The sequence below is a fragment of the Kocuria soli genome (genome assembly GCF_003797835.1).
Taxonomy (GTDB): Bacteria; Actinomycetota; Actinomycetes; order Actinomycetales; family Micrococcaceae; genus Kocuria; species Kocuria soli.
The window spans coordinates 229,848-281,402 of record NZ_RKMF01000002.1 but is presented as its reverse complement, the minus strand read 5'-3'; the positions used below and the strand labels follow the sequence as shown (position 1 = coordinate 281,402).

Annotated in this window: 47 protein-coding genes (1 of these 47 cut by a window edge); 8 read left to right on the top strand and 39 right to left on the bottom strand. The window is 66.8% G+C overall.

Annotated elements, in window-relative coordinates; genetic code table 11:
- Positions 1 to 394 (top strand): hypothetical protein (locus EDL96_RS13595; protein WP_233568630.1); only part of this gene is annotated, 394 nt, incomplete at its 5' end.
- A 73-nt stretch (positions 395 to 467) separates the two neighbouring features.
- Positions 468 to 764 (top strand): hypothetical protein, encoded by a 297-nt coding sequence (locus EDL96_RS02830; protein WP_123824252.1) that lies wholly within the window; start codon positions 468 to 470, stop codon positions 762 to 764.
- A 253-nt stretch (positions 765 to 1,017) separates the two neighbouring features.
- Here the strand turns inward: EDL96_RS02830 and pyk are convergent, their stop codons facing one another.
- From pyk to EDL96_RS02735, 19 genes are all read right to left on the bottom strand, one after another.
- A complete protein-coding gene (gene pyk / locus EDL96_RS02825; protein ID WP_123824250.1) occupies positions 1,018 to 2,502 on the bottom strand; it encodes a pyruvate kinase in 1,485 nt (494 codons plus the stop codon).
- Between the two features lie 261 nt (positions 2,503 to 2,763).
- The gene (locus EDL96_RS02820; protein WP_123824248.1) at positions 2,764 to 4,224 is read right to left on the bottom strand and encodes a glutamate synthase subunit beta; all 1,461 of its coding nucleotides are present in this window, start codon (positions 4,222 to 4,224) and stop codon (positions 2,764 to 2,766) included.
- The gene (gene gltB, locus EDL96_RS02815; RefSeq protein WP_123824246.1) at positions 4,217 to 8,935 is read right to left on the bottom strand and encodes a glutamate synthase large subunit; all 4,719 of its coding nucleotides are present in this window, start codon (positions 8,933 to 8,935) and stop codon (positions 4,217 to 4,219) included. Before gltB ends, EDL96_RS02820 begins: the two co-directional genes overlap by 8 nt.
- Positions 8,936 to 9,095: 160 nt before the next feature.
- The gene (lgt, locus tag EDL96_RS02810) at positions 9,096 to 10,073 is read right to left on the bottom strand and encodes a prolipoprotein diacylglyceryl transferase (protein WP_325049526.1); all 978 of its coding nucleotides are present in this window, start codon (positions 10,071 to 10,073) and stop codon (positions 9,096 to 9,098) included.
- 2 nt (positions 10,074 to 10,075) lie between these two features.
- On the bottom strand, positions 10,076 to 10,912 hold the full coding sequence (gene trpA / locus EDL96_RS02805; protein ID WP_407656897.1) for a tryptophan synthase subunit alpha: 837 nt from the start codon (positions 10,910 to 10,912) through the stop codon (positions 10,076 to 10,078).
- A 5-nt stretch (positions 10,913 to 10,917) separates the two neighbouring features.
- Complete coding sequence (gene trpB, locus EDL96_RS13995; RefSeq protein ID WP_123824240.1) at positions 10,918 to 13,041, bottom strand: tryptophan synthase subunit beta; 2,124 nt, start codon at positions 13,039 to 13,041, stop codon at positions 10,918 to 10,920.
- 209 nt (positions 13,042 to 13,250) lie between these two features.
- Entirely contained in the window at positions 13,251 to 13,517 is a 267-nt protein-coding gene (locus EDL96_RS02795) for an HGxxPAAW family protein (RefSeq protein WP_123824238.1), read from the bottom strand.
- A gap of 167 nt (positions 13,518 to 13,684) precedes the next feature.
- Positions 13,685 to 14,308: a Trp biosynthesis-associated membrane protein gene (locus EDL96_RS02790; RefSeq protein ID WP_158609468.1), complete on the bottom strand. Its 624-nt coding sequence runs from the start codon at positions 14,306 to 14,308 to the stop codon at positions 13,685 to 13,687.
- Positions 14,305 to 15,906, bottom strand: coding sequence for an anthranilate synthase component I (locus EDL96_RS02785; protein WP_123824234.1), 1,602 nt, complete (start codon positions 15,904 to 15,906; stop codon positions 14,305 to 14,307). The genes EDL96_RS02790 and EDL96_RS02785 overlap by 4 nt, the downstream gene beginning before the upstream one ends.
- Positions 15,907 to 15,934: 28 nt before the next feature.
- Positions 15,935 to 16,375: a phosphoribosyl-AMP cyclohydrolase gene (gene hisI, locus EDL96_RS02780; protein WP_123824232.1), complete on the bottom strand. Its 441-nt coding sequence runs from the start codon at positions 16,373 to 16,375 to the stop codon at positions 15,935 to 15,937.
- Between the two features lie 37 nt (positions 16,376 to 16,412).
- Positions 16,413 to 17,177 (bottom strand): imidazole glycerol phosphate synthase subunit HisF, encoded by a 765-nt coding sequence (gene hisF / locus EDL96_RS02775; protein WP_123824230.1) that lies wholly within the window; start codon positions 17,175 to 17,177, stop codon positions 16,413 to 16,415.
- Between the two features lie 51 nt (positions 17,178 to 17,228).
- On the bottom strand, positions 17,229 to 18,074 hold the full coding sequence (gene hisG, locus EDL96_RS02770) for an ATP phosphoribosyltransferase (protein WP_123824229.1): 846 nt from the start codon (positions 18,072 to 18,074) through the stop codon (positions 17,229 to 17,231).
- 115 nt (positions 18,075 to 18,189) lie between these two features.
- Positions 18,190 to 18,453, bottom strand: a complete 264-nt coding sequence (locus EDL96_RS02765) for a phosphoribosyl-ATP diphosphatase (RefSeq protein ID WP_123824227.1) — start codon at positions 18,451 to 18,453, stop codon at positions 18,190 to 18,192.
- A gap of 59 nt (positions 18,454 to 18,512) precedes the next feature.
- On the bottom strand, positions 18,513 to 18,722 hold the full coding sequence (locus EDL96_RS02760) for a hypothetical protein (protein ID WP_123824225.1): 210 nt from the start codon (positions 18,720 to 18,722) through the stop codon (positions 18,513 to 18,515).
- A 246-nt stretch (positions 18,723 to 18,968) separates the two neighbouring features.
- Positions 18,969 to 19,373: a cytochrome c oxidase subunit 4 gene (locus EDL96_RS02755; protein WP_123824223.1), complete on the bottom strand. Its 405-nt coding sequence runs from the start codon at positions 19,371 to 19,373 to the stop codon at positions 18,969 to 18,971.
- Between the two features lie 7 nt (positions 19,374 to 19,380).
- On the bottom strand, positions 19,381 to 21,084 hold the full coding sequence (gene ctaD / locus EDL96_RS02750; RefSeq protein WP_123824221.1) for an aa3-type cytochrome oxidase subunit I: 1,704 nt from the start codon (positions 21,082 to 21,084) through the stop codon (positions 19,381 to 19,383).
- 9 nt (positions 21,085 to 21,093) lie between these two features.
- Positions 21,094 to 22,005 carry an aa3-type cytochrome oxidase subunit II gene (ctaC, locus tag EDL96_RS02745; protein ID WP_233568629.1) on the bottom strand — a complete coding sequence of 304 codons (912 nt, stop codon included), beginning with the start codon at positions 22,003 to 22,005 and terminating at the stop codon, positions 21,094 to 21,096.
- Positions 22,006 to 22,337: 332 nt separating this feature from the next.
- Positions 22,338 to 22,706, bottom strand: a complete 369-nt coding sequence (locus EDL96_RS02740) for a HesB/IscA family protein (protein ID WP_123824217.1) — start codon at positions 22,704 to 22,706, stop codon at positions 22,338 to 22,340.
- Positions 22,707 to 22,859: 153 nt separating this feature from the next.
- Entirely contained in the window at positions 22,860 to 24,299 is a 1,440-nt protein-coding gene (locus tag EDL96_RS02735) for a dipeptidase (protein WP_123824215.1), read from the bottom strand.
- Between the two features lie 47 nt (positions 24,300 to 24,346).
- Here EDL96_RS02735 and EDL96_RS02730 point away from each other — a divergent pair, with 47 nt between their 5' ends.
- On the top strand, positions 24,347 to 24,964 hold the full coding sequence (locus EDL96_RS02730) for a DUF3043 domain-containing protein (protein WP_123824213.1): 618 nt from the start codon (positions 24,347 to 24,349) through the stop codon (positions 24,962 to 24,964).
- A gap of 80 nt (positions 24,965 to 25,044) precedes the next feature.
- Here the strand turns inward: EDL96_RS02730 and EDL96_RS02725 are convergent, their stop codons facing one another.
- Positions 25,045 to 26,124 (bottom strand): quinone-dependent dihydroorotate dehydrogenase, encoded by a 1,080-nt coding sequence (locus EDL96_RS02725; protein ID WP_123824211.1) that lies wholly within the window; start codon positions 26,122 to 26,124, stop codon positions 25,045 to 25,047.
- Positions 26,125 to 26,196: 72 nt separating this feature from the next.
- Between EDL96_RS02725 and EDL96_RS02720 the strand changes: the two genes are divergently transcribed.
- Entirely contained in the window at positions 26,197 to 27,183 is a 987-nt protein-coding gene (locus EDL96_RS02720) for an alpha/beta hydrolase (RefSeq protein ID WP_123824209.1), read from the top strand.
- On the opposite strand, the gene EDL96_RS02715 is transcribed toward EDL96_RS02720, so the two are convergent.
- The 7 genes from EDL96_RS02715 to EDL96_RS02685 all read right to left on the bottom strand — a co-directional run bounded on the left by EDL96_RS02715 (position 27,180) and on the right by EDL96_RS02685 (position 35,285).
- Positions 27,180 to 27,974: an isoprenyl transferase gene (locus EDL96_RS02715; RefSeq protein ID WP_123824207.1), complete on the bottom strand. Its 795-nt coding sequence runs from the start codon at positions 27,972 to 27,974 to the stop codon at positions 27,180 to 27,182. The two genes, EDL96_RS02720 and EDL96_RS02715, sit on opposite strands and share 4 nt — an antisense overlap.
- A gap of 1 nt (position 27,975) precedes the next feature.
- Positions 27,976 to 28,731 carry a DNA repair protein RecO gene (recO, locus tag EDL96_RS02710; RefSeq protein WP_123824204.1) on the bottom strand — a complete coding sequence of 252 codons (756 nt, stop codon included), beginning with the start codon at positions 28,729 to 28,731 and terminating at the stop codon, positions 27,976 to 27,978.
- Between the two features lie 20 nt (positions 28,732 to 28,751).
- Positions 28,752 to 30,494: a 2-isopropylmalate synthase gene (leuA, locus tag EDL96_RS02705; RefSeq protein ID WP_123824202.1), complete on the bottom strand. Its 1,743-nt coding sequence runs from the start codon at positions 30,492 to 30,494 to the stop codon at positions 28,752 to 28,754.
- A gap of 227 nt (positions 30,495 to 30,721) precedes the next feature.
- On the bottom strand, positions 30,722 to 32,266 hold the full coding sequence (locus tag EDL96_RS02700) for an LCP family protein (RefSeq protein WP_233568628.1): 1,545 nt from the start codon (positions 32,264 to 32,266) through the stop codon (positions 30,722 to 30,724).
- A 165-nt stretch (positions 32,267 to 32,431) separates the two neighbouring features.
- A complete protein-coding gene (locus tag EDL96_RS02695) occupies positions 32,432 to 33,448 on the bottom strand; it encodes a GTPase Era (protein WP_123824314.1) in 1,017 nt (338 codons plus the stop codon).
- A gap of 141 nt (positions 33,449 to 33,589) precedes the next feature.
- A complete protein-coding gene (ybeY, locus tag EDL96_RS02690; protein ID WP_123824200.1) occupies positions 33,590 to 34,150 on the bottom strand; it encodes an rRNA maturation RNase YbeY in 561 nt (186 codons plus the stop codon).
- Between the two features lies 1 nt (position 34,151).
- Complete coding sequence (locus tag EDL96_RS02685; protein ID WP_199732517.1) at positions 34,152 to 35,285, bottom strand: PhoH family protein; 1,134 nt, start codon at positions 35,283 to 35,285, stop codon at positions 34,152 to 34,154.
- 355 nt (positions 35,286 to 35,640) lie between these two features.
- Between EDL96_RS02685 and EDL96_RS02680 the strand changes: the two genes are divergently transcribed.
- Positions 35,641 to 36,363 carry a GerMN domain-containing protein gene (locus tag EDL96_RS02680; RefSeq protein ID WP_123824198.1) on the top strand — a complete coding sequence of 241 codons (723 nt, stop codon included), beginning with the start codon at positions 35,641 to 35,643 and terminating at the stop codon, positions 36,361 to 36,363.
- 10 nt (positions 36,364 to 36,373) lie between these two features.
- Here EDL96_RS02680 and EDL96_RS02675 read toward each other — a convergent pair whose 3' ends face one another.
- The 3 genes from EDL96_RS02675 to hrcA form a co-directional block, all read right to left on the bottom strand.
- Complete coding sequence (locus EDL96_RS02675) at positions 36,374 to 37,213, bottom strand: RsmE family RNA methyltransferase (protein WP_123824196.1); 840 nt, start codon at positions 37,211 to 37,213, stop codon at positions 36,374 to 36,376.
- On the bottom strand, positions 37,210 to 38,367 hold the full coding sequence (dnaJ, locus tag EDL96_RS02670) for a molecular chaperone DnaJ (RefSeq protein WP_123824194.1): 1,158 nt from the start codon (positions 38,365 to 38,367) through the stop codon (positions 37,210 to 37,212). The genes EDL96_RS02675 and dnaJ overlap by 4 nt, the downstream gene beginning before the upstream one ends.
- A gap of 139 nt (positions 38,368 to 38,506) precedes the next feature.
- Positions 38,507 to 39,520 carry a heat-inducible transcriptional repressor HrcA gene (gene hrcA, locus EDL96_RS02665; RefSeq protein WP_123824192.1) on the bottom strand — a complete coding sequence of 338 codons (1,014 nt, stop codon included), beginning with the start codon at positions 39,518 to 39,520 and terminating at the stop codon, positions 38,507 to 38,509.
- A gap of 220 nt (positions 39,521 to 39,740) precedes the next feature.
- On the opposite strand from hrcA, the gene EDL96_RS02660 reads away from it, so the two are divergent.
- Both EDL96_RS02660 and EDL96_RS02655 read left to right on the top strand, forming a co-directional pair.
- On the top strand, positions 39,741 to 40,598 hold the full coding sequence (locus EDL96_RS02660) for a DUF3097 domain-containing protein (protein WP_123824190.1): 858 nt from the start codon (positions 39,741 to 39,743) through the stop codon (positions 40,596 to 40,598).
- A 158-nt stretch (positions 40,599 to 40,756) separates the two neighbouring features.
- A complete protein-coding gene (locus tag EDL96_RS02655; RefSeq protein ID WP_233568627.1) occupies positions 40,757 to 41,293 on the top strand; it encodes a DUF4870 domain-containing protein in 537 nt (178 codons plus the stop codon).
- An 11-nt stretch (positions 41,294 to 41,304) separates the two neighbouring features.
- On the opposite strand, the gene hemW is transcribed toward EDL96_RS02655, so the two are convergent.
- The 9 genes from hemW to EDL96_RS02610 form a co-directional block, all read right to left on the bottom strand.
- Complete coding sequence (hemW, locus tag EDL96_RS02650) at positions 41,305 to 42,543, bottom strand: radical SAM family heme chaperone HemW (protein ID WP_123824188.1); 1,239 nt, start codon at positions 42,541 to 42,543, stop codon at positions 41,305 to 41,307.
- 67 nt (positions 42,544 to 42,610) lie between these two features.
- On the bottom strand, positions 42,611 to 43,303 hold the full coding sequence (locus tag EDL96_RS02645; protein WP_123824186.1) for a hypothetical protein: 693 nt from the start codon (positions 43,301 to 43,303) through the stop codon (positions 42,611 to 42,613).
- Positions 43,300 to 45,153 (bottom strand): translation elongation factor 4, encoded by a 1,854-nt coding sequence (lepA, locus tag EDL96_RS02640; protein ID WP_123824184.1) that lies wholly within the window; start codon positions 45,151 to 45,153, stop codon positions 43,300 to 43,302. The genes EDL96_RS02645 and lepA overlap by 4 nt, the downstream gene beginning before the upstream one ends.
- Before the next feature lie 172 nt (positions 45,154 to 45,325).
- Entirely contained in the window at positions 45,326 to 46,504 is a 1,179-nt protein-coding gene (locus tag EDL96_RS02635) for a prenyltransferase (RefSeq protein WP_123824182.1), read from the bottom strand.
- On the bottom strand, positions 46,501 to 46,866 hold the full coding sequence (locus EDL96_RS02630; RefSeq protein WP_233568626.1) for a lycopene cyclase domain-containing protein: 366 nt from the start codon (positions 46,864 to 46,866) through the stop codon (positions 46,501 to 46,503). The genes EDL96_RS02635 and EDL96_RS02630 overlap by 4 nt, the downstream gene beginning before the upstream one ends.
- Positions 46,863 to 48,455, bottom strand: coding sequence for a phytoene desaturase family protein (crtI, locus tag EDL96_RS02625; RefSeq protein WP_123824180.1), 1,593 nt, complete (start codon positions 48,453 to 48,455; stop codon positions 46,863 to 46,865). The genes EDL96_RS02630 and crtI overlap by 4 nt, the downstream gene beginning before the upstream one ends.
- Before the next feature lie 14 nt (positions 48,456 to 48,469).
- Complete coding sequence (locus EDL96_RS02620) at positions 48,470 to 49,414, bottom strand: phytoene/squalene synthase family protein (protein ID WP_123824178.1); 945 nt, start codon at positions 49,412 to 49,414, stop codon at positions 48,470 to 48,472.
- Positions 49,411 to 50,586: a polyprenyl synthetase family protein gene (locus tag EDL96_RS02615; RefSeq protein ID WP_123824176.1), complete on the bottom strand. Its 1,176-nt coding sequence runs from the start codon at positions 50,584 to 50,586 to the stop codon at positions 49,411 to 49,413. The genes EDL96_RS02620 and EDL96_RS02615 overlap by 4 nt, the downstream gene beginning before the upstream one ends.
- Before the next feature lie 44 nt (positions 50,587 to 50,630).
- Positions 50,631 to 51,131, bottom strand: coding sequence for a MarR family winged helix-turn-helix transcriptional regulator (locus EDL96_RS02610; RefSeq protein ID WP_123824174.1), 501 nt, complete (start codon positions 51,129 to 51,131; stop codon positions 50,631 to 50,633).
- 114 nt (positions 51,132 to 51,245) lie between these two features.
- Between EDL96_RS02610 and EDL96_RS02605 the strand changes: the two genes are divergently transcribed.
- Positions 51,246 to 51,555: the 5' portion of a type II toxin-antitoxin system PemK/MazF family toxin gene (locus tag EDL96_RS02605; RefSeq protein WP_123824171.1), read on the top strand. Its footprint extends 275 nt past the window's final position; 310 of the gene's 585 nt are visible here — the first part of the coding sequence; the start codon lies at positions 51,246 to 51,248; its stop codon lies off the right edge, out of view.

Below are 51,555 nucleotides of genomic sequence, written 5' to 3'. Positions count from 1 at the left end.
ACGCCTGCGCCGTCGCCTGGTCGTTCGGCTCATTGCCTGCGGTTCGTTCCTGCTGATCGTGGCTCATCTCAGCCACCGCCTTCCTAGCTCTCATCGAGAGGTAGGTGCGTTTACAGAACCTCGGCTATCCGACGCTGGCATGTCCACCCGGGCTATCGCTCCCATCGTCGGGACGTCCCAGATGCAGGTCTCCCGCGATGTGCGGCAGGTGAAACCCTATGTTTCACCTGAGCCGCGGGGTGACAGCTACCCTGAGCTTGTCGAGGGCGCTGAGACCGAGCCAGTGGAGGTCTACCAGTCGATCAGCCGTGACGCCGAGCTGATCGAGCCGGTCAAGGTCACTGGGATGGATGGCAAGGAGTACACCCGGCCCACGCCGCGAATCCGCGGGTGATGGCAGTGTCCTCACCCTCAGTAGTTGAGTGTCGCCCAATGAGCTTGGTTAGGTGCTACGGCACAATTCGAGTATGGACGAATTCAACTGCCGTACTTGTCACACGCCTCGCTATCTGTGGGTCCTCCACGGCACAGAGGTGGAAGCGCGGACGCGCATCTTCGGCGTCCACCAGGGCGGTGCTAGGTTCAAGCGCACCACCGGTGGGTACTACGAGATCCGGTACTTCTGCCGCCGTTGCGGTCAGCAAGACTCCATGCGGATCACGGACCCGGAAGCCTTTCCGGACCCGTCTGAGGTGCTCGAGGACTCCGAGGTGGAGGCTGAGTTGGGCTACATCCTGGGGCCAGGTGAATCGCTCCAATCGTGACGGCGCCGTGCCCACATTCTGCCCACACTTACCCCCGATTCCGGGTGATTCATTGGGTCTCTGAGAGAGTCAGAGCCGCATGATTCCGGGGGTCCACTCCCCCAACCTGCGGTGTTGCGAGAGTTCGAGTCCCACCTTGGGCACCAAATCAGTGAGATCACGGCGTCCGGCTGGTCGTCAAAATATGGTCGCCAACACGGAGAGGCCCCGGGGATGATCCCCGGGGCCTCTCCGTGTTTCAGCAGCTGGTGCGTCAGTTCTCCTCGCCCCAGGGCCCGACGGTCTCGTGCACCTCCGGGGAGTCCTCAGCCAAGGCACCGGCGTCCTGCTGGTCGCCGATGCGGTGCACCTTGACCAGGTTCGTGGAACCCGCCACTCCTGGGGGCGATCCGGCGCAGATGACCACCAGGTCACCCGCAACGGCCCGACCGGACTTGTACATGTAGCGGTCGACCTGCTTGGTCATCTCGTCGGTGTGGTCCACGGCCTCGGTCAGAATGGGCTCCACACCCCACATGAGCGCGCAGAACGCGCTGACCTTCTGGCTGGGGGTGAAGGCCAGGATCGGCTGCGGCGGACGCAGGCGGCACAGGCGACGAGCGGAGTCGCCGGACTGCGTGAATGCGGTGATGTACGGGATGTCGAGCTGGCGCGAGATCGTCACCGCTGCGCGCGTGATCGCACCACCGCGGGTGCGGGGTTCCGTGCTGATCTCACCGATGCGCTCGAGTCCGTGACGCTCCGTGGCCTCCACGATGCGCGCCATGGTCTGGAGCGCCTCGATCGGGTACTGACCGATGGAGGTCTCCCCCGAGAGCATGACGGCGTCGGCGCCGTCGAGCACTGCGTTGGCGCAGTCGGATGCCTCCGCGCGGGTCGGCCGCGGGTTGTCCATCATGGTTTCCAGCACCTGCGTGGCCACGATGACCGGCTTCGCCCAACGACGGGCCAGTTCGATGGCACGCTTCTGGACCACGGGAACGTCCTCGAGGGGCAGCTCCACGCCGAGGTCACCACGGGCGACCATGATGCCGTCGAAGGAATCGATGATCTCGTGCAGGTTCTCAACCGCCTGCGGCTTCTCAATCTTGGCGATCACCGGGAGACGGATGCCTTCTTCGTCCATGATCTCGTGAACTCGCGAGATGTCGTCGCCGGTGCGCACGAAGGAGAGGGCAATGAGGTCCACGCCGGTGTTCAGCGCCCACCGCAGGTCCTCCTCGTCCTTGTCAGACAGGGCGGGGACGTTCACGGCAACGCCGGGGAGGTTGATGCCCTTGTTGTTGGAGACCTTGCCGGGGATCTCCACGACCGTGGTCACGTCGGTCTCCGTCACCGCTGTGGCACGCAGACGCACCTTGCCGTCGTCGATGAGCAGTTCGTCGCCCACGTTCACGTCCTGCGGGAGGCCCTTGAACGTGGTGCCACAGATTTCCTTGGTGCCTTCGACGTCGCGGTTGGTGATCGTGAATACGTCACCGACCTCGAGGAAGTGCGGTCCGTCCACGAAGGTCTCCAGACGGATCTTGGGACCCTGGAGGTCCGCCAGGATGGCCACGTTCTTGCCCAGGTCCGACGCGGCACGACGCAGGTTCTCGTACTGCATCAAGTGGGTCTCGTGGGTGTCGTGGCTCATGTTCAGACGAGCAACGTTGAGGCCGGCATTGATGGCCTCGGTGAGCTTCTCGTAGGAGGAAATGGCCGGGCCGATCGTGGCGACGATCTTAGCGCGTCTCATCAGTTATCCCTTTCGGTCGAGTGCTGTGTCCGCGGGGTGTGCCAGCGTGTCGACCCGTAACGTGCGTTCGATCGGACGGGCCGACGCGGCGTCACTGCCAGGACGTTGCGGCCGCAGAAGGGCGCGCATCGCTCTCCACCCTACTCGCCCCGGGCGATCCAGCGGCAACCCGCGCGGTGGGTTGCCCCGCGTTGTCCGCCACGAGAGAAGGCCCCCGGCTCGCTTCCGCGAGCCGGGGGCCCTCATCGTAGTTCTCGACGGTCAGCGCAGATCGATGCCGCGCGTCGTGGGGCCCACGGGGAACGGGAGTCGCGTGCTGCCCGTGAGGAACTTCTCGACGGAGGAGGCACAGGCCCGGCCTTCGGCGATGGCCCACACGACCAGCGATGCACCGCGCCCCGCATCGCCGCAGGAGAACACGCCGTCCACGTTGGTCATGTAGGTGTCGTCCCGGTCGATGTTGCCGCGTTGGTCCAGGCCGGTGCCGATCTGCTCGACGGCGTCGCCGGACTGGTTGCCTGTGAAGCCCAGGGCCAGCAGCACCAGATCAGCGGGAACCACGCGTTCCGTGCCCTCCTTCGGCACACGGCGACCGTCAGGGAGGTACTCGGTCTCGGCCACTCGCAGACCGGTGACGTGCCCATCCTCGCCGAGGAACTCAACGGTGGACGAGAGGTAGACACGATCGACACCCTCTTCGTGCGACGAGGAGACGTCCAGGACCCGGGGGTCCATGGGCCACGGTTGGTCCTCGGGACGATCCACCGGCAGTTCGAAACCGATCGCGATGTTGGTCACGGACGCCGCTTCCTGTCGGTTCGCGGTGCCGATGCAGTCGGAACCCGTGTCGCCACCGCCGAGGACCACGACGTGCTTGCCCTTCGCGTGGATCTGGTCGGGTACCTCATCCCCGGCGACCACACGGTTGGCCTGGGTCAGGTAGTCCATCGCGTGGTGGACACCGGCAAGGTCGCGGCCGGGCACACCCAGTTCACGGGGCTCCAGCGCACCGGTGGCCATGACCACGGCGTCGTACCGACGACGCAGCTGGTCCCAGGTGATGTCGCGTCCGATCTCGACACCGGTGCGGAAGCGGGTGCCCTCGGCGCGCATGACCTCGAGGCGGCGGTCCAGAACCTCCTTCTCGAGCTTGAAGTCCGGGATCCCGTAGCGCAGCAGGCCGCCGATGCGATCGTCACGTTCGTAGACGGCCACCGTGAAGCCGGCCTGGGTCAGCTGCTGTGCGGCCGCCAGACCTGCGGGTCCGGAGCCGACCACGGCCACGGTCTGTCCCACCAGGCGGTCCGGGATGAACGGCTCCACGATGTCTTCCTCGAAGGCCATCTCGCCGATCGCGTATTCGACCTGCTTGATCGTGACCGCGGGCTGGTTGATGCCCAGCACGCACGAGGTCTCGCACGGTGCCGGGCAGACCCGTCCCGTGAACTCGGGGAAGTTGTTGGTCGCGTGCATGCGGGCAACGGCCTCGCGGCTGTGTCCGCGCCAAACCAGGTCGTTCCACTCCGGGATGAGGTTGCCAAGGGGGCAACCGCGGTGACAGAACGGGATGCCGCAGTCCATGCAGCGCCCGGCCTGGGCCTTGAGCACCTCCGGATCCTGGGCCTTCTGGACCTCTTTGAAGTCCATGATGCGCACGGGGACGGGCCGCTTGGGCCGGTCCTGCCGCTCGGTGGTCTTGAGGAATCCGCGCGGATCAGCCACGGGTCGTCACCTCCAGGATCTTGTTCCAGGTTTCGTGCCCGTCGGGGTCGGAACCCTTCGCTTCGGCTTCGGCGCGCAGGCCCAGAACGGCCGAGTAGTCGCGCGGAAGCACCTTGGTCAGTCGGTTGAGGGTGGCGGGCAGCTCAGCGAGCAACGACAGCGCCTGAGCGGAGTCGGTCTCCTCGACGTGTCGCCGCAACAGGGTCTCCACGGTCACGGCGTCGTTCTCGTCCAGTTCCATGAGCATGAGCTCGCCCGAGGTACGGGACTGGAGATTCACCGAGGTCTCGGCGAGATCCAGAACGTAGGCAACACCACCGGACATACCGGCACCGAAGTTACGGCCGGTGGGCCCGATAATCAGCGCAAGGCCACCGGTCATGTATTCGCACCCGTGGTCACCAATGCCTTCGACGACGGCGGTGGCCCCGGAGTTGCGGACCAGGAAGCGCTCCCCCACGCGACCGCGCAGGAAGATCTCACCACCCGTGGCCCCGTAGCCGATGACGTTGCCGGCCACGACGTTCTCCTCGGCGGCGAAGCCCGCGTCATGCTCGGGGCGCACCACGATCCGCCCGCCCGAGAGGCCCTTGCCCGTGTAGTCGTTCGCGTCACCTTCCAGTCGCAGCGTGATGCCCTTGGGCATGAACGCGCCGAGGGACTGGCCCGCCTGCCCGTGGAGGGAAACGGTGATCGTGTCGTCAGCCAGATCGTCGGTCTGGAAGGACCGGGTCACCTCATAGCCGAGCATGGTGCCCACCGCACGGTCGGTGTTCACGATCCGGTGCTCAAGGGTGACCGGTTCACGCGTGGTCAGAGCCGGAGCAGCTTCCTCGATCAACGTGACGTCGAAGTGCTGGTCGAGTTCGTGGTTCTGTCCCTTGCCGGACCGCACCGCACGGCCATCGTGCTCAAGTACGGACGAGTGCAGGATCGGTCGGAGGTCGAGTCCCTGGGCCTTCCAGTGGTCGATCGCCTTCTGGGTCTTCAGGACCTCGGCGTGCCCGATCGCCTCGTCCATGGTGCGGAAGCCCAGCTGTGCCAAGAGCTCACGGACCTCCTCGGCGATGAACTTGAAGAAGTTGACCACGTGTTCGGCCTTGCCGGTGAAGCGTTCACGCAGGACGGGGTTCTGGGTGGCCACGCCCACGGGGCAGGTGTCCAGGTGACACTTGCGCATCATGATGCAGCCCTCGACCACCAGCGGCGCGGTGGCGAACCCGAACTCCTCGGCCCCCAGCAGGGCAGCGATCATCACGTCGCGCCCGGTCTTGAGCTGACCGTCGGCCTGGACCACCACGCGTTCGCGCAGGTTGTTGAGCATCAGGGTCTGTTGCGTCTCCGCCAGGCCCAGTTCCCACGGCAGACCGGCGTGCTTGAGCGAGTTCAGGGGTGCCGCGCCGGTGCCGCCGTCGTGCCCGGAGACCAGGACGACGTCGGCACGCGCCTTGGTCACGCCGCTGGCCACGGTGCCGATCCCGATTTCGGAGACGAGCTTGACGTGAACCCGAGCCCGCGGGTTGGCGCGCTTGAGGTCGTAGATCAGCTGGGCGAGGTCTTCGATCGAGTAGATGTCGTGGTGCGGCGGTGGGGAGATGAGCGAGACCCCGGGGGTGGAGTGTCGGGTGCGGGCCACCCACGGGTAGACCTTCTGGGCCATCAGCTGGCCGCCCTCACCGGGCTTGGCCCCCTGGGCCATCTTGATCTGGATGTCCTCGGCGTTGGTCAGGTAGAGGCTGGTGACGCCGAAACGTCCGGAGGCCACCTGCTTGATCGCGGACCGTCGCGCCGGATCCATGAGACGGTCCACGTCCTCGCCGCCTTCACCGGTGTTCGACTTGCCACCGATCTGGTTCATGGCGATGGCCAGTGTCTCGTGCGCCTCCTTGGAGATCGAGCCGTAGGACATGGCCCCCGTGGAGAACCGTTTGAGGATCGACTCGATGGGTTCGACCTCGTCGATCGGCACCGGCGTGCGGGACTCGTCGAAGTGCAGCAGACCGCGGATGGTTTTGAGTTCGGAGGCCTGGTCGTCGACCAGCCGGGTGTAGGTCTTGAAGACGTCGTACCGCCCCGTCTTGGTCGCGTGCTGCAGACGGAAGACGGTCTCGGGGCTGAACAGGTGTGGTGCGCCGTCGCGTCGCCAGTCGTACTCGCCACCGGTCTCCAGACCGATGTAGGGCTCCTTGACACCGTCGGCCGGGTAGCCGCGGCGGTGCCGGGCGGCAGCTTCTTCAGCGATGACGTCCAGACCGACGCCGTCGATCTGCGAGGGCGTGCCCGCGAAGAAGTCGTCGATGACTTCGGCCGAGAGTCCCAGGGCCTCGAAGGTCTGGGCACCGCAGTAGGAGGAGACAGTGGAGATGCCCATCTTGGACATGATCTTCTGCACGCCTTTACCCAGGGCCTTGATGAGGTTGTGCACGGCTTGTTCTTCCGTGACCCCCGCAATCTGACCGGTGCGCACCAGCTCCTCGGCGGATTCCATGGCCAGGTACGGGTTGACCGCGGACGCGCCGTAGCCGATCAGCAGGGCGACGTGGTGCACCTCGCGGACGTCGCCGGCCTCGACGACGAGCGAGCACCGGGTGCGGGTGGCCGAGCGAAGCAGGTGGTGGTGGATCGCGCTGGTCAGCAGGAGCGACGGAATCGGTGCCCACTGACCGTTCGAGTCGCGGTCCGAGATCACGACGAACTCGACACCACGGTTGACGGCGGCCGATACCTTCTCGCAGATCTCGGCGATCCGTGCGCGCAGGCCGGCTCCACCGCCTTCGGGGCGGTACAGGCCGCGGACCTTGAGCGCGATGGGCATGCCGTCGTCGTCGTCCAGGTGCACGATCTGGTCCAGCTGATCGTTGTTGATGACCGGGAAGTCCAGACCGATCTGGTGGGTCCTGACCTGCTTGGTGGTCAGTAGGTTGCCCATGGGGCCCAGCGCACCCTTGAGGCTGGTGACCAGCTCTTCCCGGATGGCGTCCAGCGGCGGGTTGGTGACCTGGGCGAACGACTGGACGAAGTAGTCGAACAGCAGGTGCGGACGGTCGGCCAGGACCGCCACGGGAGTGTCGGTGCCCATGGCGTAGATGGGCTCGGCACCGGCCAGGGCCATGGGGCCCACGATCTTCCGCAGTTCCTCGTGGGTGTACCCGAAGGTCTTCTGCCGCAGTTCGATCGAACGCCGCGGGTGAACCATGTGCTCGCGCTGCGGGAGGTCCTCGAAGCGGACCAGGTTGCCGGAGGTCCACTCCCGCCACGGTTTGAGGGAGGCCACCTCCCGCTTGATTTCGGCGTCCTCGATGATCCGCCCGTCGACGGTGTCGACCAGGAACATGGTTCCGGGCGAGACGCGCCCCTTGCGCACGATCTTGCGATCGGAGAGATCGACGACGCCGACCTCGGAGGCGAACACAACCAGGCCGTCCTCGGTCTCCCAGAACCGTCCCGGGCGCAGGCCGTTGCGGTCCAGGACCGATCCCACGCGACGACCGTCCGTGAAGGCCACTGCCGCGGGCCCGTCCCAGGGCTCCATGAGGGTCGAGTGGTACTCGTAGAAGGCCTTGCGGTCCGGATCCATGGTCTCGTGGTTCTCCCAGGCTTCCGGAATCATCATCATCATGGCCTGGGTGATCGGACGACCGGAGAGCATGAGCAGCTCAGCGACCTCGTCCAAGGACTGGGAGTCGGAGGCGCCCTCGGAACAGATCGGGAACAGTTCCTCGGGGTTGCGCCCCAGCAGCGGCGACTTCAGCTGCGACTGGCGGGCCCTCATCCAGTTGCGGTTGCCCTTGACCGTGTTGATCTCCCCGTTGTGCGCCAGGATGCGCATGGGCTGTGCCAAGGGCCAGGACGGGAACGTGTTGGTCGAGAACCGGGAGTGGACGATCGCGAGCCGTGTGCCGAAGCGTTCGTCGGACAGGTCCGGGTAGAACGGTTCCAACTGGGCCGTCGTCAGCATTCCCTTGTAGACGATCGTGGCAGAGGAGAAGGACGGGAAGTACACGCCCAGACGGTTCTGAGACCGCTTGCGCAGACGGAACGCCTTCTGGTCCAACTGGCGCTGCGCGGCCTCTCCGTTCAGCGTGTACACGGGAATGTGCCCGGTGAATGCCTCCTTGGCGTCCGGGGCCTCCCGCACGAAGACCTGCGCGAAGTAGGGCATCACGGAACGGGCGGCGGAACCCACCGCGGATTCCTCGATGGGCACGTCCCTCCAGCCAAGGACCTGCAGGCCTTCGGTCTCAGCGATCTTGGCGATGGCGGTCTTGAGCTTGTCGGCCTTGGCTGTGCCCTGAATGCCCGTGGGCAGGAAGGCGGAACCCACGGCGTAGGAACCGAACGGCGGAAGTTCGAAGTCGAGGACCTCGCGGAAGAATCCGTCGGGGACTTGGAGCAGGATTCCGGCGCCGTCGCCCGTGCCCTCGTCGCCGCCCACGGCTCCCCGGTGTTCGAGTGCTCGCAGGGCGGTCAGGGCCTTCTCCACGATGTCGTGGTCGGCGGTGCCGTTGAGGTTGGCGACAACGGCCAGGCCGCAGGCGTCCTTCTCCTCCTCCGGTTTGTAGAGTCCCTGTTCCTCGGGTGCCGTGGAAAAGCGGCGGAACGGCGACTCAGGGACGTCCGTGGACTCTTCCACACCGTCGACGTCGGCTGGCTGGGCTGCGCCGGGGGCCTGGTTCTGCGGATCCTGCTGCCCGAAATCGGACTGCGACATAGAGGTTCTCCTCACTGGGCGGGACGGTGACGCCTCCCTGGGGGCGTGCGCGCACGCGGGCACCATGAAGGGTGGGGGTGCGGTGCGTCCTCGGACCGGTCGCCGACAGAATACGTCCGGGACGTTGCGCGTTTGTTACGGGATGATGGTGTGGCCGGGGTCACCGGGTGCGGTCGGTGGCGGGGTCCGTATCGGGAGCCGTGGTGGGCTCCTCGACCGCATCCGTGCGGAGAGTGGCAGCCTCAGTGCCGTCGTGCGCCGTAGTGGGGTCAACGGACGAGGAGGCTGCGGCCGTGCCGTCGTCAGTGCGACATCGGCTCCTGCGGCTGAGGATCCAGAAGAGCACCAAGCCCAACAAGATCAGTCCGGCCGCTGTGAACACGTGGATGCGGACACCCATGAGGGTGTATGACGGGTCGATTCGCAGGAACAGTTCGATCAACATTCGCCCAAGGCCGTACCAGATCAGGTACACGGCAAACAGTCGGCCGCCGTCCACTCTCCCTTCGGTACGGGCAGAACGCCCGAGCCAGATCAAGACCGCCGCACCCAGCAGGTTCCACAGCGATTCGTACAGGAACGTGGGGTGAAAAAGCGTGTCCACCGGCATGCCGGCCAGGAAATTGCCTGACTGCGGGCTGATCTCCAGACCCCAGGGCAACGTGGTGGGACCCCCGAAGAGCTCCTGGTTGAACCAGTTGCCCCAGCGACCGATCGCCTGTGCCACCAGGAGACTTGGCGCGACGCAGTCGGCAAAGGTCGCGAAAGAAACGCTGTTGCGCCGACAGACGATCCAGACCGCCAGGGCTCCGAAGGCCACGGCCCCCATGATGCCCAGCCCGCCGTGCCACAACATGGGGATCTCCCGCAGGCCTTCCCACGAGCCGAAGTAGTAGGTTGGGTCCGTGATCGCCACGTGGTAGAGCCGGGCACCCACGATGCCCATGGGGATCGCCAACAGGGCTGCGTCCAGGACGATGTCCGGGTCCAGACCGCGGTCCCGCCAGCGCTTCCGCGTCAGCATGATCGCGGCCACCATCCCCAGCATGATGCACAGGGCGTAGGCGTGGATGGTGAGCGGTCCGAGGTTGAAGCTGGACCAGTCCGGGGACGGAATGGACTGTGGGATCAGTGCCATCATCACTTCCGTCCGGCCAACTGTGCCGTCAACGCCCCCACCGCTGCGGGACCTCCTTCGCCCAGGGCGCGGACGAGTGCGGTTCCGACGATGACACCGTCGGCGTAGGCACCGATCTCCTCCACGTGCTGGCGGGTGGACACGCCAAGACCCACGCAGATGTTGCGTGCCCCGGCGGCACGGGCGCGTTCGACGACGCTGCTCGCGGCGTTCGACACCGCGTCGCGGGCACCGGTGACACCCATGATGGAGACCGCGTACACGAATCCGCTGGACGCCTTGACGGTCAGGTCCATCCGTTCGCGCGTGCTCGAAGGTGCCACCAGGAAGATTCGGTCCAAACCGTGTGCGAGCGAGGCCTTGAACCATTCGTCGGCTTCGTCCGGGATCAGGTCCGGGGTGATGATCCCGGCACCACCCGCGGCGGCGAGTTCCCGCGCGAAGCGGTCTACCCCGCGCTGCATGATCGGGTTCCAGTAGGACATGACCACCGGGACGGCGTTGGTTCGGGTGGAGATGGCCTCGATCACCTCGAAGACCTGGGCCACGCGGAAACCGTTGGCCAGGGCTGTGGTGGTGGCATGTTGAATCACGGCTCCGTCCATGACGGGATCGGAGTACGGAATGCCGATTTCGATGATGTCGGCTCCGTTGTTCCCCAACGCCACCGCAGCTTCGATGGATTCGGGCAGGGTGGGGTATCCCGCGGGGAGATAACCGACCAGGGCCGGTCGTCCTTCGGCGCGACACTGTTCGATGCGCTGGGCCAGGCGGGACTGCCTGGGCTCGAGGACCTCCGGCGGGAGCAGGCGTGCGGCAAGGTCCTTGGGTTCCGCCATGGTCATCACCGGGACTCCTCGTCGATCTCGTCGTGTTCTTCGGGGACCAGCCCGAACCACTTGGCCGCGGTCGCCACGTCCTTGTCCCCACGGCCGGAGAGGGACACGACCACGACCTTGTCTGCCGCAGCATCAGGGCCGAGCTCGCCCACCCAGCGCTGCCCGAGCTTGACCGCACCGGCCAGCGCGTGCGAGGACTCGATCGCCGGGATGATGCCTTCGGTGCGGCACAACAGACGGAACGCGTCCATGGCCTCCGTGTCCGTGACGGCTTCGTACCGTGCCCGTCCGATGGCGCTGAGGTAGGCGTGCTCCGGTCCCACTGCCGGGTAGTCGAGGCCCGCGGAGATCGAGTGGGACTCGATGGTCTGTCCGTCCTCGTCCTGCATCAGGAAGGTCTTGGCGCCGTGCAGGACACCGGGGCGCCCCAGGGAGATCGTGGCGGCGTGGCGAGGGGTGTCGATTCCGTCGCCACCGGCTTCGAAGCCCCACAGTTCGACGTCGGGATCGTCCAGGAATCCGTGGAAGATGCCGATGGCGTTCGATCCGCCCCCGACGCACGCCGAAACAGCGTCGGGCAGGCGGCCGAGCCGCGACAAGGTCTGGGCCCGGGCCTCGTCACCGATCTGTTGGTGGAACCAACGGACCATCGCGGGGAACGGGTGCGGGCCGGCGGCCGTTCCGAGCAGGTAGTGCGTGGTGTCCACGGAGGCCACCCAGTCGCGCAGTGCCTCGTTGATCGCGTCCTTGAGCGTCCGGGAACCGTTCTCGACGGCCACCACGGAGGCGCCCAGCAACTGCATGCGCGCGACGTTGAGCGCCTGCCGTTCGGTGTCCTCGGCGCCCATGTACACGACACACTCCATGCCCATGAGGGCCGCCGCGGTTGCGGTCGCCACACCGTGCTGGCCGGCTCCGGTCTCGGCGATCAGCCGGTTCTTGCCCATGCGCTTGGCCAGCAGGGCCTGCCCCAGGACGTTGTTGATCTTGTGGGATCCGGTGTGGTTGAGGTCCTCGCGCTTGAGCAGCACGCGACACCCGATCTCCCGGGAGAAGCGCTCGGCCTCCGTGAGCAGGGAGGGCCGGTTGGCGTAATCGCGGCTGAGGCGACGGAACTCTTCCAGGAAGTCCTCGTCCGCCTTCGCCTTCTCGAAGGTCTCTTCGACCTGGTCCAGGGCGGCGATGAGCGATTCCGGCATCCACCGTCCGCCGAAGTCGCCGTAGTACGGGCCCGGGGCCTCCGACAGACGACCGGAAACGCCATCCCCCTGGCTCGCTGCGCGTCGCGCTGCCCGGGCGGAGGCACCGACCGTGCGGAAGGTGGCCACCGTGCCCAGGGGGTCACCCGCTCGGACCAGGGCCTCACCCGTCAGGACGGCATCCGCCCCGTGCCCCGCGTAGAGCTCGACGTGCTCGGCATCGGTCACCCCCGATTCGGCCACCAGCACGGCGTCCTCGGGAAGGTGCTCGGCGAGGCGTCCGAACAGGTCCGGGTCCACCTCCAGGGTCTTGAGATTGCGTGTGTTCACGCCGACGATGCGCGCGCCCACGCGTCGAGCGCGTTCGATCTCCTCGGTGGTGTGTGTTTCCACTAGGGCTTCCATGCCGAGGCTGCGGGTGAGGTCGAGGAAGCCGGCCAGCGTGGCGTCGTCCAGGGCCGCCACGATCAGGAGCACCAGATCCGCGCCGTGCGCCCGGGCTTCCCAGATCTGGTACTCGTCCACCGTGAAGTCCTTGCGCAACACGGGGATGTCGACGGCGGTTCGCACGGCGTCGAGATCGGCCAGAGAGCCGTTGAACCGCCGTGCCTCGGTGAGGACTGAGATCACCGCCGCTCCCCCACGTTCGTAGGCAGAGGCCAACAGGGCGGGGTCCGTGATCGGTGCCAGGGCCCCCTTGGACGGGGAGGATCGCTTGACCTCCGCGATGACCTCGAGGGAATCGGCGTGCGGGCCGCGGAGCGCGGCAACCGCGTCCCTGGGCGGTTCAGCGGCCTTCGCCGCCGCCTTGACCTCCTCCAGCGGAAGCAAGGTCTTGCGTGCCTCGAGGTCTTCGCGAACCCCGGCGATGATCTCGTCGAGGACGGTTCCGGTGGCTCGGTCCGAACCTGCTGCGGACGGCTGGGTCATGCTGATCTCAATTCCTCATCGCGTCATGGATGCGTCGTCGGACTCGGAGCGCAACCGCTGCTGACGCAACGCGCTGCGAAGGACGATGATGCAAACGGCCAGTCCCGGGATCAGGACTGGCCGCTGCGTGGATTCACCGTGGCCCGGAAGGCGTGTGACCTGACCGTGGAGGAGCGCTCCGAAAGGAGTTCGCCCCGGCCGGTGATCACTCAGTGGCGGGCGCCACCGTTCTCCATCGCGCGCTTGGCTTCACCTTCGTAGCCCATGCCCATCTTCTTCATCACGAAGCCGACCACCAGGCCCACACCGCACAGTGCGAGGCCGACCCAGAACAACGTCATGGCAGGCAGGGTGAAGCCGATGACGCCGAGCAGCACGCCCACGGTCAGGATCGCCACGCACGCCCAGGCGGCGGGGGTGTTCCCGTGTCCGACGTATCCGGTGTGGTCCAGGACGATCTCATTCTGGTTGGACATCTGCTCGGTCTCCCGTGGAGTCGTGGCCCGGCCACCGCCGGACCCAAGGTTTTTCGAGGGTGTGGCGGCCCGGAGGCCGCCGGTGGAACCACATGCCGTTCAACTGCATCCGGTCCTGGTGTTTGCTCTGGTGCTCATTGTGCCATCACGTCATGATTCCCGTGGACTCAACGCCCCGTCGGATCGTCACCTTCGCTCAACGCATCCCACGCGTCGATGCCGTCTCGGCGGGCCAGGTCGGCATCATGTCCGGAGCCCAACGACGGCGATCCCCGGTCGGCTCCGTCGGCCCCCTCCCCGCGGGTGACCTGGTACTTGGAGGTACCACCGACCGCCCAGCCCCGCATGACGATCATCGTCCAGACACCGGAGAGCACCAGCAGGAGACCGGTGGCCACGGCACACCAGGGCCAGAAGCTCATGACCTGCTCCGTGTCCGCTCCGATCAGCCCGGACGAGTCACCCACGGCGGTCTCCGTGGCGTGATCGGGTTGCAGGACTGCTCCCAGGACGGATGCAACGGCACCCACCGCGACCAGGGGAATGATGGCCGCCACGACCCAGCGCACCCGTCGTCCGGCGATACTCAACGCGAGGGCTGCGGCCGCAGCCACCAATGCCAGCGCCGGCACCGCCGGAGCAGCCTGCGTGCCCCGCACGGCCACGTGCACGTCCTGCACGGGGTTGGGCACGGTCACGTTGAACCAGACCAGGGAGGCGGACCCGAACAGCAGTGCTGCAAGGACCAGGTTCAGCAGGACCAGAGGGCCTTTGCCGCGCAGCCGCCTCACAGCCGCTCCCCCTGGCCGAGGGCGCGTAATTGTTCGGCCATCAGGGCCGCACGCAGCGGCGCCGTCGCTTTGTTGAGTGATTCCGTGGCTTCCGACTCCGGAACGGAATCGGCCACGATCCCCCCGCCGGCCTGGACATAGGCCTTGCCGTCGACCAGCAGAGCTGTGCGGATGGCGATGGCCATGTCCATGTCACCGGCGAAGTCCATGTAGCCCACCACACCGCCGTACACGGCACGGCGGAACGGTTCGTACTGGTCGAGCAACTGAAGTGCCCGGGGCTTCGGTGCCCCCGACAGTGTTCCGGCGGGGAAGGTTGCGGCGAGCACGTCGTAGGCATGGGTGTCGTCACGCATCTTTCCGACGACGTTGGAGCACAGGTGCATGATGTGGCTGAAGCGCTCGACCTCCATGAATTCCGTGACGTCGACGGTTCCCGGGACGCACACCTTGGAGAGGTCGTTGCGGGAGAGGTCCACGAGCATCAGGTGCTCGGCGCGTTCCTTGTCGTCGGCCAGCAGATCCTTCTCGAACACCAGGTCCTCTGCGGGCGTGGCGCCGCGCGGTCTGGACCCTGCAATCGGGTGCGTCACCACTTCCCGGTCGGTCACGGTCACCAGGGCCTCCGGTGAGGAACCCACGATCTGGTAGTCGCGGCCGTGGGCGTCCTCGAACGAGTAGAGGTACATGTACGGACTCGGGTTGATGCGCCGCAGTGCGCGATACACGTCCAGGGGTGCGGCGGAGAGTGCAGTCTCGAACCGTCGGGAGATGACGACCTGGAAGATCTCCCCGTCCACGATGGCCTGTTTGGCCTCCTGGATCGAGTCCAAGAAGATCTCGCGGTCCCAGGACTGGTCCACGAGGGATTCCATGTCCGGACTGCTTCCACCGCCGGACATGGCACCAACACCATCCCGGCCCCGCGCTTCTTCCTTCGTGACGCTCACCTGACCGGCCGATGAGGACAGCTTCGCCAGCATGTCATGCACGCGATCCAGAGCGTCCTGGTAGGCCTGGTCCACACGCTCGTCGGTGCCGTCGGCGTTGATGGCGTTCGCCACCAAGGTCACGGTCCCGTTCTGGCTGTCATGCACGGCCATGTCGGCGACAAGGTTCATCGCCAGTTCGGGAATACCGAGGTCGTCCCGTGGCGGATTGGGGAGCTTCTCCCAGTGCCGAACGGCCTCCCAACCGACAAAACCGACCATGCCGGAGGTCAGCGGAGGCGCGTCGTTGAACCGGGACGTGTGCAGGACGTCCATCGTCGTTCGCAGGGCCTCGACCGGACTGCCCGCCGTCGGCAGCCCCACGGGGGGTTCCCCGATCCAGGTGGCCTCGCCGTCGTCACTGGTCAGGGTGGCCCGTGAGCTGACCCCCACCCATGACCAGCGCGACCAGATGCCCTGCGCCGCGGACTCCAGCAGGAAGGTTCCAGAAGGCGCCGTTCCGTCGGGCCGCAGGACCAAGGTCCGGTACAGGCCGATGGGCGTCATGGCGTCGGCCAGAACCGTGGTCCGGACCGGGATGACACGGTGCGTCCGTGCCAGGTCGCGGAACTCCTCGAGGGAGGGGCTGATGGTGCCCAGTTCGTCCATGTCCGTTCTCCTGACGGGATCGGTCGGTTCAGCGTGATGGTGCGTCGGCATTCCCGACGACGGCGGGCAGGTCCCCGCCGTCGAAACAGGTCCGGGTGTCCCGGTGACAGGCGTTGCCCACCTGGTCCACCCGGATCAGCAAGGCGTCGCCGTCGCAGTCCAGGGCCACGGACTGCACGTACTGGCGGTGGCCCGAGGTGTCGCCCTTTCGCCAGTACTCCTGACGGGAGCGGGACCAGAACGTCACGCGGCCGGTGCTCAGGGTCCGGTGCAGTGCCTCGTCGTCCATCCACCCCAGCATGAGCACTTCGTTCGTGTCGAACTGCTGGATGATCGCGGCCACCAGTCCGTGGTCGTCTCGCTTGAGAGCACGTGCGATCTCGGATGGCAGACCGTGCTCCGCGGTTACCGGATCAGGGTCGCCGGGGGCTGCGCGGTCAGGGATTTTCTGGGTGGGCTCTTCGGACATCACTGGACACTATAGGGCGGGTGGAGCCGTCTCCCGTTCAGCGGACGGCGTGACCCTCGGCGCGCAGTGCCGCCTTCACCTCGGCAATGGCACCGACGGGTCCGAAGTGGAAGACCGACGCGGCCAGGACGGCGTCGGCACCCGCCGCCACCGCCGGAGGGAAGTGCCCGGGCTCCCCCGCTCCGCCGGAGGCGATCAACGGCACCGTCGTCGCGGACCGGACCTCGCGGATCATGTCCACGTCGAAGCCCTCGCGTGTTCCGTCGGCGTCCATCGAGTTGAGCAGGATCTCCCCGACTCCACGCGACTCGGCCTCGGCCGCCCATTCGACGGCGTCCACCCCGGTCAGGTTCCGGCCACCGTGCGTGGTGACCTCGAATCCCGACGGGGTGTTGCCCGTGCGTTTGGCATCGCAGGAGAGCACGAGCACCTGGTTGCCGAAGCGACGGGTGATCTCGTTGATCACCTCCGGCCGGTTGATCGCCGCCGTGTTGATCGATGCCTTGTCCGCCCCGCAGCGCAGGAGTCGGTCGACGTCGTCAACGGAACGGACGCCGCCTCCCACCGTGAGCGGAATGAAGACCTGCTCCGCGGTTCGGGCCACGACGTCGTACATCGTGCTCCGGGCCGAGGAGGACGCGGTGACGTCCAAGAAGGTTAGTTCGTCGGCACCCGCGCGGTTGTAGCGTTCGGCAAGTTCCACGGGGTCGCCGGCATCCCGCAGGTTCTCGAAATTCACGCCCTTGACCACTCGACCTGCATCGACGTCCAGGCAGGGAATCACGCGTACAGCAACGGTCAAGACTTGGGCTTCCTTCCGAGGGGAGGCGGAACGTGACGACGCCGTCCGGCGTCAGATACGAGCGGCGTGAATCGGCGACACCAGGATTGCCCTGGCGCCCGCGGCGTACAGCGCGTCCATCACCTTGTTGGTGTCGGCGCGACGCACCATGGCGCGCACGGCCATCGAGTTGCCGTGACCCAGCGGCGAGATCGTGGGGCCCTGCATACCGGGGGTGATGGCGGTCGTAGCCTCCAGGTCGGATTCAGAGACGTCGTAGTCGATCATCACGTACTGCCGCGCAACCAGAACGCCCTGGAGGCGGCGGCGGAGAACGGCCAACCCCTCGGGCTCTTCCTCCCGGCGCGAGCGGATCAGCAGGGCTTCGGACTTCATGATGGGGTCGGCGAAGACTTCGAGCCCGGCGGCGCGCAGGGTGTTGCCCGTCTCCACGACGTCGGCGATGGCGTCGGCGACACCGAGCCGGATCGACGACTCAACCGCGCCGTCCAGACGGACGACCTCGGCGGCGACGTCGTTGTCCTTGAGGTAGTCGCGCAGCAGCTGGTCGTAGCTGGTGGCGATTCGCTTTCCCTCCAGATCGGCGAGTTCGCCGAACTCACCGCGTGGTCCTGCGAACCGGAAGGTCGACCGCGCGAAGTCCAGGGCGAGGTCCTCGTCTGCGTCGGCGCCGGAATCCAGGAGCAGGTCGCGACCCGTGATCCCCACGTCCAGGACGTCACCGCCCACGTAGACCGCGATGTCGCGTGGCCGCAGGTAGAAGAACTCGACGTTGTTCTCCGGGTCCACCAGGACCAGTTCGCGGGAGTCACGACGCTGCCGGTACCCGGCCTCCTTCAACATCGACGAGGCGGCTTCGGAGAGCGCTCCCTTGTTGGGCACGGCTACGCGGAGCATGGAGTGTCCTCTTCCTCAAGTCATGGAACGGAGTGGATCGGAATTCCACGGCGCGGGACGGGCGGACCATCGCGTACCGGGGTGTTGAATGAAAGCGAGGTGCTGAACTGAAGGCTCAGAGATGCCTGTAGACGTCCTCGAGCGTCAGTCCCTTGGCCACCATCATCACCTGGAGGTGGTAGAGCAGCTGGGAAATCTCCTCGGCTGCCTCGTCGGCGGACTCGTATTCACAGGCCATCCACACTTCGGCGGCCTCTTCAACCACCTTCTTGCCGATGCCGTGCACTCCACGGTCCAGTTCTGCCACGGTGCCGGAACCGGCGGGGCGCTCCACTGCCTTCTGGGACAGTTCGGCGAACAGCTGTTCGAAAGTCTTCACGCCCCCACCCTATCGGCCAGCACACGGGCGACCGAAAACGACCGACCCGCCGTCGTGTGTCAGCGCCGCACTGCAGACTCCTCTGGCCGCGAAGTGTCGGAGACGCCCTTCGACACGGGTGCCAGCGCGGGTGCACACAGCAGAGCCACCCCGACGACGGTCGCGATCCACCCGCGTCCCGTGTGGCCGACCGCCGCCAAGGTCCACAGCCCGAAGACGATGAGTCCGCTGCCCAGCAGAAGAAGCGTGTAGAAGGCGGTCTTGTTCATGTCGGTGATGCTCCGGTGACGTCGTTGTCGATCGTTGACTGCTCCGCAAGAACTTAGTGCTCAAGCTGACCCTGCCCGTATGGAGCAGAGCACAGCCAGCCCGAATGTGTCAGTCATCACGGCACCACGACCTCACTCGGATTCCGTCAATGCATCAAAGCGAAAACCGCCGCTTCGAACCGGTTGGTTCGAAGCGGCGGTTTGATCGGGCTGGATCAGCGACCAGGCGCCTGATGGCGGTAAGCGTCAGTGAGCGTGCTCGCCGGTGCTGTACTCGTACACGAGCCCGAGCAGGCCGAGGATGCCCAGCGGGACGGCCAGGCCCAGGATCCACCAGTCGATGGCCAGACCCAGAACCAGAATGGTGCACGCAGCACCCAGCAGGAGCGGCCACCAGCTCCACGGCGAGAAGTGCCCGTAGTCACCACTGCTCTGAGCGATCTCGCCTTCCAGGTCGTCCTCCGGCAGCAGCGCCTTGGTGGAGCGCAGGACCAGCGTCAGGTAGACGGCAAGCATGAAGCACATTGCACCCGTTGCCAACATGGCCGGGAACCCTGCCCACTCGTTGAATCTGGTGACGAATCCGTAGACGACCCCGGCACCGGTGACGAAGATTCCGACGATCCAGAGGGTGTAAATGGTTGCTTTCATCGGGAGATCAGCCCTTCGCTCCGGCGTGGGTGGTCATCGACTGCTGGGGCGAGGCCGCGGCCAGCTCCGGGTGGTGCAGGTCCAGTGCCGGACGCTCCGAACGGATGCGGGGCAGGGACACGAAGTTGTGGCGCGGGGGCGGGCAGGAGGTTGCCCACTCGAGCGAGCCACCGAAGCCCCACGGATCGTCGACCTCGACCTTGGGTGCGTTCTTGTGGGTCGTGTACACGTTCCAGAACCAGGGAATCATGGACACGGCCAGCAGGATCGCACCGACGGTGGAGAGCTGGTTCATCCAGGTGAACCCGTCCTCAGGCATGTAGTCGGCGTAGCGACGCGGCATACCGATCACGCCCAGCCAGTGCTGGATCAGGAACGTGGTGTGGAAGCCGACGAACAGGATCCAGAAGTGCACCTTGCCGATGCGCTCGTTGAGCATCTTGCCGGTGAACTTGGGCCACCAGAAGTACAGGGCGGCGAACATGCCGAACACCAGGGTGCCGAAGAGCACGTAGTGGAAGTGCGCGACGACGAAGTAGGTGTCCGAGACGTGGAAGTCCAACGGCGGGGTGGCCAGGATGACGCCGGTCACGCCACCGAACAGGAAGGTGAACATGAAGCCGAGGACCCACAGCATGGGGGTCTCGAAGGTCAACGAACCCTGCCACATGGTGCCGATCCAGTTGAAGAATTTCACGCCCGTGGGCACGGCGATCATCATGGTCATGAAGGAGAAGAACCCGAGGAGCACGGAGCCGGTCACGTACATGTGGTGAGCCCACACGGTGACGGACAGCGCGGCGATGGCGATGGTCGCGAAGACCAGGCCCTTGTAGCCGAACAGCGGCTTGCGGGAGAACACCGGGAGGATCTCAGAGATGATGCCGAAGAACGGCAGTGCCAGCACGTAGACCTCGGGGTGACCGAAGAACCAGAAGAGGTGCTGCCAGAGGATTGCTCCGCCGGCTTCGGCGTCGAAGATGTGGCCGCCGAGGCGACGGTCCATGCCCAGTGCGAACAGCGCGGACGCCAGCGGCGGGAAGATCATGATGATCAGCAGGCCGGTGACCAGGGTGGTCCAGACGAACACCGGCATGCGCCACATGGTCATGCCCGGGGCACGCATGCAGAGGATGGTGGTGATGAAGTTGACGCCACCCATGATGGTGCCGAAGCCCTGCAGGCCAAGACCGAAGACCCAGAGGTCACCGCCGACACCCGGCGAGAACGTGGTCGAGTTCAGCGGCGCGTAGGCGAACCAGCCGAAGGAGGCCGCGCCCTGGGGGGTCAAGAACCCGGCCATGGCCACGAGGGACCCGAACAGGAAGAACCAGAAAGCCAGTGCATTGAGTCGCGGGAAGGCGACGTCAGGTGCACCGATCTGCAACGGGACGATCACGTTGGCCAGACCGACGAAGAAGGGTGTGCCGAACATGAGCAACATGATTGTGCCGTGCATGGTGAACAGTTGGTTGTACTGCTCCTTGGTCTCCAGCAACTGCATGCCGGGGGCGAAGAGCTCCGCACGAATCAGCAGTGCCATGACACCGCCGACGCAGAAGAACACGAAGGCGGAGATCAGGTACATGTACCCGATGGTCTTGTGGTCGGTCGAGGTCAACCAGTCGACGATGATCTTGCCCTTGGACCGCGGCACCACCCGGGGTGCAACGGTTGTGGCCTCATCGGCTGAATATTCAAGCGTGGTCATTTCAGCCCCTTAGTTCTCTTCGTAGCTCGCGCCGACGGGGTTGTCACGCATGACCGCGCCGTCCTCGTTCTCGTTCACGTTTCGGTTGTAGTCATCGCCGACCTGACCGGTGTTGCCCTCGTCACGCAGCTTCTGCATCTGGCTCTCGTACTCCTCCTGGGAGACGACCTCCACGTTGAAGAGCATTTCCGAGTGGTACTCACCGCACAGCTCCGCGCACTTGCCCTGGAAGGAGCCTTCACGCTCGGTGTGGAAGCTCATGTAGTTGGTGCGGTTGGGGATCATGTCGACCTTCTCCAGGAAGGCCGGGACCCAGAAAGAGTGGATGACGTCGCGGGAGGAGAGCTGGACCTCGACGTCGCTGTCCACGGGCAGATAGAGGGTCGGCAGGGTCTCTTCGACGCCCTCCGAACCGTCTTCGTTCAGGTGGGCCTGCGTCCCGGAGTAGTAGACGTCGTCGTCCACGTAGTTGAAGTCCCAAGCCCACTGCTTGCCGATGATCTCGATGGTGGCATCGGGGTTGTCGTGCCGCGGGACGATCTCGGTCAGCGCCCGTTCGGAGAAGAAGAACTGGGACACGATGAGCGCGATCGGCACGATCGTGTAGAAGATCTCCAGCGGCAGGTGGTAGGCGACCTGGCGGGGGTAGCCGACCTCGTTCTTGCGACGACGGTAGGCGACCATGCACCAGAGCATGAGGCCCCAGGCGACCAGACCGACGCTGAGGGCCGCGATCCAGGAACCGACCCACAGGTTCAGGATGTTCTCTGCGTTGTCCGTGGGGGCCGAGTCTCCGATCGGCATCCAGGCGTTGCGGACTTCCTCTTTACAGCCCGTCAGGGCTAGGACTGCAATAGCGCCGAGGCCGGTTAGCTTCAAAGCCCTGGTGCGACGGCTGCCGGTTCGGGAGTGCGAACTCACAGACGGCCCTTCCTCTTCTGGTGGTGCGCCAGGCACGGGGATTGGGACCGACCCGTACCGAGGCATGCTGTTTCCCCCTGAGCTTACCCCTTGAGTTGTCCTTGTGCTGACACTGTGTCAGTCCGTGTGTCCGCCGAGATTCGGAGCCGGAGCCATGTTTCGCACGCCGCCACGGCCCGGGAACGGGAGGAACCCCGCATACCCGTGTGGGTATGCGGGGTTCCTCGGGTGGTTCGCGAAGAGTTCGGGGTCCGCGGGTGCCTCATCTCTTTGGTGTGGCAACTGTTTCCACGACCCCCGCTCAGACCGGCCCCTGACTCCCCGCCTTGTGATCAGTGGAAGGAGTCTCCACAGGCGCAGGATCCCTGGGCGTTGGGGTTGTCGATGGAGAAGCCCTGCTTCTGGATGGTGTCCTCGAAGTCGATGGTCGAGCCCTCCAGGTACGGGACGGACATCTTGTCCACGATGACCTCGACACCCTCGAAGTCCTTGACCGCGTCGCCGTCGAGAACCCGCTCGTCGAAGTAGAGCTGGTAGATCAGGCCCGAGCAGCCCCCGGGCTGGACCGCCACCCGCAGACGAAGGTCGGTGCGGCCCTCCTGGTCGAGCAACGCGTGGACCTTCTGCGCGGCCACGTCGGTGAGGTTGACGCCGTGGGTCGGCAGGCCCTCCGTGGTGACGTTCTCAGTGGTGACGCTCATGCGTTCTTCTCCTCCGTACATGCCGTGGGCGCGGATTCCTCGCCCGGATACAAGCCTCGTACGGGTGCAACCATCGCCCGGCGCGAATCATTCCGTGATGCGCTTTCGAGTTGCCCGGAAGCCACCGAGTCGGCTGAACCGTACGTCTCCACCCTACGCCCGGGCCCGGGACCGCCGGGCCAACCACAGCGCCTCGGCGAGCACGGCGAGCCGGAAATCCTCGATGTGCAGGGACTCGTCGATGCCGTGGGCGCGGGTGTCCGGATCCTCCACGCCGGTGATCAGGATGGTTGCCTGCGGGTTCTTCTCCCGCAGCTGGGCCGTGAACGGGATCGAACCGCCCATCCCTGCTTCCAGCGCGTCGCGTTGCCAGGACTCGCTCAGCGCCCAGAGCATCTCCTGCGCCGCGTCGGAACTAGTGTCCGTGCTGAACGCCGGCCCCTTCTCGTCGATACCGACTTCCACCTGCGCCCCGAACGGGGCGTGGCTCTCCAGGTGCTTCGTGAGCACGTCCGCCGCTGCCTGAGGATCCTGGCCAGGAGCGATGCGCAGGGAGATCTTGGCCCGTGCGGAGGGGGCGATTGTGTTGGATGCGACGTCCACGCGGGTGGCGTCGATCCCCGTGACCGAGATTGCCGGCTGTGACCACAGCCGCGACGTGATCGAGCCGCGCCCGGCCAGTTCCATACCCTCCAGCAGCCCCGCGTCGGCGCGGAATCTGTCCTCCGGGTAGTCGATCGCTGGTTCAGGTGCGTGCACCAAGCCTTCGACGGCGACCGCCCCGTCGTCGTCGTGGAGGCTGGCGATGAGGCGAGCCAAGAGGGTCGGGGCGTCCAGGATTGGTCCGCCGTAGCCGCCTGAGTGGAGAGCGTGGTCCAGGACGCGCACGGTGACCTCGGCACCGACCACTCCCCTGAGCCCGGTGGTCAGGGTGGGCGCGCCGGCCTCCCAGTTGGCCGAATCGGCGATCACGATGGCGTCCGCGGCGAGCTTCTCCTGGTGGCGTTCCAGGAACTGGCCGAAGTGTGGCGAGCCGACTTCCTCTTCGCCTTCGATGAAGACGGTGATGCCCAGGCCGTGGTCGTCGCCCAACATCTTGCGGAGCACCCGAATGGCACCGACGTGCGCCATGATCCCGGCCTTGTCGTCGGCGGCACCGCGCCCGTAGAGACGGCCGGAGCGCTCGTCGGCCACGAACGGGTCCGAACTCCAGGCGGTGAGGTCACCGGGAGGTTGGACGTCGTGGTGTGCGTAGAGCAGGACCGTGGGCTTCCCCGGCTCGGCGGGCTTCCGGGCGATGATCGCCGGGTGAAGGCTGTCTCCGTCCGCGGCGTGGATCTCGACCGACGGGAAGCCTTCGGCGACCAGCAGATCCCGCACGGCGTGAGCGCTGTGCTCCAGGTTTGCATGGTCGAAGGACTCCCATGCGAGTCCCGGAATGGACACGAGGTTCTTCAGATCGGTCATGACCTGCTCGAAACCTTCGTCATTGGCCCGACGGAAAGCAGCGACGTCGAGGTCCTCGACGGACTGCGCCTCGACCGGCTCCTGCGGGTTGTACGTGCGCTGTTGGGGATTGTGCTCGTGGCTCATGAGGCGAGCTTAGGCAGTGGACACGGCGGCTCCGGTATCCTTGCCGGGTGTTCGGACGAAACAAGAAGACTGAAACTGAGACCCCCGTGGACGAAACCACCGTGCTGACGGAAGCCGGGACGGAGGAAAGCCAGACCACGGCCGGGCGATCCTCGACCCAGGGCAAGGGGCGTCCGACACCCACCCGCAGGCAGCAGCAGGCGGCGCGGAAGCAACCCCTGGTTCCCAAGGACCGGAAAGCCGCGAAAGTGGCCGATCGTCAGCAACGGCGCGATCAGCGCCTGCACGCGCAGCAACGAATGGCCGCCGGTGACCAGCGGTACCTCGCCCAGCGCGACCGCGGTGACCAGCGCGCGTTCGTCCGGGACTGGGTGGACTCCCGCTTCTGCATGGCCGAGCTCCTGATGCCGATGGCCGTCGTGGCGCTCGTGTTCCTCTTGATTCCCAGCGGGCTCCAGGAAATCGTCTCCACGGCATTCTTCGTGCTCTTCGCCGTCGTGGTCCTGGACTGCATCCTGCTGGCCAACGGCGCCAAGCGAGCGGTGCGCAAGAAGTTCGGGACGGTCGAGTCGGGAACCGGTTGGTACGCCGTCACCCGCAGCATCAACTGGCGCTCGACGCGCCTGCCGCGCCCGCGCGTGCGGCGTGGCCAGCGCCCGTCCTGAGCGGGCGTTCTCCCTGCCGATTCGCTCCTAGGTCAGTTGGCTCCCCGGCCGTCGGCACTGCGCCGGCGGCCGTTTCAGTGTCAGACGCGGGAGAGCCGCCGCAGGCCCTTGACCACTCGAGCCGCCCAGAACGGCCCCTCGTACAGGAACGCGGTGTAGCCCTGCACCAGGTCGGCCCCCGCAGCAAGGGCTTCCGCGGCATCCTCCACGGAGGTCACCCCACCGACCGCCACCAGCGCGAGCCTGTCCCCCACGTGGGCCTTCAACGTCCGGAGGACTTCGAGCGACCGGGCGCGCAGCGGCACCCCGGACAGCCCGCCCGCACCGTAGGACTCGACGACGGCGGGATCGGTCACCAGACCGAGTCCCTCACGAGCGATGGTGGTGTTCGTGGCCACGATCCCGTCCAGCCCGAGTTCCATGGCCAGGTCGGCGACGGCCAGAACGTCCGCATCCGCGAGATCCGGGGCGATCTTGACCAGGAGGGGCACGCGTCGGCCCGTGACGCGCGAGGATTCCTCACGAACCGCGGCCAGGATCGGACGCAACGACTCCACCGCCTGCAACTCCCGAAGACCCGGGGTGTTGGGGGAGGACACGTTGACCACCAGGTAATCCGCACAGGGCGCCAGTTCCCTGGTCGAGGAGCGGTAGTCCGCCACGGCGTCCTCTAGCGGGACCACCTTGGTCTTTCCAATGTTCACCCCGATGACGGGACGGGTCCTGCCCTTCCAGTCCCTGGCAAGGGCCGCGCGAGCGGACCGCACCCGGGGCGCCACGGCCGCGGCGCCGTCGTTGTTGAAGCCCATCCGGTTGATGACCGCCTTGTCCCGGACCAGCCGGAACAAACGAGGCCTGGGGTTGCCCGGTTGCGGCTGCCCGGTGACGGTACCGATCTCCACGTGCCCGAAGCCAAGGTCCGCCAGTGCCGGGATCCCCTTTGCACCCTTGTCGAACCCCGCGGCCAGGCCGAAGCGGGACGGGAAACGCAGTCCCATGACTTCAACGCTCTGGTCCCCGGCCGGACGCGTCAGGCGCCGGAGCACCGAGGACAGGCCGAGCCGACGGCACGTCTTGATACCCAGGAACCCCAGGTGATGGGCCCGCTCCGGGTCCATCCACGAGAAGCAGACTGTGAAGAACGTAGGGTAGACGCGCATGTGCCCATTCTCCCACGCCGGAGGCTCACACCCCGGGCACTGGCATTGGCTCGAAGGTGAGGTCCGTTCGGCATGATCTGGAACGACGACGTCCTGGGTCAGGACTTCTCCGCCACGACGGTGCCGGTGCCGGGCCGCGGGGCTCATCGCACGGCCACCGTCGTCCGGCACAATCCCAGCACCCGGGCGGAATCCCGCGGAACGGTGCTCTACGTGCACGGCTGGTCGGATTACTTTGCCAACCCGGAGCTGGCCGTGGCCGTCCAGCGTGCCGGATTCCGCTTCTACGCCGTGGACCTGCACGGGTACGGCCGCAATCTGACGGACGAGGTCCTGGCTGCGGGAGACGTGCCGGGCCTGGCCGAGGACTTCTCCGAGTACCAGCCGGATTTTGATGCCGCCAGGGAGGTCATCGCGCGCGACGGCGGGCGAATCGATCCTGATCATTTGGTGGTCGTCGCTCATTCGACGGGCGGGTTGACCATGTCCTTGTTGCTCATGGAGCAGCCCGGTCAGGTGGCGGGCCTGGCCCTGGCCACGCCGTGGATCGCCCCTCAGGGGTTTTCCGGCATCGACCGGATCATCCTGGCCCTGGCCCCTTTGCTCCCGAAGCGCCTGACGCTCATGGAGCTCAAGGTCCCGTTGAACTCGAACTATCACCGGGTGCTCTCCCGCGACCGGGAAGGAGCCTGGGAGGTGGATCCGCGCTGGCGTCCCCGGAAGTCCTTCCCCGTCACGGTCGGCTTCCTGCGTTCGACGGCGGCCGCCCGGGAACGGCTCCTGGAACTCCACGGTTCCGGACGGACCGTTCAGGCCCCGGTGCTGATCCAAACCGCGCGGCGCAGTCTGCTGGTTCCGTGGTGGGACAAGCGGATGCACGGCATGGACACCGTGCTTGACGTGGAGGCCATCCGTCGTCGGGCGGCCGTCCTGCACCCGGCACCCACCGTGATCGCCTACGACGACGCGATCCACGACGTCCACCGGTCCGCTCCGCTGGTGCGGCGCGCCGCGTTCGCGGACCTGCAGCGCTGGCTCGACGGTCTGGAGATCGACTAAGGCGTCTGCTGCTGGTCCCGCGGATTGTCCACGGCACCGCCGTATCGACGGTCGCGCCGTGCGTACTCTTCGACGGCGTCCCAGAGTGTGCGCCGATCGACGTCGGGCCACAGCACATCCTGGAACACGAGTTCGGCGTAGGCGGACTGCCACAACAGGAAGTTGGAGATGCGCTGTTCACCGGAGGAGCGCAGGAAGAGGTCGACGTCCGGCAGATCCGGTTCGTCCAGGTACGCCTGGACGGTGGATTCGTCGATCTTCTTGGGGTTGAGCTTGCCCGCGGCGGCATCCGCTGCCATCGCTGCGGCCGCGTCGGCGATCTCGGCGCGCCCGCCGTAGTTCACGCACATGGTCAGGGTGGTGACGTCGTGATCGCGCGTCTCGCGTTCCGCGATTTCGAGCCGGTTGATCACCGAGCGCCATAGGCGAGGGCGGCGCCCGGCCCACCTGATGCGCACTCCCCATTCGTGGAACGTGGACAGCTGGCGTTCCATCACCTCTGCGGTGAAGTTCATGATGAAGGCGACCTCCGAGGGAGAACGCTTCCAGTTCTCCGTCGAGAAGGCGTAGGCGGACACGTACGGGATCCCCAGGTCGATGGCCCCGGCCACCACGTCCACGAGCGCCAACTCCCCTGCCCGGTGTCCCTCGTTGCGCGTGAGGCCGCGCTCATTGGCCCACCGTCCGTTGCCGTCCATGACCACGGCAACGTGCCGAGGCAGGAACTTGGACGGAATGGCGGGTGCCAGCGCTCCCGACGGGTGCGGAGGCGGTGCGGAGAACCGGCCCATGTCAATTCCTCTCGACCAGGTGCAGGGAACGCACCGACTTCTCCAGATGGAACTGGACGTAGGAGGCCACGATACCGGCGGCGAACGAGGCAATCCGCGGTTCGGCCCCGTCCACGCGGGACCAGTCCCCCGTCAACAGCCCCACCAGGTAGTCCAAGGTCGGGACATCGGGTGCCAATGCTCCGGGGGGCCGGCAGTTCGGGCACACCACGCCACCCAGTTCCGCGCTGAACGCTCCGTGCGGCCCGGGCGCCCCGCACCGAGCACAGTCCGTGAACGACGGTGCCCATCCCGCCAGGGAGACGGCCCGCAGCAGATAGGAGTCCAGAATCGCGGCGGGGGCGTGCAGCCCGCGTGCGATCGAGGACAGGGCACCGACCACGAGCAGGTAGTGGCGATTACCTTCGTCATCGTCATCGGTGGTGATCCGCTCTGCTGCCTCAACCACGGCCGCCGCCGCCGTGAATTTGGCGTAGTCCGCGGCGATCGGCGAGGCCCAGCCTTTCCGTCCCACGGCCTGAGACACGATGTCGAGATTCCGGCCGTGGACGAGTTGCAGATCGGAGACGTTGAAAGGTTCGAGCCGTGACCCAAAGCGCGAATTCGTTCGCCGCACTCCCTTGGCCACGGCCCGCACCTGCCCGTGTTCACGCGTCAGCAGCACCACGATCCGGTCCGCCTCACCCAGCGGGTAGGTCCGAAGGACCACACCCGTGTCCCGGTAGGACCTGGATGCGAAGGACGTGGCGCGAGGCATGTGCTGGGCTCCGCCCGTCCTCAGTCCGCCTGGACGTCGCGCACGGCACGGTTGACCGCGGACACGATGGCCTTCAACGACGAGCGGGTGGTCGAGGCATCGATGCCGGCGCCCCACAGGACCCTGTCTCCCACGGCGAGCTCGACGTAGGAGGCCGCGTTCGCGTCGGCGGCAGCGGACAGGGTGTGTTCCGTGTAGTCCAGCAAGCGCAGGTCAACACCCTCTTGGGCGAAGATCTGGATCATCGCGTCGATCGGGCCGTTGCCCGTGCCGGAGCGTTGGACGGTCTGACCGTCGACGTCCAGTCCCACCTCGAGGCGGGTGTCACCGTCGTCGTCCGAGGACGTGGTGATGCTCGTGATCCGGTACCGGCCCCAACGGTTCCCGTGGCTGTCCGCGGGCAGGTACTCGTCCTGGAAGATGCTCCACAAATCGGCGCCCGAGATTTCGGTACCCGAAGTCTCCGTGTGCTTCTGGACCACCCCGGAGAACTCGATCTGTGCCCGGCGCGGCAGTTCCAGGCCGTGATCGGCCTTGAGCAGGTAGGCCACACCGCCCTTACCGGACTGGGAGTTCACGCGGATCACGGCCTCGTAGCTGCGGCCGATGTCCTTGGGGTCGATGGGCAGGTACGGAACCGCCCAGACCAGGTCCTCGGTGGACTTGCCCTGAGCCTCGGCGTCGGCGGCCATTGCCTCGAAGCCCTTCTTGATCGCGTCCTGGTGCGAGCCGGAGAAGGCCGTGAAGACCAGGTCACCGCCGTAGGGAGAACGTTCGGGGACTGGCAGCTGGTTGCAGTGTTCGACCGTGCGGCGGATCTCGTCGATGTCGGAGAAGTCGATCTCCGGGTCCACGCCCTGGGTCAGCATGTTCAGGCCCAGCGTCACCAGATCGACGTTGCCGGTCCGCTCGCCGTTGCCGAACAGGCAGCCCTCGATCCGGTCCGCACCGGCCAGGTAGCCCAGTTCAGCGGCTGCGACGCCCGTGCCGCGATCGTTGTGCGGGTGCAGGGACAGCACGGTGGCGTCCCGGTTGTAGAGGTTGCGGGTCATCCACTCGATGGAGTCCGCGTAGACATTCGGGGTGGCCATCTCGACCGTGGCGGGCAGGTTCAGGATCATCTCCCGATCACCGCCGATCTCGAAGGTCTCCGCGACCTCATTGGCGATCCGTGCCGCGAACTCAACTTCGGTCCCGGTGAAGGACTCGGGCGAGTACTCGTACGTGACCGTGGTGTCCTTGAGCTGTTCCTCGTACTTCATGCACAGCCGGGCACCGGTCAGCGCGATGTCCACGATGCCGTCCTGGTCTTCACGGAAAACCACTTTCCGCTGCAGCACGGATGTGGAGTTGTAGAGGTGGACAATCGCCTGCGGCGCGCCGTCGATCGCGTCGAAGGTGCGCTCGATCAGGTGCTCACGGGATTGCGTGAGGACCTGGATCGACACGTCCTCGGGAATGCGGTCTTCCTCGATCAACCGACGCACGAAGTCGAAATCGGTCTGAGAGGCCGAGGGGAACCCGACCTCGATCTCCTTGTAGCCCATACCCACCAACAACTCGAACATCCGCAGCTTGCGGTTCGAGTCCATGGGGTCGATCAGTGCCTGGTTGCCATCGCGCAGGTCGACGGCGCACCAGCGGGGTGCCTTGGTGATGAACTTGTCCGGCCAGGTACGGTCCGTGAGCACGAACGGCAACTGCTCGTTGTACGGACGGTACTTGTGAGTCGGCATGCCGGAGGGCTTCTGACGGTTTTCCATGGTGTGAGACCTGCTTCTTTCCTGTCCCAAGTGGCGTCACGACGATCCGATGGCTTCCCCGGAAACGGGCTGAGGATCGGGCGCGACGGGCCGGGCATCACGAACTCCGCAACGGGGAGTCCGGCCCGAAAAAGGGGTTCAGGACCCGTTGCGGCAACTAAGCAGAAGCAAGGTGCCCGTGCGCATAGGGAAAAACTACCACCGCGGGCGGTGGGATGGCGCACAACTCACTGCTGGCACGTGAACTGTTCGGCGGTCTGCCCGGAGAGGCCTTCCGGCACGGCGCTGTCCAGATCCATCCGGTCGCCCGAAGTGAAGTCCTGGCCGATCTCGAGCTTGACCACGGTCTCCGCATCGGTGGATTCAATGACCTGCCCCTGAGGGATGCCGAGCTCCTCGGCCACCTGCTCGGCAGCGGACTGCCACCCGGGGCCGTACACGACCTGCGTCCCGGGCAGCGAGTCGATGGAATCCCCCTCGGTCGCCTGGGTGTAACCGGCATCCTGGAGCACCTTGACCAGGTCCTCGGCGCGCCCGTCGGTGTCGGAGGCGTCGACGACCTCGACCGGGATGTCGGCTGCGTTGAACAGCAGAACCGATTCCTCGTCCGTCTGATCGGCGCTCGGGGTTTCGCTGTTCTCGGCGGTCGAGGGCGAGGCCGAGTCCGGGGTTGCCGATTCCTCGGAGCCGTCCGTGGCGGAGGCGTCGTCCTGCGCCAGTGAACGGTCGTCCCGGAGCGTCTGGAACAGGTCTTCCGCACGGGTCTCGTCGAGTTCCAGACGGTTCGGGTCCGGCTCGTAGACCTGCGTCGGGGCCGTCACGAACACGACGTGCGACAGATCGACGTTGGCCATCATGCCCCCGATACTGACGATGCGGGTGACGTTGCCCAGCTCTTCGTCGACGTGCAGGTTGCTGGTCATGACGTCGGCGATCTCGTAGAGCTTGCCGGGGTTGGTGAGCGTTCCCTCTTCCTTGACCTTGCGGGCCAGGGACGCCATGAACTGTTGCTGGGAGCGGATACGGGACTCGTCGCCGCCGTCGCCGAACGCGGCGCGTGATCGCAGGAACGCCAGGGCGTTCTTGCCTTCGACCGTGGACACACCGGCGGGCAGTTCGAGTCCGGACTTGGGATCGTCCACGGGCTGGTTGACGCAGACCTCGACGCCGCCGACGGCCTCGGACAGCTCGGTCACGGCGTTGAAGTCGGCGAGCATGAAGTGATCGATACTCAATCCGGTGAAGTCGTTGATGGTGGCCACGGTGCACCCAGGCCCGCCGTTCTCCGCGGCGGTGTTGAGCATGGCGTTTTCCATCGGCTCGTAGACCTTGCCGGATTCCGGGTCCGTGCATTCCGGGATGTCGACCACGAGATCCCGCGGGAAGGACACGACGGAGACGTTCTCCCGGTCCTCGGAAATGTGCAACAGCATCATGACGTCGGTGCGCCCGTCGCCGTTGCCGTACTCGACCTCACCGTACTGGTCGTTGCCCTCCCCGACGCGGGTGTCGGAGCCCATGATCAGGATGTCCGTGGGGCCGTCGTCACCGGCCTCCCCGTTACCGAGGTTCAAAGGACTGGTGGTCAGGTTCTGCTGAAGCCGATAAATGCTCAGACCACCGACGGCCAGGACGACGACCAGCCCGATTGCCAGGCTGATCAGACCCCACTTGAGGCCTTTGCTCATCCCTGACTTCGCGCTCCAGTGGCGACCGGCCTGGCGGGTGTCGGCCCACGAGGTGCGCTCGCTGTCGGGAGTGCGGGTGTTCACGGATGGGGCTCCAAGATGTCGGGGTGGCGCGCTGGCTCGACGTCGGCGTTCGGTCAGGCGGGCACGTCGTCGGTCACGCAACCTCCCGGATGGTACACCGTCACTCTCAACTAGGGCATCCGGGGCAGGGCGGCCGTGCGGCGACTGCGCGGGGACGGCCAGAAGTCAGAAGCCCAGGCGCGAGAGCTGGCGAGGATCGCGTTGCCATTCCTTGGCGACCTTGACGTGCAGGTCCAGGTACACCTTGGTGCCCAGGAGCTTTTCGATCGACCGCCGGGCCGTCGCACCGATCTCACGCAGTCGGGCGCCACCCTTTCCGATGACGATGGCCTTCTGTGACGGGCGTTCAACGTAGAGGGAGACGTGGACGTCGACCATCGGATCGTCCTCCGGGCGGTCCTCACGAGGGATCATGTCCTCGCAGACCGCTGCCAGGGAATGCGGGAGCTCGTCGCGCACACCTTCCAACGCCGCTTCCCGGACGAGTTCGGCGATCATGGTCAATTCCGGCTCGTCCGTGAGCTCACCGTCCGGGTACAGGGGCGGCGAGGGCGACATGTGAGAAATGAGCACCTGGGCCAGCGACTCGACCTGGAACCCGTTGACCGCGCTGACCGGAATGACGTCGGCGAAGCCCAGGTCGGGGGGAGTAGGCCGGGGGTCATAGGCCTTGCCCTTCTTCCGGGCCCGGATTCCCCTGCGGCGCTCCGTCTCCTCGAACTCCGCGGTGAGCACCTCGCGTCCCAGCTGTTCGACGGCGATCAGCTGCTCGGCCAGGGTTTGGCGGCCCACCGTGTCCGACTTGGTGACGATGGCCACGATCGGGCGCCCACCGGACTGGGCGAGCTGAGCCGCAATGAATCGGTCCCCGGGGCCGATCTTCTCGTCGGCGGGAATGCACAGACCCAGGACGTCGACCTCGCTGAGGGTCTCCGCCACAAGATCATTGAGGCGCTCCCCCAACAGGGTCCGGGGGCGGTGGACGCCCGGTGTGTCCACGAGCACCAGCTGGCCGTCCGGCCGGTGCACGATCCCGCGGATGGTGTGGCGGGTGGTCTGGGGACGGTTGGAGGTGATGGCCACCTTCTCCCCCACCAACGCATTGGTCAGGGTGGACTTGCCCGCGTTGGGGCGGCCCACGAACACGGCGAACCCCGCACGGAAGTCCCCCGACGGCGTCATGAACCGGTCGTCGGAACCCTCGGGCCGGCCGTTGTCTCCACTCGAGATCTCATCGCCCACGCCGGGCTCCTTTCCTGCGGCTCGCGCCGTGGTTGTCCGCGGACGGTGCCGCGAGTCCTTCGCGCGCCTGTTCAGTGGCCGTCACTGCATGGTCTCCACGGGGGCGGACCGGCCGAGGAAACCGGTCAACAAATGGCGTTGCAGCGCGAACATGGTCGCGCGCTCCTCCGGTTCCGCGTGGTCGTGCCCGAGCAGGTGCAGGATGCCGTGCACCGTCAGGAGGAAGAATTCGTCCTCCGTGGAATGCCCGGCAGCGGCGGCCTGGCGCGCCGCGACGGGCGGGCACAGGACGATGTCCCCGAGGGTTCCGTGCGTCGGGGAGTCCTCCGTACCGGCCTCGAGCTCGTCCATGGGGAAGGACATCACGTCCGTGGGCCCCGGGAGGCCCATCCATTCGACGTGCAACCGCGCCATCTCCTCCTCGTCCACGACGGCGATCGACAACTCGACGTCAGAGGCCAGGCGGAGCTGACGGAAACAGTGGCTGACCAAGGCCCGTTGACGGGCCGGATCGTAGGCCGCCCAGGCGTCGCGGTGTTCGCTCTGGTCGGCCGGGAGCTGGTCGGCATCGTGTTGTACGTCGATGTCGACGTTGGCCGGCGCGTCACCGCGGGCCGCGTCGTCGAGAAGGGGTCCGCTCATCTCAGTGCTCCTCGGCCGTTTCGGTCACGGACGTGGTGGCAGCGCCCGCCTGGCCCCCGGCTCGGTCCTGTTTGCGCTGGCGCCGCTCCTGGCGCACCCGGTTCGTGGCGTCGAAGTGACCGTAGGCGTCGACGATCTTCCCGACCAGTTCGTGCCGGACGACGTCGTCGCTGCTGAGGGTGGGGAAGGCGATGTCATCGACCCCGCGGAGGATGTGCTCGACCTGCCGCAGCCCGGAGGACGTGCCGCCGGGAAGGTCGATCTGCGTGACGTCTCCGGTGACCACGATCTTGGAGCCGAAGCCCAGACGGGTCAGGAACATCTTCATCTGTTCCGGTGTGGTGTTCTGCGCTTCGTCAAGGATGATGAAGGCGTCGTTGAGGGTCCGACCACGCATGTACGCCAACGGGGCGACTTCGATCGTGCCCGCTTCCATGAGTTTGGGGATCGTCTCCGGATCCAGCATGTCGTGCAGTGCGTCGTAGAGCGGCCGCAAGTACGGGTCAATCTTGTCGGTCAGAGTGCCGGGCAAGAACCCCAGCCGCTCCCCGGCCTCCACGGCGGGCCGGGTCAGGATGATCCGGGACACCTCCTTGGTCTGGAGGGCCTGCACCGCCTTGGCCATCGCCAGGTAGGTCTTGCCGGTACCTGCGGGACCGATGCCGAACACGATGGTGTGTGCGTCGATGGCATCCGTGTAGAGCTTCTGGTTGAGCGTCTTCGGGCGGATGGTGCGCCCGCGGGAGGACAGGATGTCCTGGTTCAATGCCGCGGACGGGCGGGCGGCAGCGTCACGGGACAGAATCCCCAGGAGCTGGGCGACCACCTGAGGGGTCACCAGCGTTCCCTTGCGCGCCAGTGCCTGCAGCTCCTCGAGCAGGGCCACGACCACGAAGACGTCCTGGGATCTGCCCTCGACCACGACCTGGAGGTCCTTCGCGAACAGCTTGGTACCGGGTCTCGCCAGCTCGATCTGGGTGAGGGTGCTGTCCGCCTGGCCCAAGCAACGGACCATGGTCTCCCGGTCCGCGAACGTCATGACCCTGCGCTCGCGCTCTGTACCACCGTCCGCGGGCTCCGCGGTCGAACGGCGGTTCGCGCGGGTGGCGTGGGGTGTGATGTCGGGATCGTGCATGGTGTCGGCCGACGGGCCAGTACTCGCTTTCCTGGAGAAGTGACGCCGTCCTTCACGTGTCCGGTCTTCCGTGACCCGAGTGGCGGCGGGCGTCGCTGCGGACACCACCATCAGCGTACAGCCGCGGCCGAAGATTCCGATTTGGTATCGGTACCGGCAAAGGATGGTCCAGGGCGTGCGCCCTCCGGTGGTGTGTGGTTGCCTGGTCGGCGTTGTCCGGGCGGTTGCAAGATGCTGCGCTCGGACAACAGGCTGTGCGCCGCGGGATCGCGCGGAACCCACCACCGATGCGCAGTGCCCAGCCAGGACCCGTAGGACGTGAGGACAGCAGAGCGTGGCTGGGAAAGGAGTGAGCGTGGCACCGGTGTTCGACGACGGCAACCCCACCCACCCGAACTCCCCTGCCGGCGTGCCCGGTCCGCAGCGTCGACGCGCCCGCACCATCGTCTCCGCTGCCGCAGCCGTGACCATGACCTTGGTGTCGTGCACCTCGCCGTCGTTCCTGGACGGCGCGGGCCAGTCGACAACGGTTGTCCTCGACGCATCCGGTGCCTCCGGTGGTTCAGACGACACTTCCCGTACGGTCACGGTCCCGGTCTACTGGACCGGTTCGGGTGATTCGACGCAGCAGCTGTTCCGCGAGTCCCTGACCGTTCAGGGCTCCGGAACGGCCGACCCGATCGACACGGCGGTGCAGGCCATGACGCAGGCAACGCCCGACGAGGCGGAGCAACGCACCCTGTGGCGGCCCGTTTCCGGGATCGGGACCTCCTACACCGACGACACCATCACCGTGGACCTGCCCGCCACTGCGGTGTCCCGTCACCTCGAGCGCCCACAGGCGCGGCTTGCGATCCAGCAGCTCACCAACACGGCTGTGGCTGCTGCCATCGACGCCGGGCTGGCCGACCCCCAGTCACCCCCGGCTGTTCGGATCCTGGTCGACGGTGCCGGAGACGCAACGGTCTTCGGTTCCTACCGGGTGCCGGATCAGGTGTCCTACGACGAGGATTCCGCGGACAACGACGTGAAGACGACCTCCACGGGGATTCAGGCAACGGGTCCCACGCAGGGGTGACGTCAGGGGGTCAGGACCACCGGCCCGTCGCCTGGTTGAGCATGACGACTGCAGCCGCCCCCGCCGTCGAGGACCTGAGCACTTCCGGCCCCAACAGCACGGGTTGAGCACCGGCTCTGACGAAACGGCCGAGTTCCACTTCGGAGATTCCACCTTCGGGCCCGACCACGACGGCGAACACGTGCGGATCTGTGCGATGGGGATCGACCACAGCGGCGTTCTCGGCAAGTGCCTGCGCCAATGTCTGCTCAGCGGCTTCGTGCAGGATCCACCAGCGGGTCTGCCCCTCGTCGCGGATCCTGGCTTCCAGAGCGGCACTGTTCACGGGATCCTGAACGATGGGCCACCGGCTCCGCCGGGACTGTTTGGCAGCTGCCACCACGGTCGACCGCCACTTGTCGAGCTGCTTGTGCATCCGGTCCGGGCGGAAGCGGGCCACGGAGCGATCCGCCTGCCACGGAATCACCGCGTCCACGCCGAGTTCCGTGCAGGTTTCCACGGCCTGCAGGTCCCGGTCGCCCTTGGCCAGCGCCTGGACCAGCACCAGGGAAGGCCGACGCGCCGGTTGGGCTTCGACGGCGGTCACGGTGAGCCGGACCCAGTCCCCTCCGGAGGACCCGCCAGAGGGTGCACCGGGACCGCCTGCCGTGTCCCGTCCGGGTTCCTTGTTCGTGGCCGTCACCGTCCCGGTGACGCGCGTCCCCTGTCCGTCGACGACGTCCAAGGCCTCGTCGACGGACAACCGGCGCACGGTCACCGCGTGCCGGGCCTCCGGGCCCGTCAACGTGTAGGTGTCACCCTCACGTAGCTCGTCGATCGGGTCCTCGGCGCGGAATACGGGGAGGCTCACGAGTCGGCGAACCGGTCACGAAGACGGGAGAAGAACCCGGAGGCCCCACGTTCTCCGGCGGTGCTGATCGCCGTGCCGGTGTGGCGCTGTTCGCCGCGGAGTTCGGCCAGTTCCTCGAGCAGTTGGCGTTGCCGGTCGTCGAGGTCCGTCGGTGTGGAGACCTCCAGGTGCACCACCAGATTCCCGCGCGCTCCGTCGCGGCTGTTCAACCGACCGGCGCCCAGGCCCGACATCTTGATGGTCTGCCCGGACTGGGTCCCGGGATCGACGCCGATGTCCTGCGGACCGTCGAAGGTGTCCACCTTGAGCGTGGTGCCCAGGCTGGCGGCGACCATGGGAACCCGCACGACCATGTGCAGGTCGTCCCCGTCGCGACGGAAGGTGGGATCGTTCTGCACCCGGGTTTCCACATAGAGGTCACCGTTGGGGCCGCCGGCGGTCCCCGCCTCCCCCTGGCCCGTCAGGCGAATGCGAGTGCCGGTGCGCACACCCGCGGGGATCTTGACGTTGAGCTGACGCTTGTCCCGCACACGGCCCTGGCCGTAGCACTCCTGGCAGGGGTGCTCGATGACGGTGCCGAACCCGTCACAAGCGTGGCAGGGGGCTACGGTCATGACGGTGCCCAGGGGCGAGCGGATGGGCTGACGCACCTGTCCGGCACCGCCGCAGATCCCGCATTGGGTCGGTTCCGTCCCTGGCTGGCAGCAGGAGCCGCTGCACTCGGGGCACACGACGGCGGTGTCAACCGTGATGCGCTTGTCGGTGCCGAACACGGCTTCCTGCAGGGAAACGGCCTCGGTGATCAGGGCGTCCTGCCCCTGACGGGTACGAGACTTCGGGCCCTGTTGGCCGCCGGCTCCCTGGAAGAAGGCGTCGAAGATGTCGCCGAATCCACCGAAGCCGGCACCACCGAAACCACCTGCGCCGCCGAAACCACTCTGACCGTTCTCGTCGCCCGTGGCGTCGTAGATCCGCCGCTTCTCCGGGTCCGAGAGGACGTCGTTGGCGTGCGCCACCCGTTTGAACTCTTCGGCTGCTTCCGGGGAAGGGTTGACGTCCGGGTGCAGCTTTCGCGCCTTCTTGCGGTACGCACGCTTGATCTCCTCTGCGCTGGCATCGCGGGAGACCCCAAGGGTCTGGTAGTGATCGCTCAACGATTAGTCCGTTCCGTCGTCGTTGTCTGAAGTTTCTGAAGTGTCTGAAGTGGTGTCTGGGCCCGGCCGTGAGTGCTCGGTCCACCGTCCGCGAGCGCGCGAACAGCGACGGACCGGACGGGCCCGGTCGGCGAAGGGCTCAGTTCTGCAGCACCCTCGAGAGATAGCGGGCCACCGCGCGGACCGCCGCCATGGTGGACGGGTAATCCATGCGCGTGGGTCCCAGAACGCCCAGCTTGGCGCCGTCGTGGGGTCCGTACCCGGTGGCCACGACGGCCGTCTCGACCAGCGGGTCGGAGGCGTCCTCGGCGCCGATGCGGACGGCGATTCCACGTTCGTCCTGCTCCATCTCGGACAGGAGTCGTAGCAGCGCCACCTGTTCCTCGAGTGCTTCGAGCACGGGGCCGATTGTACGAGCAAAGTCACCCGTGGACTGGGCAAGGTTGGCTGTTCCGGCCATCACCATGCGTTGCTCGGCACTCGTGGCGCCCAGCGCCTGCAGAGCCTCTGCCACGGCCGCCAACACGACGCGTTCCGGCTGTGGAACCTTAAGAACGGCCGCCGTCACAGCCGCGACGGCCTCGGAGACCGCCCGGCCGGTGGTGAGGGCCAGGACGCGGGCACGGGCGTCGAGCACGTCGGACTCGGACACGGCCACCGGCAGCCTGGTCACCCGCTGGGACACGCGCCCGTCCGTGGGGATGAGGACGACCAACACCTGGTGTTCGTCCATTCGCACGAGTTCCACGTGGCGCACCGTGGTCACTGTGACCGTCGGGTACTGCACGACCGCCACCTGGTGAGTCAGTTGGGACAGGAGCCGCACCGTGCGCTCCATGACGTCGTCGATGTCCTCCGCACCTTCCAGCAGCGTGCGGATGGCCCGCCGTTCGGGTGCCGAGAGAGGTTTGAGCGAGGTGATCCGGTCGACGAAAGCGCGGTAGCCCTTTTCCGTCGGGATACGACCGGCACTCGTGTGCGGGGCCATGATGAGTCCCTCGTCCTCCAGGACGCCCATGTCGTTGCGAACCGTCGCCGAGGAGACGCCCAGTCGGTGGCGTTCGACCAGCGCCTGCGAACCGACCGGCTCCCGGGAATGGACGTAGTCCTCCACGATGGCCTGAAGCACCTGCAGACGTCGGGGGTGGTCCATCACGAGTCCTCCTTCTGCAAGCGATCGGTCTCAGCGGCCAGGCACCGTACCCGGTTGGCACTCTGCCCCACACAGTGCCAATGAGTCTAGCGGTCCGGGGTCGATCCGCGACGTGGGCCCGGCCCCTTGGTACGCTCGCGGCTGATTCCGGCCGTGAACGCCCGTTCCACCCGCCGAATCCACGTCCCGCGCTTGTCCCAGTGATGCCAGGAGGCAACCCTTGTCCGGTCCGTCTTGGGGTCCGCAGAGCCTGGAATCGCTCTCCGCCCAGCGCCGTCCCCCGCAGGCACAGCCCCTGCCCGTCGCTCGAGGATTGGTCCTGGAAGAGGTGTCCACCGGGTGGGTCGGTGCGGTCGTGTCCTTGGAGACCATCGGCGGAATGCGCGTGCTCGGTCTGGAGGACCGCCGCGGCAAGGTTCGGGCCTTCCCCCTCGGGCCCGGTTTCCTGTACGAGGGACAGCCGGTCATTGCCGCAGAACCACGACGGCGTGAGCAGAAGTCTGCACCTCGCCGGACCCGCTCCGGCTCCGTCGAGGTCGAAGGCTTCCGTGCCCGCACGGCCAAGGCCTCCAGGATCTGGGTCGAGGGCAAGCACGACGCCGAACTGGTGGCCAAGGTCTGGGGACACGACCTGGCCGTCGAGGGCATCGTCGTCGAACCCTTGCACGGCGTGGACGACCTGGCCGCCGCGGTAGCCGACTTTCAACCGGGGCCGACGCGTCGCCTGGGGATCCTGGTGGACCACCTGGTGCAGGGCTCCAAGGAGTCGCGGATCGCGGAACAAACCATGCGGGTCCCGTCGGCACCGGGCAACGTCCTGATCCTGGGGCACCCGTACATCGACATCTGGCAGGCCGTGAAACCCTCCGTGCTGGGCATCCCCGCCTGGCCGCACGTGCCCCGCGGGACGGACTGGAAGACGGGGATCTGCAAGGGCCTCGGGTGGCCGCATGCCAACGCCGAGGACACGGGCAAGGCGTGGAGTCGGATCCTGGCCAAGGTTGACACCTACGCCGACCTCGAACCCGCCCTGCTGGGTCGGGTGGAGGAACTGATCGACTTCGTCACCGTCGCCTGACAAGGAACCGCCGAGCGGGCGGGTAAACTCTGGGCTGACCGATTTGCCGCGACACCAGCGGCCGCCGGCTCCCAGGAACCGGCCCGCTGCGCCGACATCCAGCTGGCAGCACCGACCGTTCGACCGTGATCTGCACGGTCTCGATCTTGAAGGTAGACGTGCCCGTTTCGACCAACAGCAGCCGTGGAACCGACGAGCAGCAGAAGACACCGTTCGAAGGAGTCTCCGCTCGACCCCATCCGGTCAGCGTCACGGACGACCAGCAGCTGGCCACCTTGGCACACATGCTCGGGTTCGCCGGCTGTCTCCCGAGCATCCTGATCCACCGGTGGTCCCGCGGACGCGCGCGTTTCACCCAACAGGAGTCGCTTGAGGCGGCCAATTTCACCTTCGGCCCCACGCTGATCGTCATCGCCTGTGCGCTGCTGGCCTTCGTCCCTTACGTGGGATGGGCCTTCGCCTTGATTGGCGCGGCGACATGGCTGGCCCTGGCCGTGTTCTCCGTAATCGCTGCCGTGACGGTCAACAAGGGCAGGCCCTACGTGTACCGCTTCAACTGGTACCTCTACGACCTGGTGACCCGCCATCGGGCCGAGCGCCGCAAGGCCCGCCAGGAATCCGGTCCGATCGACGCCACCGGCGAGATCACGGCCGTGCGCCCCGGCCAGCGCACGCAGGACACGAACGAGCGGTGAAGCGGTAGCGGTCACACGAGTCGACGGACCACCGCGTCGCCCAACAGGCGACCGCGCAGCGTGAGCACCACACGGCCTCCGACCGCAGCGCGGCCGTCCACCAGACCCTCCGCCACGAGACCCGCGACCTCCGACCGTCGCTCAGCGGGCAGCGCGTCCACCGGCAATCCATCGGCCGTGCGCGTCTCCAACATGATCCGTTCGAACAGCCTGGTCTCCTCGTCCAGGGCCTCTCGCCCCACGGCCGGTGAACGACCGGCCCGCACTGCATTCGTGTAGGGAACCGGATGCTTTCGGTTCCACCACCGGACTCCCCCGACGTGGCTGTGGGCCCCGGGGCCCACGCCCCACCAGTCCTGGTTGTGCCAGTAGGCGAGATTGTGGGCCGACCGGTTCTCCACGGCGCTTCGCCCGTGCGCCTCGCGGGACCAGTTGGAGATCTCGTACCACTCAAAACCGGCCTCGGCCAGCACGGATTCCGCGAGTTCGTACTTGTCGGCCTGGTCGTCCGGGTCGATCCCCGGGAGCTCTCCGCGGCGCATCTGCGCGGCCATGCGGGTCCCGTCCTCCACGATCAGCGAATAGGCGCTGACGTGGTCCGGTTCGTAGGAAAGTGCTTCCCGGACCGACCGGTCCCAGTCCGCCAGGGACTCCCCGGGCGTGCCGTAGATCAGATCCACACTCACTGACAGTCCGGCCTCCTTGGCCCACTCGACCACCCGGCCCACGTTGCGGGGATCGTGCGTGCGGTCCAGTGCAGCCAGGACGTGTGGCACGGCCGACTGCATCCCGAAGGACACGCGGGTGAATCCGCCGTCCGCCAGGACACGGAGGTCCTGCGCCGTGACGGAATCAGGATTGGCTTCCGTGGTGACCTCGGCTCCCGGGGCCAACCCGAACTGGTCGCGGGCCGTGCCCAGGATGCTCACCAAGTCCTCTGCGGGCAGCCGAGTGGGGGTTCCGCCCCCGAAAAAGACCGTGTGCAGCGGCCGATGGGGCAGCCCCGAGTCCACCAGAACGGAACGCGCGAAGCGCAGCTCGGTTTCGGCATCGGCGGCGTAGGCCTCCTGGGACACGCCCGGGCCGAGCTCCTGGGCCGTGTAGGTGTTGAAGTCGCAGTACCCGCACCGAACGGAGCAGAACGGCACGTGGACGTACAGGCTCAGGCGCCGGTCCTGTGCCCCCGGGAGCACGCTGGGCGGCAACAGGCCGTCGGCTGGGGCGGCGTCACCTTCGGGTTGGGCGGGCACTACGGGCACTCCTCTGCATGGGGTGGTCGGGTGGGGTGGTCGGGTGGGGTGGGGTGGTCGGGCGGGGTCACAGGATCGCGGCCACGACGACGCGCGTTGGCCCGGCGGCCGCGAATGTCACCACCGTCGCGTGGGGGGCCGCCTCCGCGGAGTCACCCAGGATCCACAGCCCTTGTGGCGTGTTGCGCAGGGGCCGGGCGGCGGCCTGGCCCGCCAACACCTCAGCGTAGGCGCGTTGCGTCGACATGCCGTCCTCGACCAGTGCCCGCCAGCGGGACAGGGCGCGGTCCTCGTTGCCCACGTACTGCGGATCGACCACGGCCCGGAGTCCGTCCGCTGTCTCGACCCACAGCGCCGAATCCCCCAGGGTCACTGCGACCAGGTGTGGGCCGTGGCGCAGGACCAGCGCGAGTGTGGCGGTGGGGACCGTGGCGCCGGGATACCTCGCGGCGAAAGACCGTGCTGCGTCAGCACGGGACGCTTCGACGGCGCCGAGCACGCTGGCCCGTACGGGCAGTCCGGGAACGGCCGCGAGGTGGTTGGTCAAGGCTTCGCTGAGTGCCCACGCGAAGTGGGAGACCTGGGCGTTGCCCAGGACACGGTCTGCTACGCCGAGTGGAGTGGCCCCGTCGATCACCCAGACCGCACCCGGCACCCCCGCATGCTGCACGAGACCCCAGGCGTCCTCCGTGCGCGGTTTGTACGACGTCGCCACCGCGCGCACGCGGGACCCCGTCGTCCCGGGCACGCTGGCCGTCACTTCTTCTTGTCCGCCGAGGAACTGTCCGAGGAGAGCGCGGCCACGAAGGCCTCCTGCGGCACCTCCACGCGCCCCACCATCTTCATACGCTTCTTGCCCTCCTTCTGCTTCTCGAGCAGCTTGCGCTTGCGGGAAATGTCACCGCCGTAGCACTTGGAGAGCACGTCCTTGCGCATGGCCCGGATGTTCTCGCGGGCGATGATGCGGGATCCGATCGCCGCCTGGATGGGAACCTCGTACTGCTGACGCGGGATCAGGTCCTTGAGTTTGCCCGCCATCATGACGCCGTAGGAGTAGGCCTTGTCCTTGTGCGTGATCGCCGAGAACGCATCAACGCGTTCGCCCTGCAGGAGCACGTCCACCTTGACCAGGTCGGCGGCCTCCTGCCCGTCGGCCTTCCAGTCCAAGGAGGCATAGCCCTTGGTCTTGGACTTGAGCTGGTCGAAGAAGTCCAGGACGATCTCGGCCAACGGCAGGCGGTAGCGCAGCTCGACGCGGTCCTCGGAGAGGTAGTCCATCCCACCCATCTGGCCGCGTTTGGACTGACACAGTTCCATGATCGCGCCCACGAAGTCCGACGGCGCCAGGATGGTGGCCGAGACCATGGGCTCGCGGATCTCCTTGATCTTGCCCTCGGGGAACTCGGACGGGTTGGTCACCACCGTTTCGGTGTTGTCCTCCAGAGTCACGTCGTAGGACACCGACGGCGCCGTGGAGATCAGCGCCAGGTCGAACTCGCGTTCCAGTCGCTCCCGCGTGATCTCCAGGTGCAGCAGACCCAGGAAGCCACAGCGGAAGCCGAACCCCAGGGCGGCCGACGTCTCGGGTTCCCAGACCAGTGCGGCGTCGTTGAGCTGCAGCTTTTCGAGGGCGTCACGCAGCGCCGGGTAGTCCGACCCGTCGATGGGGAACAGACCCGAGAACACCATGGGCTTCGGGTCCTCGTAGCCGCCGAGTTCCTGCGTGGCACCCTTGGCCGCAGCCGTGACCGTGTCACCCACGCGGGACTGGCGCACGTCCTTCACGCCCGTGATCAGGTAGCCGACCTCGCCGACCCCCAGGCCCTTGGTGGGCTTGGGTTCCGGTGAGATGACGCCGATCTCGAGCAGTTCGTGTTCGGCCCCCGTGGACATCATCTTGATGCGCTCACGCGGTTTGAGATCGCCGTCGACGACGCGCACGTACGTGACCACGCCGCGGTAGGTGTCGAACACGGAGTCGAAGATCATGGCGCGGGAGGCCTGGTCCGGCTGCCCCACGGGCGCCGGAATCTCCTCGACGATCCGGTCCAGCAGAGCTTCGACGCCTTCACCGGTCTTGCCCGACACCCGCAGCACGCGGTCCGGGTCCTCGCCGATCAGGTTGCCGAGTTCCTCCGCGTACTTCTCCGGCTGCGCGGCGGGGAGGTCGATCTTGTTGAGCACGGGAATGATGGCCAGGTCGTTCTCTAGTGCCAGGTACAGGTTGGCCAGGGTCTGGGCCTCGATGCCCTGTGCGGCATCGACCAACAAGAGCGCGCCCTCGCAAGCCGCCAGCGAACGGGAGACCTCGTAGGTGAAGTCCACGTGCCCCGGGGTGTCGATCATGTTGAGCGCGAAGTCCGTGCCGTCGGCCCGCCACGGCATGCGGACGGCCTGGGACTTGATGGTAATGCCGCGCTCGCGCTCGATGTCCATGCGATCCAGGTACTGCGCCTTCATCTCACGGGGCGTGACCACGCCGGTGGCCTGCAGCATGCGGTCGGCCAGGGTGGACTTGCCGTGATCGATGTGCGCGATGATGCAGAAATTGCGCAGCAACGACGGGTCGGTGCTCGCCGGCACGGGCGGAACGACGGCCTGTGGGGACAAGGCTGGCCTTTCGGAACGAACGGGGCCGGGAGGATGTGCGGGTGCGGAACCCAGGGTGGTCAGGCCGACCCTGGGACGGACGACCGTCCCGGCGTGACGGATCAGTGACACAGTCTCTCACGATCCCCCGTCGGCCTGGTCCGGACGGGGCCGCGGCGTCAGTCCCAGATCGTCAGTCCCAAGCTGAGTAGATGAGCAGCATGGTCACGGCGAATCCAACGACGTAGTTGATCCACAGGAAGCGCTTCCACCCCCGATTGGCGGTTTCGCAGGAATCGTCGTCGATCCGCAGGAACGGCACGAGATTCACGACGTAGGGCAGGACGAGGAAGGCCGCGAGGGGCCCGGGCCAGGCCGAGGTCAGCAACAGGAGACCCGCCGCCAGGTAGCCACACAACGCAGCCCACACAGTGCGGCGAGAACCGACGACGGTCGCGATCGACCCCAGCCCGGCTGCACGGTCGGCACGAACGTCCTGCACCGCTCCGAAGGCCTGCGAGGCCATGCCCCACACGAAGAACGCGAGGGTGACGGCCACCGTGCTCCAGGTCCAGGTGGCATCGGCCAGAACCAGGCCGTAGATCATCGGGGAGACGAAGTGGGTGGCTGAGGTAGCCGAGTCCAGCCCCGGTTTCTCCTTGAACCGCAGACCCTTGACGCTGTACGCGACCACCGCGAAGAGGCTCACCGCCAACGTCACCGCATCCACGACGTCACCGGAGAACAGCAGATAGAGCACGAACGGCACCGGGCACACCACCGAGGCCACCAGAATGCCCCGATGCCGACTCGGGTCCACGAGCGCACCCTCGAGCCCGCCCTTGCGGGGATTCAGAAGGTCGGACTCGTGGTCGAAGACGTCATTGATTCCGTACATCAACAGGTTGTACGGGATCAGGAAGAAGATCGTGCCGACCACGAGCAGATCGTCCACTCGGTGCTCGGTCAGAAGGTAGGCGGCAGCGAACGGGTAGGCGGTGTTCACCCAGGAAACAGGACGGCTGGTCGAGACCAGCATGGCCAGGTGGTCGCGGGCACGCCGCGGGTCCTCGAGGCCCCGCCAGAGTCCGGGGAGCAGCAGGACACCCGCGAGCACGTAGGACAGGTCTTCCACCGGCGCGTGCCACAGCCTGATACCGCTGAGCGCGCCTGCTCCGTACTCGACGAACCCGGCAGAAATGATCAACGAGTCGAAGACGACCGTAAGAACGCACAGGACGATCAGCGTCGTCAGCATCACCACGGCCGTGCGCCCGCGAAGCCGCTCTGGACCCGAGGTCGCCGCGGGCAGCAGTGCCCACGGCAGCAGTGCGAGCGTGCAGAAGACCAGGATCAACGCACCGTAGGTCACGCGTCCGTCCCCCGGTGCCCATCGGGCGTTGCGCGTGCCGCCCGCCGTTGGGCCAAGCGGCTCAATCCGGTGTACAGGTTCATGGTCAGGTAGCACAGGAAGGTCAGGAACACGACCTCCTCGACCGGCAGTTCGGGGGCCAGAAGCAGCCCGCTGTCCATATCCGAAACCCCGTGGAGAAAGATCCCGTGCACGATTCCGGCCGCGTCCCACAGCAGGAAGAAGGCGACGCCCACCACCATGACCGCGCCCGCCCTCGCCGGAGCACGGAAGAAGAACAGCCGGAACCGCGCGTCCAGGACGACCATGCCGACCAGACTGAACCCCAGCGCGCCGAGGTGGAGGAAGTTGAGAAGGTTCACGTCCGCGGCTCCGGCAGGGGCGCGGTGGTGGTGTCGCCGCGAACGTCCTTGAGCAGGTTCTCCGCGCTGATCAGACACATGGGGAGGCCGATCCCGGGCACTGTCGTGGAACCGCAGTAGTGTAGCCCCTGGATCCGTTTGCTGGTCATCCGGCCGCGGAAGAACGCGGACTGCCGCAGCGTGTGAGCCGGTCCGAGCATGTTGCCCCGCCAGGCGTTGTAGTTCCGGGCGAAGTCCCCTGGACCCAGGGTCGTGCGCACCACGATCCGATCTGCGAGGTCCGGGATGTCCGCCCAGTCCGAGATCTGCTGAATCACCCGGTCGGCCACGGCTTCCACCAGAGGCGACCCGTCCCCGTCGTCGCCTCCCTCGCCGATCCACACGTCGGCGGGCACGGGGACCAGGACGAAGAGGTTTTCGTGCTCCTGCGGGGCAACCGTGGGATCGGTTGCGGAAGGCTTGCACACGTAGATCGACGCGGGGTCGGGGACGTACGCGGGTTCGTCGAAGATCGCACCGAAATTGCGGTCCCAGTCCTTCGTGAAGAACAGATTGTGGTGGGCCAATTCCGTGAGTCGACCGCGAATGCCCAGCATCACGAGCACCGCACCAGGTCCGCTGGTCACGGTGTCCCAGTGGCGCTCGGGGTAGGTCTGCAGGTGGGCGGGGACCAGCTGGGTTTCGGTGTGGTGGAGGTCGGCGGCCGAAACCACCCGCTCCGCGGGTTCGATGTGAGAGACGCCGTCCGCGTCCACCCACCGCACGCCCGTGACGTGCGGTCGGCCCCTCCCCCGCGGTGCCTCCGGGGCTGCCTGATCCGTGATCACCTCTTGAACGTCGGCATGGAGCACGATGCGAACCCCGTGCTGTTCCGCCAGCCGTTCGATCGCGCGGATCAGGGTGGAGAACCCACCCCGTGGATACTGCACCGATTCGGTCAGGTCCAGGTGGGACATGAGGTGGTACAGCGACGGGGCGTCGCGGGGGCGGGTGGCCAGGAACACCGCCGGGTAGCCCAGGATCTGGCGCAACCGCGTGTCGTGGACCGTTCTGTGCGTGAGGGCGTGGAGAGAGCGCAGAAGGTGCTGCGACAGGCGCGGCACCTGGCGAAGGACATCCGGGTGGAGCAGCCTCAGGAACGACCGCGGGGACGTGAAGGACGTGTACAGGAAGTGGCGCACGGCAAGGTCGTAGGCCGTCTTAGCCGACTCCAGGTATACCCGAATCTTCCGACCCGCCCCGGGCTCGACGGCGTCGAAGACCCGCACTGTGTGGTCGAGGTCGGAACGCATCTCCAATGCGTCATCGTGCCCCTCACCGAAGACCCGGTAGGCCGGCTCCAACCGCACCAGGTCCAACTGTTCCTGTGCGCTGGTCCCCAGGAGTCGGAAGAAGTGGTCGAAGACTCCGGGCATGAGGTACCACGAGGGTCCCGTGTCGAACGTGAACCCGTCGCGTTGCACCGTGCCCACGCGGCCGCCCGTGCGCGCGCCACGTTCGAGGACCGTGACCTGGTGGCCGTCCTTGGCCAGCAGCGTTGCCGCCGCAAGTCCGGCGATTCCCGCTCCCACCACGACGATGCGTTCCATCGCTCAGTGCTCCTTCACCGTTGCCGAGTCGGCGGGAACGGACTCGCCGCTCCGCGCGCCCACGATTGTCCGCGTCCGAATTTGCCGGTGGCCAGGCTCCGACCGAGGATCACCAGTTTGCGCGTGTCCGGCACCCGGATCCGTGTGTCGAGGAGGTCCTCGGCGGGGGTGCTTCGCAGCCGGGCTGCCAACTCCGCGAAGAGGTCGTGGGCCAAGAGAACCGCCGTTCGACTGGATTCTGGCAGGTCGTCGACGGCGGCTCGTGCCACCGCCAGATCGGCGTCGATCCTGTCCAGGTGGTGATTCTTGACCGCCTCGGTCAGGGTGCTCGGATCCGTGCCCGGCAGGTACACCCGCCCCAGCGTGCGGTAGTCCTGGGCGATGTCCCGCAGGAAGTTGATCTTCTGGAACGCTGCGCCCAGGCACCGCGCCCCGTGCTGCAGGCGGGCCTCCCGGTCGGCTTCCACCGGGTTTCCGGTCATGAAGATCCGCAAGCACATGAGACCGATGACCTCCGCGGACCCGTATACGTAGTCCGCCACGCTCTCCTCCGTGTGTCTGAGCGTGGTGAGGTCCGTGCGCATCGACGCGAAGAACGGCACGACCAGATCAGCACCTATGCCTGCGTGCTGCGCCGTCCGTGCAAAAGCGTGCACCACCAGATTCGTGGAGAACCCGCGTTCCAGGGCGGTGAGGGTTTCCACCTCGAGTTCGTTGAGCAACTCGACGGTCTGGGAGCGGGACACACCCGAGGCCGCGGCGGCGCCGTCGACGATTTCGTCGGCAACTCTCACCAGCGCATACACGCACCGCACATGGGGCCTGACAGTTCGGCCCAGGAGGCGGCTGGCCAGGCCGAAGGAGGTGGAGTACTTGTCGATGACCACCGACGACGCCGCGCGGGCCGCCGCGTCGTACTCGTGTGCCGATCGGAGGTCGACGGGCAGGGATTCGGTCATCGCAACCGCTCCACGGAGCCCACGGCAAGGTGGGCGATCTCGTCGACGAGGCCCGGTGGAAGCCCGCCCTCCCGCGCGGTGTGCGCCGCATCGTCAGCGGCCTTCCGCGCGCTGTTCTCCACCCGAGTACGGGCGCCCGAGGTGGTCAACAATTCCCGCAGCCGCGTCACCCGTTGCGCCGCCCCGTCCTGCCCTTCCCGTCCGGCCTGGCGCTCGTGCTCGTCCTGTCCTTCGCGCCCGTCTTGTCCCGCGAGCAGGGCCAACACCTCGGGACCCTCCGGGGTGTTCAGGGCTTCCATGATCAACGGGGTGAACTTGCCCTCCAGGAGGTCCGCATTCGTGGCCTTGCCCGTCGTGTCCGCGCAGCCGAAGACGCCGAGCAGGTCGTCCGCCAGTTGGAAGGCCAACCCCAGGTGCCGTCCGACATTACCCAGGCTCTCCACATCCGAGGCCGGAGCCCCGGCGAGCAGCGCGCCCGCCTGGAGCGGCGCTTCGAAGGAATACACGGAGGTCTTGAGTCGTGTGGACTTCAGCACCTCCTCCGCCGTCGGGCGAATTCCGGGCAGGGCGTGGTGGATGTCCAGCAGTTCCCCCGCCCCGGAGGCAAAGACGGCCTCGTCCAGCAGCTCGAGCACGTCCAGCAGGCGTCCGGCGGGCAGTCCGCTCGTGGCCACGAGTCGGTGAGCACCGCTCAATGCCAGGTCACCGGCCACCACGCCCACGCTCGTCCCGTAGTGCTCGGCACGATCCGGTGCGGCACCCGCACTCTGCGCCCGTCCACGCGCGGCAACGTGCAACGTGTCCTGATGGCGTCGGATGACATCCCGGTCGATGACGTCGTCGTGCACTATCAGCGCTGTGTGCAGCAGTTCGAAAGCGGCACCGACGGATGCCACAGTCTCGGCCGAGACCGCACTCTCTCCCCTGGCGTCGGGGTATGCCCGGAACGTCAGATCGACCAGTGCGGGCCGGAGCCGCTTTCCGCCGGTGGTCGCGCGCTCGATCTCCGTCCACAGCTCGACGTACAGCGGCGACAGCGCAACCGCGCGCTCCCGTGCGGATTCGAAGAACCGCGCCAGGACTCGCTCACAGTTCGCCAGGGCGTCCGACGACGGTGCGGAACTGGGGCCGAAGAGTGAGGTCGCGTAGGGCGACCGGGAAGAATGGGGCACCCGCCCATTGCATCACAGTATTTCGATGTTCGTAATACCGAACTTCATTCGGCCCTGCCTGACTCCTCGACCGACGCTGCCGCCTGCGCCCTTCGGATGGCCTCGGTGAGTTGCGGCAGGCGATGCCGGAGCATCTCGATTTCCTCGGGATCCCACTGCGCGAACTCACCGGCGAGCTCATTGTCCATGGCGGTGAACATGGCCTTCCCCGTGGCAGCGGCCGAAGCGGTGGCGTTGAGCACGACTTCCCTGCGGTCACCGGAGTCCATGACTCGCACGACGTGGCCGTGTTTGACCAGTCGGTCGATCACAGCAGTGGCCGCCGAGGCAGAGATGACCAGTCGACGTGCGACGTCGCCGGCGCGAAGTGGCGCGCCTTCGCGCTGTCCCCGCATGATTTCGGCCAGGGCGTGGACATCGCTGTGGCCGAGGCGGTGGAGACGACGCACGCCCTCGGCGTACCGCGTGGACTCGGTCGTGAAGTCTTGCAGCATGAGCATGAGCTCACGCTTGGACGCCGGATCGAGCTCGCGCGGGGGGACCATGTTTCGATCATAAATCTGCACGACGCGTAGTGACCGTGCAGCTGTTGGCTGTCCGGGCTGTTGGTTCACCGGGCTGTCGGCTCTCCGGACTGGGGGGAATGGTTCAATGAACCCATGAACGTGAACTGGACTCGACTTGCGCGACTGGCAGTGAACACCTTCAGGCAGGTCAAACGCGAACAGGACCGGCGCAATGCGTCGCGGCGGCCCACGGCCACCTCCACGGTTGCCGACCCCGGTCGTTCGACCGCCTCGTCACGCGGGGGCGACGGACGATCGTCGTCCCACGAAGGGCAGGGCCGTTTGTCGCGCCCCTATCCCGGGGATTTCACGGGACGCGTGGATGCGGTGTACGACCCGCACCCGGACGGCAACGCCGATCCCGGGGAGATCGTGTGGACCTGGGTTCCCTACCAGGAGGACC

What these genes read in the sequence shown, in the direction of transcription:
- EDL96_RS02830 (WP_123824252.1), top strand. Translation starts at nt 468, where the DNA reads ATGGACGAATTCAACTGCCGTACTTGTCACACGCCTCGCTATCTGTGG.
- EDL96_RS02695 (WP_123824314.1), bottom strand. Translation starts at nt 33,448, where the DNA reads ATGACGCCGTCGGGGGACTTCCGTGCGGGGTTCGCCGTGTTCGTGGGC.
- leuA (WP_123824202.1), bottom strand. Translation starts at nt 30,494, where the DNA reads ATGGAAAACCGTCAGAAGCCCTCCGGCATGCCGACTCACAAGTACCGT.
- crtI (WP_123824180.1), bottom strand. Translation starts at nt 48,455, where the DNA reads ATGGAACGCATCGTCGTGGTGGGAGCGGGAATCGCCGGACTTGCGGCG.
- lgt (WP_325049526.1), bottom strand. Translation starts at nt 10,073, where the DNA reads ATGGCACTGATCCCACAGTCCATTCCGTCCCCGGACTGGTCCAGCTTC.
- ctaD (WP_123824221.1), bottom strand. Translation starts at nt 21,084, where the DNA reads ATGACCACGCTTGAATATTCAGCCGATGAGGCCACAACCGTTGCACCC.
- EDL96_RS02715 (WP_123824207.1), bottom strand. Translation starts at nt 27,974, where the DNA reads ATGGGCCGGTTCTCCGCACCGCCTCCGCACCCGTCGGGAGCGCTGGCA.
- EDL96_RS02620 (WP_123824178.1), bottom strand. Translation starts at nt 49,414, where the DNA reads ATGACCGAATCCCTGCCCGTCGACCTCCGATCGGCACACGAGTACGAC.
- hrcA (WP_123824192.1), bottom strand. Translation starts at nt 39,520, where the DNA reads ATGGACCACCCCCGACGTCTGCAGGTGCTTCAGGCCATCGTGGAGGAC.
- EDL96_RS02685 (WP_199732517.1), bottom strand. Translation starts at nt 35,285, where the DNA reads ATGCACGATCCCGACATCACACCCCACGCCACCCGCGCGAACCGCCGT.
- pyk (WP_123824250.1), bottom strand. Translation starts at nt 2,502, where the DNA reads ATGAGACGCGCTAAGATCGTCGCCACGATCGGCCCGGCCATTTCCTCC.
- gltB (WP_123824246.1), bottom strand. Translation starts at nt 8,935, where the DNA reads ATGTCGCAGTCCGATTTCGGGCAGCAGGATCCGCAGAACCAGGCCCCC.
- EDL96_RS02760 (WP_123824225.1), bottom strand. Translation starts at nt 18,722, where the DNA reads ATGAACAAGACCGCCTTCTACACGCTTCTTCTGCTGGGCAGCGGACTC.
- recO (WP_123824204.1), bottom strand. Translation starts at nt 28,731, where the DNA reads ATGCCTCGCGCCACGTCCTTCGCATCCAGGTCCTACCGGGACACGGGT.
- EDL96_RS02725 (WP_123824211.1), bottom strand. Translation starts at nt 26,124, where the DNA reads ATGCGCGTCTACCCTACGTTCTTCACAGTCTGCTTCTCGTGGATGGAC.
- hisG (WP_123824229.1), bottom strand. Translation starts at nt 18,074, where the DNA reads ATGCTCCGCGTAGCCGTGCCCAACAAGGGAGCGCTCTCCGAAGCCGCC.
- hisI (WP_123824232.1), bottom strand. Translation starts at nt 16,375, where the DNA reads ATGTCCGAAGAGCCCACCCAGAAAATCCCTGACCGCGCAGCCCCCGGC.
- EDL96_RS02785 (WP_123824234.1), bottom strand. Translation starts at nt 15,906, where the DNA reads ATGGACGAACTGGGCACCATCAGCCCCTCCCTCGAGGAGTTCCGCGAC.
- trpB (WP_123824240.1), bottom strand. Translation starts at nt 13,041, where the DNA reads ATGACCCAGCCGTCCGCAGCAGGTTCGGACCGAGCCACCGGAACCGTC.
- EDL96_RS02755 (WP_123824223.1), bottom strand. Translation starts at nt 19,373, where the DNA reads ATGAAAGCAACCATTTACACCCTCTGGATCGTCGGAATCTTCGTCACC.
- EDL96_RS02740 (WP_123824217.1), bottom strand. Translation starts at nt 22,706, where the DNA reads ATGAGCGTCACCACTGAGAACGTCACCACGGAGGGCCTGCCGACCCAC.
- EDL96_RS02735 (WP_123824215.1), bottom strand. Translation starts at nt 24,299, where the DNA reads ATGAGCCACGAGCACAATCCCCAACAGCGCACGTACAACCCGCAGGAG.
- EDL96_RS02795 (WP_123824238.1), bottom strand. Translation starts at nt 13,517, where the DNA reads ATGTCCAACCAGAATGAGATCGTCCTGGACCACACCGGATACGTCGGA.
- ybeY (WP_123824200.1), bottom strand. Translation starts at nt 34,150, where the DNA reads ATGAGCGGACCCCTTCTCGACGACGCGGCCCGCGGTGACGCGCCGGCC.
- trpA (WP_407656897.1), bottom strand. Translation starts at nt 10,912, where the DNA reads ATGGCGGAACCCAAGGACCTTGCCGCACGCCTGCTCCCGCCGGAGGTC.
- EDL96_RS02610 (WP_123824174.1), bottom strand. Translation starts at nt 51,131, where the DNA reads ATGGTCCCCCCGCGCGAGCTCGATCCGGCGTCCAAGCGTGAGCTCATG.
- EDL96_RS02720 (WP_123824209.1), top strand. Translation starts at nt 26,197, where the DNA reads ATGATCTGGAACGACGACGTCCTGGGTCAGGACTTCTCCGCCACGACG.